This window comes from Pseudomonas sp. PHC1 (genome assembly GCF_046487845.1).
In the GTDB taxonomy this organism is placed as follows: Bacteria; Pseudomonadota; Gammaproteobacteria; order Pseudomonadales; family Pseudomonadaceae; genus Aquipseudomonas; species Aquipseudomonas sputi.
Genome location: NZ_JBJXHJ010000033.1, coordinates 1 through 40,669, shown reverse-complemented (window position 1 = coordinate 40,669; position 40,669 = coordinate 1). Strand labels below are relative to the sequence as shown.

General features: G+C 60.5%; 33 protein-coding genes. 9 read left to right on the top strand and 24 right to left on the bottom strand.

What is annotated here, in order from left to right:
- Window positions 1-299 precede the first annotated feature (299 nt).
- The 3 genes from ACKJSM_RS27210 to ACKJSM_RS27200 all read right to left on the bottom strand — a co-directional run bounded on the left by ACKJSM_RS27210 (window position 300) and on the right by ACKJSM_RS27200 (window position 2,859).
- Window positions 300-1,193 carry an NAD-dependent epimerase/dehydratase family protein gene (locus ACKJSM_RS27210; protein ID WP_410239391.1) on the bottom strand — a complete coding sequence of 298 codons (894 nt, stop codon included), beginning with the start codon at window positions 1,191-1,193 and terminating at the stop codon, window positions 300-302.
- Window positions 1,194-1,296: 103 nt separating this feature from the next.
- Window positions 1,297-2,208: a LysR substrate-binding domain-containing protein gene (locus ACKJSM_RS27205; protein ID WP_410239390.1), complete on the bottom strand. Its 912-nt coding sequence runs from the start codon at window positions 2,206-2,208 to the stop codon at window positions 1,297-1,299.
- A gap of 60 nt (window positions 2,209-2,268) precedes the next feature.
- Complete coding sequence (locus ACKJSM_RS27200; protein ID WP_236195756.1) at window positions 2,269-2,859, bottom strand: NAD(P)H-dependent oxidoreductase; 591 nt, start codon at window positions 2,857-2,859, stop codon at window positions 2,269-2,271.
- 200 nt (window positions 2,860-3,059) lie between these two features.
- Here ACKJSM_RS27200 and ACKJSM_RS27195 point away from each other — a divergent pair, with 200 nt between their 5' ends.
- On the top strand, window positions 3,060-3,374 hold the full coding sequence (locus tag ACKJSM_RS27195) for a putative quinol monooxygenase (RefSeq protein ID WP_236182740.1): 315 nt from the start codon (window positions 3,060-3,062) through the stop codon (window positions 3,372-3,374).
- Here ACKJSM_RS27195 and ACKJSM_RS27190 read toward each other — a convergent pair.
- Window positions 3,364-4,128: a sulfite exporter TauE/SafE family protein gene (locus tag ACKJSM_RS27190; RefSeq protein WP_410239389.1), complete on the bottom strand. Its 765-nt coding sequence runs from the start codon at window positions 4,126-4,128 to the stop codon at window positions 3,364-3,366. The genes ACKJSM_RS27195 and ACKJSM_RS27190 overlap by 11 nt on opposite strands.
- 82 nt (window positions 4,129-4,210) lie before the next feature.
- On the opposite strand from ACKJSM_RS27190, the gene ACKJSM_RS27185 reads away from it, so the two are divergent.
- The 5 genes from ACKJSM_RS27185 (at window position 4,211) to ACKJSM_RS27165 (ending at window position 7,133) form a co-directional block, all read left to right on the top strand.
- Window positions 4,211-5,092: a LysR substrate-binding domain-containing protein gene (locus ACKJSM_RS27185; protein ID WP_410239388.1), complete on the top strand. Its 882-nt coding sequence runs from the start codon at window positions 4,211-4,213 to the stop codon at window positions 5,090-5,092.
- 45 nt (window positions 5,093-5,137) lie between these two features.
- Window positions 5,138-5,713 carry an NAD(P)H-dependent oxidoreductase gene (locus ACKJSM_RS27180; protein WP_410239387.1) on the top strand — a complete coding sequence of 192 codons (576 nt, stop codon included), beginning with the start codon at window positions 5,138-5,140 and terminating at the stop codon, window positions 5,711-5,713.
- Window positions 5,714-5,764: 51 nt separating this feature from the next.
- The gene (locus tag ACKJSM_RS27175; protein WP_410239386.1) at window positions 5,765-6,142 is read left to right on the top strand and encodes a MerR family transcriptional regulator; all 378 of its coding nucleotides are present in this window, start codon (window positions 5,765-5,767) and stop codon (window positions 6,140-6,142) included.
- Between the two features lie 146 nt (window positions 6,143-6,288).
- A complete protein-coding gene (locus ACKJSM_RS27170) occupies window positions 6,289-6,798 on the top strand; it encodes a flavin reductase (RefSeq protein WP_221615006.1) in 510 nt (169 codons plus the stop codon).
- 59 nt (window positions 6,799-6,857) lie between these two features.
- Window positions 6,858-7,133 (top strand): LysR family transcriptional regulator, encoded by a 276-nt coding sequence (locus tag ACKJSM_RS27165; protein WP_007953837.1) that lies wholly within the window; start codon window positions 6,858-6,860, stop codon window positions 7,131-7,133.
- Between the two features lie 52 nt (window positions 7,134-7,185).
- Here the strand turns inward: ACKJSM_RS27165 and ACKJSM_RS27160 are convergent, their stop codons facing one another.
- The 7 genes from ACKJSM_RS27160 to ACKJSM_RS27130 all read right to left on the bottom strand — a co-directional run bounded on the left by ACKJSM_RS27160 (window position 7,186) and on the right by ACKJSM_RS27130 (window position 16,378).
- Window positions 7,186-7,743: a chorismate--pyruvate lyase family protein gene (locus tag ACKJSM_RS27160; protein ID WP_410239385.1), complete on the bottom strand. Its 558-nt coding sequence runs from the start codon at window positions 7,741-7,743 to the stop codon at window positions 7,186-7,188.
- A gap of 74 nt (window positions 7,744-7,817) precedes the next feature.
- Window positions 7,818-8,183 (bottom strand): ArsR/SmtB family transcription factor, encoded by a 366-nt coding sequence (locus tag ACKJSM_RS27155; protein ID WP_410239384.1) that lies wholly within the window; start codon window positions 8,181-8,183, stop codon window positions 7,818-7,820.
- A gap of 130 nt (window positions 8,184-8,313) precedes the next feature.
- Window positions 8,314-9,765, bottom strand: a complete 1,452-nt coding sequence (locus ACKJSM_RS27150) for an efflux transporter outer membrane subunit (RefSeq protein ID WP_410239383.1) — start codon at window positions 9,763-9,765, stop codon at window positions 8,314-8,316.
- Between the two features lie 9 nt (window positions 9,766-9,774).
- Window positions 9,775-12,852, bottom strand: coding sequence for a MexW/MexI family multidrug efflux RND transporter permease subunit (locus tag ACKJSM_RS27145; protein WP_410239382.1), 3,078 nt, complete (start codon window positions 12,850-12,852; stop codon window positions 9,775-9,777).
- On the bottom strand, window positions 12,849-13,949 hold the full coding sequence (locus tag ACKJSM_RS27140; protein WP_236182750.1) for an efflux RND transporter periplasmic adaptor subunit: 1,101 nt from the start codon (window positions 13,947-13,949) through the stop codon (window positions 12,849-12,851). The genes ACKJSM_RS27145 and ACKJSM_RS27140 overlap by 4 nt, the downstream gene beginning before the upstream one ends.
- 135 nt (window positions 13,950-14,084) lie before the next feature.
- The gene (locus tag ACKJSM_RS27135) at window positions 14,085-15,242 is read right to left on the bottom strand and encodes an oxidoreductase (protein ID WP_236182751.1); all 1,158 of its coding nucleotides are present in this window, start codon (window positions 15,240-15,242) and stop codon (window positions 14,085-14,087) included.
- A 230-nt stretch (window positions 15,243-15,472) separates the two neighbouring features.
- Window positions 15,473-16,378, bottom strand: a complete 906-nt coding sequence (locus ACKJSM_RS27130; RefSeq protein WP_410239381.1) for an NAD(P)-dependent oxidoreductase — start codon at window positions 16,376-16,378, stop codon at window positions 15,473-15,475.
- 125 nt (window positions 16,379-16,503) lie between these two features.
- On the opposite strand from ACKJSM_RS27130, the gene ACKJSM_RS27125 reads away from it, so the two are divergent.
- Complete coding sequence (locus ACKJSM_RS27125) at window positions 16,504-17,649, top strand: LLM class flavin-dependent oxidoreductase (RefSeq protein WP_410239380.1); 1,146 nt, start codon at window positions 16,504-16,506, stop codon at window positions 17,647-17,649.
- A gap of 98 nt (window positions 17,650-17,747) precedes the next feature.
- On the opposite strand, the gene rfbA is transcribed toward ACKJSM_RS27125, so the two are convergent.
- Genes rfbA through ACKJSM_RS27100 form a run of 5 tightly spaced genes read right to left on the bottom strand, consistent with a single transcriptional unit; the run spans window position 17,748 to window position 24,197 of the window.
- Entirely contained in the window at window positions 17,748-18,671 is a 924-nt protein-coding gene (rfbA, locus tag ACKJSM_RS27120; protein ID WP_410239379.1) for a glucose-1-phosphate thymidylyltransferase RfbA, read from the bottom strand.
- A gap of 42 nt (window positions 18,672-18,713) precedes the next feature.
- Entirely contained in the window at window positions 18,714-19,796 is a 1,083-nt protein-coding gene (gene rfbB / locus ACKJSM_RS27115; protein WP_410239378.1) for a dTDP-glucose 4,6-dehydratase, read from the bottom strand.
- Between the two features lie 54 nt (window positions 19,797-19,850).
- The gene (locus ACKJSM_RS27110; protein ID WP_410239377.1) at window positions 19,851-22,028 is read right to left on the bottom strand and encodes a prenyltransferase/squalene oxidase repeat-containing protein; all 2,178 of its coding nucleotides are present in this window, start codon (window positions 22,026-22,028) and stop codon (window positions 19,851-19,853) included.
- A 22-nt stretch (window positions 22,029-22,050) separates the two neighbouring features.
- Window positions 22,051-23,301: a hypothetical protein gene (locus tag ACKJSM_RS27105; protein ID WP_410239376.1), complete on the bottom strand. Its 1,251-nt coding sequence runs from the start codon at window positions 23,299-23,301 to the stop codon at window positions 22,051-22,053.
- Entirely contained in the window at window positions 23,298-24,197 is a 900-nt protein-coding gene (locus tag ACKJSM_RS27100) for an acyltransferase (protein WP_410239375.1), read from the bottom strand. Before ACKJSM_RS27100 ends, ACKJSM_RS27105 begins: the two co-directional genes overlap by 4 nt.
- A gap of 641 nt (window positions 24,198-24,838) precedes the next feature.
- Here ACKJSM_RS27100 and ACKJSM_RS27095 point away from each other — a divergent pair.
- Window positions 24,839-25,183 carry a cupin domain-containing protein gene (locus tag ACKJSM_RS27095; protein WP_007953863.1) on the top strand — a complete coding sequence of 115 codons (345 nt, stop codon included), beginning with the start codon at window positions 24,839-24,841 and terminating at the stop codon, window positions 25,181-25,183.
- 94 nt (window positions 25,184-25,277) lie between these two features.
- Here ACKJSM_RS27095 and mmsB read toward each other — a convergent pair whose 3' ends face one another.
- Together mmsB and ACKJSM_RS27085 are read right to left on the bottom strand one after the other, a co-directional pair.
- A complete protein-coding gene (mmsB, locus tag ACKJSM_RS27090; protein WP_339486051.1) occupies window positions 25,278-26,165 on the bottom strand; it encodes a 3-hydroxyisobutyrate dehydrogenase in 888 nt (295 codons plus the stop codon).
- Between the two features lie 9 nt (window positions 26,166-26,174).
- The gene (locus tag ACKJSM_RS27085; protein WP_339486053.1) at window positions 26,175-27,701 is read right to left on the bottom strand and encodes a CoA-acylating methylmalonate-semialdehyde dehydrogenase; all 1,527 of its coding nucleotides are present in this window, start codon (window positions 27,699-27,701) and stop codon (window positions 26,175-26,177) included.
- 149 nt (window positions 27,702-27,850) lie between these two features.
- Between ACKJSM_RS27085 and ACKJSM_RS27080 the strand changes: the two genes are divergently transcribed.
- Window positions 27,851-28,798, top strand: coding sequence for a LysR family transcriptional regulator (locus tag ACKJSM_RS27080; RefSeq protein WP_236182761.1), 948 nt, complete (start codon window positions 27,851-27,853; stop codon window positions 28,796-28,798).
- On the opposite strand, the gene ACKJSM_RS27075 is transcribed toward ACKJSM_RS27080, so the two are convergent.
- The 6 genes from ACKJSM_RS27075 to recC form a co-directional block, all read right to left on the bottom strand.
- Window positions 28,795-29,241 carry an OmpA family protein gene (locus ACKJSM_RS27075; RefSeq protein WP_410239392.1) on the bottom strand — a complete coding sequence of 149 codons (447 nt, stop codon included), beginning with the start codon at window positions 29,239-29,241 and terminating at the stop codon, window positions 28,795-28,797. The genes ACKJSM_RS27080 and ACKJSM_RS27075 overlap by 4 nt on opposite strands.
- A gap of 52 nt (window positions 29,242-29,293) precedes the next feature.
- Window positions 29,294-30,562 (bottom strand): diguanylate cyclase domain-containing protein, encoded by a 1,269-nt coding sequence (locus tag ACKJSM_RS27070; RefSeq protein ID WP_410239374.1) that lies wholly within the window; start codon window positions 30,560-30,562, stop codon window positions 29,294-29,296.
- A complete protein-coding gene (locus tag ACKJSM_RS27065; protein ID WP_236182764.1) occupies window positions 30,559-31,134 on the bottom strand; it encodes a YfiR family protein in 576 nt (191 codons plus the stop codon). Before ACKJSM_RS27065 ends, ACKJSM_RS27070 begins: the two co-directional genes overlap by 4 nt.
- A 124-nt stretch (window positions 31,135-31,258) precedes the next feature.
- The gene (gene recD, locus ACKJSM_RS27060; RefSeq protein WP_410239373.1) at window positions 31,259-33,361 is read right to left on the bottom strand and encodes an exodeoxyribonuclease V subunit alpha; all 2,103 of its coding nucleotides are present in this window, start codon (window positions 33,359-33,361) and stop codon (window positions 31,259-31,261) included.
- Window positions 33,358-37,047, bottom strand: coding sequence for an exodeoxyribonuclease V subunit beta (gene recB / locus ACKJSM_RS27055; RefSeq protein WP_410239372.1), 3,690 nt, complete (start codon window positions 37,045-37,047; stop codon window positions 33,358-33,360). The genes recD and recB overlap by 4 nt, the downstream gene beginning before the upstream one ends.
- Window positions 37,044-40,496: an exodeoxyribonuclease V subunit gamma gene (gene recC / locus ACKJSM_RS27050; RefSeq protein ID WP_410239371.1), complete on the bottom strand. Its 3,453-nt coding sequence runs from the start codon at window positions 40,494-40,496 to the stop codon at window positions 37,044-37,046. The genes recB and recC overlap by 4 nt, the downstream gene beginning before the upstream one ends.
- Window positions 40,497-40,669: the final 173 nt, after the last annotated feature.

The following is a 40,669-nucleotide window of genomic DNA, read 5'->3' as shown; positions in this document are numbered from 1 at the left end:
GGCGTACGGTTACCGGGATAGCGAATTCTTTTTCATGAAGATCAAGAGCGTGTTTCCCGGCAATCCGTGATGAACCTAATTTATTGCTCAGTACCTGTTCGTCGGAGCCTGGTTCATAAGAACTTTGCGAGCCCTCGGCATCATAACGATCAACCATCCTTGCCCCTCCTGATGCCACTGAACATTGAAAAGCGCCGGGGATTTGCCCCGATGCCAAGACAAATCCAAAAACACAAACGGCTGCCCAAAGGCAGCCGTTCACAGGTTAGTCGCAAAGCCCTCTCGGGTTTAATCAACCCTCACACCATTTCGTTACGAATCCATTCAACCACCGACGTGCGCTTCGGCGCCCAGCCGAGCAGTTCGCGGGCGTGTTTGCCGCGGACGCGGCTGTTGGAGCCGAGGCCGTAGTTGGCCATTTCGTAGCCCCACTCGGCTTCGGCGTCTTTCAACGGCCAGTCTTGTGGCTGGCCCAGATTCAGGGCCAGGGCCATGGCGGTGGTCATGTCGATGAACGACGCTTCGCCGCTTTCGACGAAGTAGAAGGTGCCCGGGACGTTTTTGCTCAGGGCCAGCAGGTACAGCGCCACCACGTCGTCGATGTGCACGTTGGACCAGATGTTCTGGCCGGTACCGACGTGACGCACCACACCGCTTTTGCGAGCCTGTTTCAACAGGCGCGGCAACTGCACGCTGTCGCGATTGACGCCCAGGCTGTGGCCGTAGATCAGGGTGTTGCAGATGACGGCCGAGTTCACGCCGTCCTGCGCGGCGGCGAGGATCAGGTTGTCGATGGCCACCCGTGCGGCCTTGTCGACGGTGGGCTCCGGCAGGTTGTCTTCGAAGTAGATGACGTCGCTGGATTTGCCGCCCGAGGCGTCGCCGACGATGCTCGACCCGCTGGTGTGCAGGAACACTTTGTTTGAGCCGCGCAGGGCATCGAGCAAGGCTTCGACCGCGCCGCGATGGTCGCTGCTGGCGGCGTTGATCACGGCGTCGGCGGCGCGGGCCTGTTCGGCCAGCAATGCGTTGTCGTCGAGGGTGCCGATCACCGGGGTGATGCCCAGCGCTTTCAGTTCATCGGCCTGTTCGGCGCTGCGTACAAGACCAGTGACGGTGTGACCGGCCTGGACCAGACCGGTGGCGATAGAGCCGCCGATAAAACCGGCAGCGCCGGTGACGAATACGTTCATGGAGAAACTCCCTGCGTGGATAAGTGATGGAGCGAGTATCGACCGGCGAACCCGGTGGAAAAACCCGCCCACAACCAAATCACTGTTGCGCAGGGATCACGAATCAGCCCTTGAAATCAGCGCTGGCGTAAGCCGCCAGTTTGCTCTGGATGAAATCCAGGAAGCACTGAATGCGCAGCGCCAGCTGCGAGTTGCGGTAGTACACCGCGTTGATCGGCTGGCGATAACCGCTGTTGAACTCCGCCAGCAAGACCTTGAGGCGCCCGGCACGCATGTCGTCGATGGTCATGAAATGCGAGAGGCAGGCGATGCCCTGGCCTTCCAGTGCGAGATGGCGAACCGTCTCGCCGCTGGAGGCGCTGATCGCCGGGGTGATTGGCCAGCGGTCGCCGTGCACGTAACGCAACGGCCACTGGTTGAGGCCTTCGTTCTGGGTGAAGCCGAGCAAGGTGTGTTCGCTCAGATCGGCCACTTCCAGCGGCGTGCCGTGTTTCTCCAGATAGGCGGGACTGGCCACGATCAACAGCGGACTGCAACCGAGCGAACGGGCATGCAACGTCGAATCGGCGAGGGTGCCGATGCGGATGGCGACGTCGGTGCTTTGTTCCAGTAGGTCAATGATCAGGTCGTTGCTGTTGAGTTCGAGCTGGATGTCCGGGTACAGCCGACGGAATTCGTCGATGTAGGGCACGATGGCGTGGAGCATGAACGGCGACGCGGCGTTGATCCGCAGCCGTCCCGAGGGCGTCTGCTGGCGTGAAGAAAGGCGCTCTTCGAGTTGATCCATCTGGTCGAGGATCAACTTGGCCTGTTCGAAGAAATACTTGCCTTCTTCGGTCAGGTCCATGCGCCGTGTGGTGCGGTTGATCAGCGTGGTGTCGAGCTTGGCTTCCAGCCGCGACAGCGTGCGGCTGACCGCCGACGGCGTCTGTCCGACCTGCTCGGCAGCGGCGGAGATCGAACCGCATTCGATCACGCAGACGAAAATCTGCAACTCATCGGATCTGGCTTTCACGGGTGTCCTCGAATCGAAAGGCCTGCTGCGCAAGCTCAGGCCTTCGATAGTAGCCGAGCGTCAGGCCTTGAGGCCAAACACCTCGGTCAGATGCTGCTCGTAGCGCGCCACATCCGCTTCGATGTTCGGGCGCTTCATCACGTCCACGCAAAGGAAGGTTGGCAGGCCGGTCATGCCGAGGAACTGGTTGGCCTTGTGGAACGGGAAGTACACGGCGTCCACGCCTTTGGCTTCGAAGAAGTCGGTCGGGTCATCGAACGCCTGCTGCGGCGCGTTCCAGGTCAGCGACAGCATGTATTGCTTGCCGTGGATCAGACCGCCGCTGCCGTACTTCTGCGAAGCATCCGAACGGGTACGGCCATCACTGGCGTAGAGGCTGCCGTGGCCTTCGGTGAAGACTTCGTCGATGTACTTTTTCACGGTCCACGGTGCGCCCATCCACCAGCCCGGCATCTGATAAATGATCACGTCGGCCCAGAGGAATTTGGCGACTTCTTCGGCGACGTCGTACCCCTCGTCGATGAAGGTGGTCTTGACGTCGACGCCGCCACGATCCAGCACGCTCAGCGCCGCTTCGTGCAGGGTGGTGTTGTAGCGACCGTCCGAGTGGGCGAATTTTTTACCGCCATTGAGCAACAGCACTTTTTTCATGGGTGAGCCTCGATCGGATTCCGATGCGCAGCGCAGAGCGCTGGATGGAGAAGGGAAAAATGGAATGGCAGCAGATTAGCGATCCGCCTCGCGCGGAATAAGCACCGGTTGCGCAAAATTCATTTGAGTAAAACGCACGAATCGATTGCCGATTGTTGCCGTAGGATTGGCCACCATCTGAATCTGAGGAGTTTTTTGCGATGAGCGAACGCCAGGGTTTCATCCTGCACGCCAAGACCCGCCCGGAAAAAGCCGAGGCCTTCGAAGCGTTTTTCCGCGCTTATGTCGAACCGAGCCGCGCCGAACCCGGCTGCATCGAGTACCACATGCTGCGCGACCAGGAAGACCCGACCCTGTTCATCTTCTACGAGATATGGGAAAGCCAGGCACATCTGGACGTGCACTCGAACCTGCCGCACATGCAGCAGTTTCTGGCCCAGCGCATGGAATACCTGGAGCGGGATTTCGATATCCGCCCGATTGAAATGCTCAGCGCGTCGTCCGCTAACCGCTGATCAGCAGATGGGCGCCGAGCGCGCCCAGACCGATGAAGAACACTCGCTTGAACAGCACGGCGCTGATGCGCTGGCGCAGCCATTGGCCGAGCAGCATGCCGAGGACAGCGGGAATCAGGGCCAGCAGCGAGGCGCTCAATTCTGCGCCGCCGAGCGACCCGCGCCAGAGCAATCCGCCGGCCAATGCCAGGGTCGACACGGTGAAGGACAGGCCCAGCGCCTGCACCAGTTCATCGCGGCTCAAGCCCAGCGCCTGCATGTACGGGACAGCGGGAATCACGAACACCCCCGTGGCCGAAGTGATGACGCCGGTGATCACGCCACACAGCGGACCAAGCCACGGTTCATGGCGGCGACTGACACGCAGCGCCGGCAGGAACAATCCACTCAGCGCATAGAGCAACAACGCCGCGCCGAGCCCGCGCACTACCCAATGCCCGCCCGCCATGCCGATCCATAAGGTGCCAACAGCCGTGCCGAGAAAGATCGCCAACAGCATCGGCCACAAGCGTTTCACCAGCCCCTGCAAATGCCCGCCGAACGCCAGTTGCCAGACGTTGGTGAGGGTCGCCGGAATGATCAGCAACGCCGCAGCCTGCGACGGTGCCATAGCCAGACCGAGCAGACCCATGGCGACAGTGGGCAGGCCGAGACCGATCACGCCCTTGATCACGCCAGCGACGACAAACGTCGCGATCACCAGCAATGACAGGGCCAGTCCGAGGTGTTGATAGAAATCTGCGAGTGCGTTCATGGCCACACTTTGCGCCTGCGCGGATGAACTGAAAATCTGTCATACACTGAGGCAGCCTCTCTCTCAGCAAGAGTCACGACCGATGCACTTCGACCTCACCGACCTGCGCCTGTACCTGCACATTCTCGACAGCGGCAACATCACCGCCGGCGCTGCGCGCAGTCATCTGTCGCTGGCGGCGGCCAGTGCGCGGATCCGGGCGATGGAAGCGTCGCTGGGCACCGAGTTTCTTGAGCGCGGGCGCCGTGGTGTCACACCGACGCCGGCCGGCAAAGCCCTGGCGCAACATGCGCGGGTGTTGCTGCAACAGGCCGAACGTCTGCAACAGGATCTGGCCGAATACGCGCGCGGCGTCAAAGGCCAGGTGCGCTTGCTGTGCAACACCACGGCGCTCAGCGAATACCTGCCGGAGGTGCTGGCGGATTTCCTGCGCGAGCACCCAAACCTCGACATCGATCTGCAGGAACTGCCCAGCGCCCGCATCACGCATGCCTTGCGTCAGGGCGCGGCGGATCTGGGCATTGTGTCCGACGCGATCGACACCACCGACTTGCAGACCCGAGCCTTTCGCGATGATCCGCTGGTGCTGATTCTGCCTTTGGAACACCCACTGTCTGACGCGAGCGAAGTCAGCTTCAGCGACGCCCTGCACCACGACTTTGTCGGGCTGCACATCAACAGCGCGCTGGCGGTGTACCTGGAAGAACAGGCCCTGCACAGCGGCTCGCGGATGCAGATCCGTATCCGCGCCGATGGTTTCGACGGGGTGATGCGCATGGTGGCCCGAGGTGCCGGTCTGGGTATCGTGCCGCTGGCGGCGGTTCAGCGCGCCGCGCCGCAAGCCTTCAAGACCCTGCCGATGAATGAAGGCTGGGCGATGCGCAAACTGTTGCTGTGCGCCCGGGACTTCGCCGCCCTCCCCGCTTATGCCCGCGCCGTGCTCGACGCCTTGACTCTGCCCTGAGGGGCAGACTTTACCCTTGGGGTTTCTTCCTCAGGGGCAGTCATGATGGGCAAGCGGATTTTGTTGATTCTCGGCCATCCATCCAGCGAAAGTTTTTGCGCGGCACTGGCCGGACGTTACGCTCAATCGGCCCGCGCGGCCGGGCACGAGGTGCGGGAAATCGCTCTCGGCCAACTCGATTTCGACCCGATCCTGCGCGAAGGTTACCGTCAGGTTCAGACCCTTGAACCGGATCTGCTCCAGGCCCAGGCCGACCTGCTGTGGGCCGAACACCTGACGCTGGTGTACCCGATCTGGTGGGGTGGAATTCCGGCGCTGCTCAAAGGTTTTTTCGACCGGATCCTGCTCCCGGGTTTCGCGTTCAAATACCGCGAGGGCAAAGCGTTTCCCGACAAACTCTTGCGCGGTCGCAGCGCTCACTTGCTGGTCACTATGGACACGCCGCCCTGGTATTACCGCTGGATCTATCGCATGCCCGGCCTGCACGAAGTACGAAGGAACACGTTGGCGTTCTGCGGGATCGAACCGCGCCGGACACTGACCTTCGGGCCGGTGCTCGACGCCAGCGACCATCAGCGCGAAACCTGGCTGCAGCAGGCCGGATCGATTGCCCGCCATTGAGTTTTCCGCTATTGGTGCGCATGCCCGCTGACGGAGAAAAGGGATTTGCACATGTACATCGGCCAGGCCGCACAGCGTTCGGGAACCACGATCAAGACCATCCGCCATTACGAATCGATCGGCCTGCTGCCCGAGGCCCCGCGCCAGGGCAAATACCGGGTTTACGACCCGCAGACGGTCGAACTGCTGAGCTTTATCAAATGCGCACAGGGGCTGGGTTTTCGCCTCAGGGAATTGCAGGCGATCTTTGCCGGCCAACCGGAACTGACGCCCTATGAAAAGGCCCGCCGCGCGATTGCCGGCAAGCAACAGGAGATCGCGGCGCATCTGATGAAACTCAGCCGACAGCAAGAGGAACTGAGCGCGCTGGAGGCCAGTCTGGAACACGCGCAACAGCAATGCCTGTCGAGGGTATCGATCGCAAAATAAGCACAAGGAATAGCTTGCAAGGTACGGATACATACGTACTATATCGCCAGAGCGAACGTGTTGCCCGATACCCGTTTTCGCACAACGACAACGGACAAGGAAGAACGGATCGGCTCCATTAAACCTACATGGAATGAGGTGACGCGATGGTTGATTCAACGGAGTTTCGTAATGCAATGGCGATGCTGGGGAGTGCCGTCACCATCGTCACGACCGATGGCCCTGCGGGGCGTTTCGGCTTTACCGCGTCGGCGGTGTGCAGCGTGACGGATTCACCGCCGACGCTGCTGGTGTGCGTCAATCGCTCGTCGTCCAATCACGAGCATTTCAAGACCAATGGCGTGCTGTGCGTGAACGTCCTGACCGGCGACCATCAGTCGACCTCCGGCGCATTCGCCAATCGGCAGTTGAGCATGCAGGAGCGTTTTTCCAGCGTGAATTGCCAGACGCTCAAGACCGGTTCGCCGGTGATCGAAGAGGCGCTGGTCAGCCTCGATTGCCGGGTCAGCAAGGTCGACGAGGTCGGCACTCACAGCATCTTCTACTGTGAAATCCTCGAACTGCAGCAACACAGCGAGGCCACGGAAGGCCTGGTCTATTTCAACCGCAGTTACTACCGTCTGAACGACCAACTGCGCCTGGCACCCGAGCAGTGATCCAGACACCCGCCGGCCTCGGCTGATGCCGGCCGGCGGGTCATGACAGGGATGTAACCATGCTATTCAATGAAGACAACTTCGCGGATATCGACCTGAACCTGATCATCATTTTCCTGGTGCTGTTTCGCGAACGCAGCGTGTCCCGCACGGCCGAACGCCTGCACGTCAAACAACCCGCCATCAGCGGATCGCTGGCACGCCTGCGCAAGCGGTTTGATGATCCGTTGTTTCTGCGCTCGTCGAGAACCATGCGTCCGACCTCGAAAGCCGAGCAACTGGCACAGGCGTTGACGCCAGCCATCAAGCAGATCGAAGCGGTGATCCGGCTCTGAAAAACCGGCGAAAAAAAACCTGCGGGGGTTCGCTTCCGCAGGTTTCATTTTGTCAGGCCGACTTGAGCGCCTGAGCGTATTCAACCCGAGCCCAGAACGCCGGCAGAAAGCACTCGCTGACCAGCAGCGCCGAACCATTGCGGGTGAAACGCGAACGTCGGGCCAGCAGACGTTTGGCCTGTGGCGCGAAGCGATAGGACAGCGCGGCCAACGGCGCACCGGGCGGCAGCAAGGCACATTGGAAGGGTTCGCGCAGGGTCTGCTCCGAGCTGTAGAGAATCTCGGCCAGCGGTCGACGGCCATAGCCGTTCAGCTCCGCCCAGTCGCTGTTCAGCGCCGGCACACTGGTCAGGCTGCGCGCCGTGACACAGGCCTCGCCATCGAGCTTCATCACCACTTCGCGCACCCAGCCAGGGGTGGCCGGTGGCACGTTCAGCGCTTGTGCTTCTTCAGGATTGAGCGGGCCATGGGACTGCTCGACGACTTCGATTGAATAATCGCCCATGGCTTTCAGGCGCGGGGTCAAGGCCCCGGGCAAAAACAGCCAGTGATGCTCGGAGCCGGTCAATTCCGACAGCGGTCGCGATGACCAGTAATGACGTGTATCCATACCCGCTAACACCTTCCTGGTGATGGTGAATTGTTGGTTGCCGTGGAAGGTCAACCCTTCACCGGCGGTGTCTGTCACTCGGCTCCGACTTCTTCGGTCACTTCGTGTTTGCTGATGACGCTGATGGTCTGTTCATCGGTCTTGACCGCCGACAGCAGCGAGTCGAGCAGGCCCGGAAAACGCGCGTCCATGTCTTCACGACGCAGGGACAGCAAGTTTTCCCGACCGTGAGGGCGCTGCCAGATCAGACCGCTGTCGCGCAGGACCCGCCAGTGATGGGTCATGGTCGACTTCGATGCGCCCTTGAGGATCCGCCCGCACGGATGTTCCTGGCCATCGGACAACACTTTCAACACGGTCAGGCGTAGCGGGCTTCCCAATGCATTCAGCACATTATCCAGAAGGATCTGATCCTGATTGGGATGATTCGGGACGTTCATAGGTAGGTACCCTTGATGATATAGGCGGGAAAAATCCGGCTTGTATTCGTCTATACGAGAACAGTAAGACTATACACAAGATGTTTTTTCCCCGCGACAGCCGCCCCGGAGGCGGCGTCCCGCAAAACAACTACAAATCGCTGCTCTGCGCGGTCACCAGGGCAGGCGCCTGGAACCCGCCGCCCAGCGCTGCCATCAACGAAACCGAACTGTCGATGTGCTTGCTGTTGAGGAAGGCCAGGCGCATTTCGTCCTGAATCAATTGTTGCTCGATGTTAAGTGCATCGAGGAACGTGTCCTCCCCGGCCTTATAGCGCGACTGCGACAGATCGTAAGACGATTGGGCAATCGCACAGGCATCGCGCTGCACGACGATCTGCTGCTCGAACGAACGCAGCTGCGTCACCGAAATCGCCACCTCGTGCAGCGCCGAATTCAACACCCGGTTGTACTGCGCGATGGCGCTGTCGAGTTCGGCATTGCCGGCCTTCAGATCCGAACGCAAGCGCCCGGCATCGAAGATCGGCAGCGACACCGTCGGCGCCACGTTCCAGAACTTGCTGACCCCGGCGAACAGCGCATCGCCGGTCAACGCATGGGAACCCGCCGCCGCCACCAGATTGATGTTCGGGTAGAACGTGGTCTTCACCGCCTCGACGTTTTTAGTCTCGGCCTCCACGCGCCAGCGCGCGGCGACGATGTCCGGACGACGGCCCAACAACTGGGCCGGCAACTGCGCCGGCAAGGCCACCACGCTGGCCTGTAGATTCGATGGCCGCTCAAGGGTGCGCGCACGATCAACACCTTTGCCGATCAGTGCCGACAACTGGAGACGAGCCATTTCAATGTCTTCGTTGGCGCCGATCAGGGTCGATTCCGAACGCGCCTTGAGGCTCTGCACCTGCTTGAGTTGCGACAGATTGTCGAGGCCCGAGCCGTAACGTGAATCCGTCAGCTCCACCAGTTTGCTCAGGCGTTCGAGATCCCGCTGATTGAGCTCCGACACCTGCCAGGCATACGCCAACTGGTTGTAGGCCTTGACCACGTTGACCGCGAGAATCAGCCGCGACGATTGCAGATCGACTTCCGCGGCTCTTGCGCTGTTGAGCGCCGATTCCCAGGCGGCACGCTGGCCGCCCCAGAGGTCGAAGGTGTAGCTGAAATTCACCGCCAGATTGCGTGCGGTGAAGTACTGGTGGCCCTCGCCGCTGTAGTCCTCGAAGCGCGACAAACGACCGCGCGTGACACCCGCCGACGCCTCCATTTCCGGATAACGCTCGGCGTCGCGCAGGTCGAGAAATGCGTTGGCCTTCGCGACCCGGGCAGCGACTTCCTGCAAGTCCGGGTTGCTGGCATACGCCTCTTCGATCAACGCGCCCAGACGTGGATCGCCCAGCGATGTCCACCAGTCCGCACGCGGCCATTGGGCCGGCGGCAATTTGTCTTTCAGGCTGTCGGACGGCGCATCGCCGACCGCCAGCAACTTGCCCTGATGATCGATCCCGGCGTAGTTCACACAACCGGCCGCCAACAGGATGGACGCCGCCAGCGGCGCCAGCATCAAACGTGTAATCGAATGCATGTCACGTCCTCACAGGATGGGTTGCGGCACACCGGCCGGTTCGGCTTCGGGTGCGTGGCTCGGTTGCTTGATCGAACTGAGCAGCGTGTACACCGACGGCAGAATGAACAGAGTGAACAAGGTGCCGATCAGCATCCCCACCACAATCACCAGGCCCAGGCCGAAGCGGCTGTTGGCGCCTGCGCCACTGGCGAACAACAGCGGCGCGAGGCCGACCACCATGGCAGCGGTGGTCATCAGGATCGGCCGCAGACGCACCTGCGCGGCGTGCTGGATCGCTTGCACGCGGTCCATGCCTTGCTGGCGCTGCAACTCGTTGGCGAACGCGACCATCAGAATCCCGTGCTTACTGATCAGACCGATCAGCGTGATCAGACCGATCTGGGTGTAGATGTTCATCGAAGTCATGCCCAGCGCCAGCGGCACCAGAGCCCCGCAGATCGACAACGGCACGCTGATCAGGATGATGAACGGGTCGCGGAAGCTCTCGTACTGCACGCTCAGCACCAGGTAGATGATCACCAGGGCCAGGCCGAAGGTGAACGCCAGGCTGTTGCCTTCCTGTATGTATTGGCGGGCGTCGGACTGCCAGTCGAAACTGAAGCCGGCCGGGAAACCTTCCGATTGTTTTTGCAGGAAGGCCACCGCATCACCCAGGGTCACGCCCGGCGCCGGAATGGCCTGGAACGTGGCGGAGTTCTGTTGATTGAACTGGGTCAGGCGATTCGGCTCGACCTTGACGCTGAGGGTGGCCAGCGTCGACAGCGGCACCGGATTGCCCTTCTGATCCTTCACGTAATACAGCTTCAGGGTTTCCGGGGTCAGGCGATCCGCCGACACCGACTGCGGAATCACGTCATAGGAACGGCCGTGGAACGAGAACCGGTTGACGTACTTCTCGCCGATCAGGCTGTTCAGCGTTTCGCCGATGTCCTGCATGCGGATGCCCAGCGCGTTGGCCTTGGCCCGGTCGACCTGGATTTCCACCACCGGATTGTTGAAGTCCAGATCACTGTCGACCACCGCGAACAGACCGCTGGCCTGCGCGGCTTGCTTGAGCTGATCCATCACGTTGTACAGCGCCAGGTATTCCTGATCGCTGCGGATCACCATCTGCACCGGCAGACCACCGGTGGAGCCCGGCAGCGGTGGCATCTGGAACACGAAAATGCTCGTGCCTTCGATCTGGTTCACCCGCGCCTGCAAGTCAGGCTGGATGGTGTTGGCGTCGCGGCCGCGTTTTTCCCAGTCCACCAGGTTGATCCCGCCGACGCTGTTGGACAGCCCGTCCGAACCGTTCGCCACCCAGTTGCTGTAACCCTCGGGGATTTCGTTGAAGGTCTTGTACAGCTCGTGGGCGTAGGCCTCGAGGTAATTCAGGTTGGCGTGCTGCGGCGCCTTGATCGCAGTCAGCAGGATGTTCTGGTCTTCCAGCGGCGCCAGTTCGGTCTGCGCCGAACGATAGAGAAACGGAAGGCTGAAGAAGATCACCAGCGCCACGCTCAGGCTGATCCAGCGCCGCGCCAGCGAACCGCCGAGCAGCGCGCCATAACGACGGGACAGGTACTGGAAGAATCGATCTGCCTTGACCGCCATGAAACCTTCGCTGGTTTTCGCGTCCAGCAGACGGGTACTCATGATCGGCGACAGGGTCAGCGCGACGATGCCGGAGATCACCACGGCACCGGCCAGGGTCAGGGCGAACTCCTTGAACAGCGTGCCGGTGAGGCCGCCCATCAAACCGATCGGCGCATACACCGCCGCCAGGGTGAAGGTCATCGCCACCACCGGCCCCGCCACTTCGCGCGCGCCGATCAGCGCCGCTTCGAACGGGCTCTTGCCCTCTTCGATGTGACGGTGGACGTTTTCCACCACGACGATGGCGTCGTCCACCACCAGCCCGATGGCGAGCACCATGGCGAGCAAGGTCAGCAGGTTGAGGCTGAAGCCGAACATCTGCATCAGCATCGCCGCGCCGAGCATCGACAGCGGAATCGTCACCAGCGGAATCAACACGGTGCGGAATGTGCCCAGGCACAGGTAGATCACCAGCACCACGATCACCAGCGCTTCGAGCAGGGTGTAGCTCACCTCATCGATCGACGACTGAATGAAGTGCGCCACTTCGAACGGGATCTGCACGGTCACGCCCGGTGGCAGGGTTTCCTGGATCTGCGGCAGCAATTCGCGCACGCGTTTGACGATCACCAGCGGGTTGCCGGTCGGTGCGGCGTCCAGGCCGAGGAACAGCGCCGGTACGTCGCTCATCGCGCCGCTGGTGTCGGTGGAGGCGGCGTTCAGTTCCACAGTGCCGACGTCACGCACACGGATGATGTGGCCGTTGTCGTTGCGCAGCACCATGTCGCGGAAATCTTCGACGCTGTTCAGGTCAGTGTTGACCCGCAGGTTGCTGACCACGTACAGGCCTTTGACCTGACCGGGTGCGGCCTGGAAGTTGTTGCCCTCGATGGCCGCCGACACGTCCTGCCCGGTCATGCCGTAACCGGCCAGACGCTGCGGATCGAGCCACAGGCGCATGGACAGTTTCTGCTCGCCCATGATGTTGATCTTGGCCACGCCTTCGATGCCGGCGAACATCGGTTCGACGACGCGGGAGATGTAATCCGACATCTCCGGAATGGTCAGGTTGGAACTGGCGAACGCGACGTAGGCCACGCTGGTGAAGCCGCCGGACGTGCGCTCCACCACCGGGTCGTAAGCGTCCTTCGGCAAGCGGTATTTGATCTGGTTGACCTTGGCCATGACCTCAGTCAGCGCCGCGATGGAGTCACTGTTCAGTGCCATGCGGATCGTCACCTGGCTGCGGCCCTGGGTCGAGGCCGACGACAGATAATCGATGCCCTCGACCGAGGCCACGGCCTGGCTGATCGGCTGCGTGACGAAGCCTTGCATCAGTTCCGAGGAGGCGCCGGGGTATTGGGTCGTGACCGTGATGGTCGACGTCTCCAGCATCGGGTACTGGCGGATCGGCAGGTTCATCAGCGCACGCACCCCGAACAGCAGGATCAGCGTGCTGACCACCACGGCCAGCACCGGGCGGCGAAGAAAGAGGTCGGTGAAATTCATTTTTCCAGCCCACTGAGTTTAAGAGCAATCGTGTCCGGGACACCTTCCACCGCCACGCCGTCGTGGAGTTTGAGCTGACCGGACGTCACCACTTGCACGCCTTCGGTCAGGCCCTTGTCGACCACCGCCCAGCCATTGCGGCGCTCGCCGACCTTGATGCTTTCGCGCTTGACCTTCTGCACGCCGGCTTCGTCGGTGTAGACCGAGAACACGCTTTCGCCGTAGGCGTTGTAGGTGATCGCGGTTTCCGGAATCAGCAGCTCGGCGGTCTGCGGCAGGGTCACCGAGACGCGTGCATACATGCCGGGACGCAGGCGTTTTTGCGTGTCGGTGATGACCGCTTGCACGTTGATGGTGTGGGACTGGTTGATCTGCGGATCGACCGCGACAATCTTGCCGGTGAAGGTCACATCACCCCAGGCATCGACCTTGGCCTGCACGGTCTGGCCCAGTTGCACTTGCGAGCCGTCGCGTTCGGCGAGGGTGAAGTTGACCCGCAGCACGCCCGGATCGGTCAGAGTCGCCACCGCGCTGCCGGCTTGCAGGTATTGGCCCAGGTGCGCCTGGCGAATGCCGAGGGTGCCGGCGAACGGCGCACGAATATGACGTTGGGCGATCTGCGCCTGCATGCGCTCCATGTCGCCCTTGGCCGCGTCGTATTGAGCGCGGGCACTGTCGAAGGCGCGACGACTTTCGGCACCGGTCTTGGCCAGTTCCTGAACCCGGGCGAACTGGGCCTTGGCCGATTCGTACTCGCCTTTGAGGCGCACCAGTTCGCCTTGCTCCGGCGCGTCGTTGAGCTTGAGCAGCACCTGCCCCGCCTTCACTTCATCGCCAGACTCGAAATCAATGTCCACCACTTTGCCGCTGACTTCAGCCGACACCAGCACCTGACGCTGGGCTTCGAGTTTGCCGATGGCTTCCAGGTAGTAGGTGTACGGTTGTTTTTTGACCACGGCCAGACCAACCCGGGTGCTGGGGATCCGTTGCTCGGCCGCCGCCGGTGGTGGCGACCAGAAACGCCAGCCCAGTGCAGCGGACAACACCACCACAAGAACAATAAAGATCAGCGACTTGATAATGTTTCGAGCAAGCATGTGGCACTCCCTTGACTCTTTGCTGCGAGCACAAAAGTTTGAGTTTTAAGAAAATAAAGGTGCAACTTAAGGCGGGCGCGTTATCGATCCCTGTGAACTTTCACTTGTAAACGCGCCCGCTTTATTTATCCGCTGTTACGCCGCGGCCAGTACGTTGGTTTTATCCAGGTAATACTTGCCGATACCGTGCAAGTTCAAAGGCGACAGGGTGAAGTGCTTGGAACCGGTGTGAATATCGCGGAAGCAACGCTCCAGGAAGTGCGACTTGTAGACGGCTTTGGAACCGGCCATCGCGTAGATCTGGTTGACCGCATTGACCGAGTTCTCGGTCAGCACCGAGGCGGCCAGGCCGACGCGGGCGCTGACCGGTTCGCCGATGGTTTCACCACGGTTGATCACCTGATGGATCGCATCTTCCAGCAGCAGTTGTGCGGTGTGCACCGAGGAGATGGCACGACCGGTCTTCTCGAAGATCACCCCTTCCAGGCCCGGATCGGTGTTCACGGCGCGATCGTTGCGGAAATGGTCGACCGCGGCCCGGGCCACGCCCAGCACGGTGGACATCGCCGCCAGGGTGCCGAACTCGTAGTAACCGGTGGCGTAGGCCCGGGAGCTGCGCGCTTCGGGGGATTGTTTGAGGGTTTCGACGTCCAGCGAGAAAGACTTGTGGACGATCACGTTGGAGCACTGGAAGTGATGGCTGCCGGTGCCGCGCATGCCCAGGGTGTCCCAGGTCGGCAGGATGGTGCACTGGCTGGCGGGGACGAAAAACATCCGCACTTCAGGGGTGGTGTTGTTTTCGGTGCCTTTGACGGTGGCGGTGCAGACCAGCCAGTCGGCGTGGGCCGAGCCGCTGGCGAACGCCCATTTGCCGCTCAACAGGTACTCGTCGCCCATCGGCAGCGCTTCGCCACCGGAGTGGATGGCGCCGATCACGAAACCGTCGCAGTGGTTGTAGATCGCTTCGGAAGTGGCTTCCGGCAGGTAGTCCGACAGGCGCCCCATCGCCACTTGCACCGCCAGCTGCCAGGACAGCGAGGCGTCAAAACGGGCGAATTCCAACAGCAGGGCCGAGGTGGTCTGGATATCGACCTGGGACCCGCCGAACGCCTTGGACACCGAGGTCCGGCCAAAACCTTCCTTGAAGAATCGGGACATCACATCCTTGTGCGTCGCGTTGGTCTGCTCGCTGTAATCGCGGTGCTGAATAATCAGCGGATTCAGTGCACGCACCTTCTCGAGCCATTCATTGGATTCGGAGGGAAGGCTGTTCCATTGCATTAGATTTTTCATAACGGCTCCTAGCTATTATTTATTTACGATCAGCAGACGAAAAAACAGACAGAACTTTTATTGTTGTCAAACCCCGATAAAAATGTACGTCTACAGTCGTACATTTGACAAGCACTATTATCAGACTTCTTTCATTTCCCAATAAAAGAGCAATCACTGTCCGACAATAACCCAAGGCGCAAGAGGCCAACGTAACTTGCGCACAAGTTACGTGGTTTGAAACTTTTTGATTACTTCACGCCGGCACGCCGGTCACTGACTTTCGACAGTGAGGCCCAGTCCTGATCGGCCTGACCATGGGCCATGCCGTCCAGCAGGTTGTCCTTCAACACGCTGGCAAACGGCAGCGGCACCTGCGCCGCTTCACCGGCTTCCAGCGCCAGGCGGACATCCTTGAGGCCCAACGACAATTTGAAACCGGCCGGCTCGAATGTTTCATCGACCATCAGCTTGCCGTAGCCCTGATAGACCGGCACGGCAAACAGGGTCGAGGTGATCATCTCGATGAACGCCTCGCGACGGATGCCGTACCCGCCGGCCAGGGTCGAGGCTTCGGCCATGGATTCGATTGCCGAGGCGATCATCAGGTTGGCCGACAGTTTGGCAGCGCAGGCCACCTCGGCCGTGTCGCCCAGCGTCCAGGTCTTGCGCCCCAGCACATCGAACAACGGCTGTACCCGGGCCAGAGCCTCGGCAGGCCCGGAGGCGAGAATGTTCAGATTGCCGGCAGCCGCCACATCGACCCGCCCCAGCACCGGTGCCGACACGTAACCGACGCCGCGTGCTTCATGCACGACCGCCAGTTCCCTGGCCAGCGCCACGGACACCGTGGACATGTTGACGTGCACGCTGCCGGCCTGCAGCCCATCCAGCGCCTTGGCGTCGAAGAACACCGAGCGGATTGCCGTGTCATCGCCGAGCATCGAAATCAGCACCTCGGCCTTCGCCGCCAGCGCCGGTGACTCGACAGGTTCGGCGCCGGCCTTGGCCAGTGCTTCCAGCGGTGCCGACGAACGATTCCACACGCGGACCCGATGCCCGGCTTTCAGCAGGTTCAGCACCATCGGTGCGCCCATCGTGCCCAGACCGATAAATCCCAGTTCCATGTCGCGTTCCTCTCTCGATGAGGTGTTCAAAGCCGTTCAGACGATGATGCAGAATTGCGATTGTACGTGTACAGGCGTACATTTCAAGTGCCGCGATGATTCATTCTTCACGGCAAGGGTTTCAAACACACCTTTACCCAAGGCAAGGAGGCTTTATGCAATTCGGGATCTACACCGTTGGCGACGTCACACAAGACCCTACCAACGCCCGTACCCCCAGCGAATCCGAGCGCATCCAGGCCACCCTGCAAATTGCGCAGAAGGCCGAAGACATCGGACTGGACGTGTTCGCCACCGGCGAGCACCACAATCCCCCGTTCATCACCTCCTCTCCCACCACACTGCTGGCCTACATCGCAGCCAAGACCCAACGCATCATTCTCTCGACGTCCACTACCCTGATCAGCACCAACGATCCAGTGCGTCTGGCTGAAGAATATTCGCTGCTGCAAAACCTCTGCGGCGGCCGCATGGACCTGATGCTCGGCCGCGGCAACACCGCACCGGTCTACCCCTGGTTCGGCAAAAGCATCGCCGACGGTCTGCCACTGGCGATGGAAAACTATCGCCTGCTGCACCGGCTCTGGCGCGAAGAAGACCTCAACTGGAGCGGACGCTTTCGCACACCGCTGAAAAACTTCACCTCGATCCCCAGGCCCCTCGATGATCTGCCGCCCTTCGTCTGGCACGGCTCGATCCGCACCCCGGAAATCGCCGAGCAGGCCGCGTATTACGGCGACGGTTTTTTCGCCAGCCACATCCTCTGGCCCCGGGAGCATTTCATGGCGCTGGTGGAGTTCTACCGCGCGCGGTTTGCCCATTACGGTCACGGCACGCCGGAGCAGGCGATCGTCGGTCTCGGCGGGCATATTTTCATGCGTCGCAACTCGCAGGATGCGCGCCGTGAATTCCGTCCCTACTTCGACAACGCCCCGGTGTACGGCCATGGCCCGTCCCTGGAAGAGTTCATGGAAATGACCCCGCTGGCCGTCGGCAGCCCTCAGGAAATCATCGACAAGACCCTGACCTTCCGCGAGTACTTCGGCGACTACCAGCGCCAGCTGTTCCTGTTCGACCATGGCGGCATTCCGCTGAAAACCGTGCTGGAACAACTCGACATGTTCGGCAAGGAAGTCCTGCCGGTGCTGCGTGAAGAAACCCGCAAACGTCGTTCGCCACTGGCGGCCGAGGCGCCGACTCACGCCAATCGCCTGGCCCGTTTGCACGAGTTGCAAACGCAACCTACCGATCCGCGCTCCGACGTGAAGGCTCCGCGACACGATAGCGTGACCGGCCACTGACCCTGTGGGAGCGGGCTTGCCCGCGAAGGGGACGGCACATTCAACAATCTCGTTGACTGGCAGTCCGCTTTCGCGAGCAAGCCCGCTCCCACACTTGTTCAGGCAGCGCCTTTCAACGGGCGCTGCGCATCCATCGCCACCACCACGTCATCGTGGATCAAACGGGCCAGATACTGACCGTAACCGGTCTTGCTCATGCTGCCCGCGTGCACCAGCAATTGCGCGTCGTCGATCCAGCCCTTGTGGTAGGCGATCTCTTCAAGGCAGGCGATTTTCAGGCCCTGGCGTTTCTCGATGGCCTGGACGAAATTGCCGGCCTCCATCAACGCATCGTGGGTGCCGGTGTCGAGCCAGGCCATGCCACGGCCCATCACCGACACGTTCAATTTGCCGCGTTGCAGGTAGACGTTGTTGACGTCGGTAATCTCCAGCTCGCCGCGCGGCGACGGCTTGATATCGGCGGCAATCTGCAGCACTTCGTTGTCGTAGAAATACAGGCCGGTGACGGCGTAGTTGGACTTGGGCTCGCTCGGTTTTTCGCAGATGCTCAGGGCCTTGCCGGCGGCATCGAACTCCACCACGCCAAAGCGCTCGGGATCGGCCACGTAGTAGCCGAATACGGTGGCGCCCTCGTCGCGGGCAGCAGCTTGCAGCAGGGTTTCACCGAAGCCGGCGCCGTAGAAAATGTTGTCGCCCAGCACCAGGCAGACGTTGTCTTCACCGACGAATTCGCGACCGATGATGAACGCCTGGGCGAGGCCGTCCGGGCTTGGCTGCACCGCGTAGCTCAGACTCAGGCCCAACTGGCTGCCGTCGCCGAGCATGCGCTGAAAGCCCGGCAGATCTTCCGGGGTGGAGATGATCAGGATCTCGCGGATTTCCGCCAGCATCAGCACCGACAGCGGGTAGTAAATCATCGGTTTGTCATACACCGGCAGCGACTGTTTCGAGACGCCCAGGGTGATCGGGTGCAGACGCGAACCGGCGCCGCCCGCCAGCAGAATTCCTTTGTACTTGGCCATGCTTTTTTCCTTTCAAGCAGTGAGAGTTCAATGACTGAATGTTCAGGCCACGAGGGACTCGTCGCGTTGTTCGCCGAGACGCTCCAGCGCGTAGGCGCCGGACATCACCCGCACCCACCAGGCGCGGTTATCCAGATACCAGTCGACGGTTTTCTGCATGCCGCTCTCGAAGGTTTCCTGCGGCGTCCAGCCCAGCGTCGCGTGGATTTTCCCGGCATCGACGGCATAGCGTTTGTCGTGGCCCGGACGATCCTTGACGAAGGTGATCAGGTCGCGGAAGTGCGCAACGCCCGGCGGTTTTTCCGCACCGCGCGCCTCGAGCAGATCGCACAGGGTGTGCACCACTTCCAGGTTGGTCTTCTCGTTGTGGCCGCCGATGTTGTAGGTCTGACCGACCTCACCGCGGGTGACCACCGCATACAGCGCGCGGGCATGATCTTCGACGAACAGCCAGTCGCGAATCTGCGCGCCATTGCCGTACACCGGCAACGGCTTGCCTTGCAGCGCATTGAGAATGACGTGGGGAATCAGTTTTTCCGGGAAGTGATACGGCCCGTAATTGTTCGAGCAATTGCTCATGACTACCGGCAGGCCGAAGGTACGATGCCAGGCGCGAACCAGATGGTCGGAACCGGCCTTGGTCGCCGAGTACGGCGAACTCGGCGCATACGGCGTGCGCTCGGTGAACGCCGGATCGTCGGGCTCCAGGTCGCCGTACACTTCGTCGGTGGAAATATGATGGAAACGGAACGCCGCCTGACGCGCCGCGTCCAGTCGGTTCCAGTAACCACGCGCCGCTTCGAGCATCGTGTAGGTGCCGACGATGTTGGTTTCGATGAAGGCTTGCGGGCCATCGATCGAGCGGTCCACGTGGGACTCGGCGGCCAGGTGCATCACCGCATCCGGTTGCAGGCGTGCGAACAGTTCGTCCAGCGCTGGCTTGTCGCAGATGTCGACCTGACAGAACCGGTAACGCGGCGAATCGGACACATCGGCCAACGATTCAAGGTTGCCGGCGTAGGTCAGTTTGTCGACGTTGATCACTTCACATTCGGTCTCTTCGATCAGAAACCGCACCACGGCCGAGCCAATGAAGCCCGCGCCCCCTGTCACTAAAATTTTCATCAGCGCCTCCCCTGGCAAAATGATGATTGAACGTCCTTCGATGCTGTGTGCAGGTCAGTTCAACAACGCGACCCAGTATTGCGACAGCCCTTGCTCGAGAATCAGCAGCGTCTGGATGCAGACGAAGCTTTCGTCGGTGGTTGCCGAAGTCGCGTTGAGCGGGCCGAATCCACCGTCCTGCTTCTGATGGGCAGCGATCCAGTCTTTCGATTCCTGCAGATAAACCGGTTGCGCATCGAGCAGATACATCGCTGCGATGGCCATGTAAGTGCCCACCAGGCTGACTGCTTTGCCGGGCCGGTAATGGAACGAGCCGTTGGCCAGTTGCAGCTTTTGCAGCCAGGCGACGGTTTGTTCGGCATCGACGATGCGGCGGTTGAGAATGAACAGCGTCGACACCACGCGGTACACCGAAAACGCGTCCGGCGGATACCCTGGCTTGTTGGCGAAACCACCGTCGGCCGAACGGCAGCGCAGAGCAAAAGCCATCACGCCCTGCTCGTCCGGCGCCTTGGCTTCAAGCGCATGCAGCGACAGCACCGCCAGGTTGGTGTGCCAAATATCGGAGCCGAAACCCGGTACATCGCCGAACCCGCCATCGGAGTTCTGACACGCTTGCAGGTAACGCACGCAACCGCCGATATCGTTCGGCAACGCACCCAGCACTCGCAGCGACAACACCGCGCAGTAGGTGGCGAACACATCGCTCAGGTGCCCCGGCTGTTCGGCAAATCCGCCGTCGGTGTTTTGCGAAGCCCTGATGCAGTCGATCAGGCTGGCCTTGTTTTCGATTTGCAGGCCCAGAGCGTGTAAGTCCGAAATCACATGCAACCCGGAAAACACCTGCCAGGTCTTGTCGGCACGGAACCCCAGCGGGGCGGTTTCGGCGGTCAGCCCGTAAGGCGTTTCATTCGACGCCCGGGCCTTGGCCAGCCACGCCAGATACCGCTGCAGATCGACGTTGATGGTCGGCACGCCATTGGGGTGAATGCGCTGCACATCGCCACTGCCATCGATCACTTGCAGCTCACGGTTTACCAACGCTGCATCGTCATGATGAGTGAGGGCAGTGGCCGGCTCGATGGACTGCAAGGCGTGGGCGGCGGCGAGCTGGGTTTTCAGGCTTTTGAGGTGCAGCGGCAGGTAGGTCAGGTTGCCGATGCTGAAGATCCCCGGTTGACGCGGCGGCGCCCAGAACTGCCGAATGAACGGCACGGTCGGGTCATCCGGGGTCGACCAGAAATAGCCCTTGCCCATGAACAGACCGCCGTTGCTAGCGTCATGAAACTCCAGCAACGCTGTCGTCACCGAAGCCCGGTCCGCTTCGCTTGCGCCGGACGGCAAGGCCTGAATCGCCTGCAACAGCAACGCCACGTCGTAAGCCGTCTTGATCGGGAATGGCGACTCGTGATTTTTGTACGAGGTGTGCCAGTCGCAACGCACTTTGCCGTTGATCCCGACTCGGTCCCAATACCCGCCGTACGCCGGATCACGGAACAGTGCCAGGGTTTGCAACAGGAACGAACGAGCGAGATTCGACAACGCATTGTCGTCCCGTGCATCGGCCAACTGCGCCAGCACCAGGCTGACCTGAGCACGCACGCCGCAACGGGTCAGCGCCACATCGACACAGGATTGGCTGTCGCTGCCGGCGACCCGGCCGATCAGGTTTTCTGCATGAATCTGCAAGTGCCCGACCAACCCGAACCCCAACGGCTGATTGTCGATACGCGCCAGCAAGGCCGTGGCGCTGATGTCGAGATCGATCGAGGTCGCCAGTTCCAGCGGCGTCGACCAATCACTGCTGTACAGGCCGGCGACCGTGGAACGGGCATAGAGTGCTTCGACTTTTTCCAGCAGGCCGTGGATCGCGGCATTGTTCGCCGCGTCCTGCGGCACCCGGCGCTGATAGGCAATCAATGCCGCCAGCGCGTCCAGTTGCAGCGCCAGTGTCCGGCAGCGTCCGGAACCGTGTGGCGTCCAGTAGCGGTCGGCCAGTTCGTGGAAACCGCCATTCGACGCATCATGCAAACGCATCAGCCCGTCATGGGCAAAACGCAGTTCGACATCGTCGCCGTGCTCGGCCTGATAAAGCGTCGCGGCGACCTGATCCTGCAACTGCTTGTCGCTGGAAATCGCAACCTCGCCACTGGCATCGGTCACGGCGAAAAAACCGCCGTGATCGATGTCCTTGAGGCCTTGATCAAATAGAAACTGCGGATGCAGTGACATGGTGAATCCCTCTTCCTTGAGGTTAAGCGGCTTTGCTTTCGGTCAGCGACACAACGCTGCCCTGGCACAACTCGATGATGCACGTCGCGGCGCGGGCGGCACCTTCGCCATCCGGCGCAGCCACTTGCTGATGCGGTGCGTAATAGGTCGAAGCGTCAGTGTCTTTTTCCAGTTCGCCCTGGATCAGTTCGACGATCGCGTCGCGATCGTGGCCCAGATGCGTCGGGAAACCCAGCAGCTCGAGACGGCGCAGCGCCTCGAGTTCGTGGTACTCGGACTTGGACGGCAGCACGAACAGCGTCGGAATCTGCAGTGCGGCGATTTCCGTCACCGTGATCCAGCCTGGCGCCGAAATCAGCAGGCTGGCTTCGCGCAGCAGGCCCATCCAGTCCGGGTAATACGGCACGCAGACGACGCCGTCCTGAGCCTGGATATCCTGACGGCCCAGCAGCACCAGTTTCAGTTCCGGATTGCGCTCGCGCAGGATCTTGAAGCTGTCCAGATAGGCGGCGAGCAGCGCGTCCTTGTTCTGCGCAAACATCGTGGTGCCGCTGATCGAGGCGACAATGAACGGCGAGTCGCCCAGGTTCAGTTGCTCGCGCACGTTCAAACCGGTCTGCACATTGATGTCGCGGATCATCGGCCCGACGAAATGCGCCTTGCCGCTGACCAGCGCTTCGGCCACCGGTGTGCCCTGATCGAGGGAAGCCACATACGGTTTGTCGGTCAGCACCAGTTGGCTCTGATTGATCATCCAGTTGAACTGGCTGTGCAGCGCGGTGCGGGCCCGGGCCATTTCCAGCGCGTTGACCTCGAAACCGCCGTCGGCCAGATCATGGTCTTCGAGCTGGCACAGGGTGAAGTCGTAGCGCTCGGTGACGAACACCAGCGGCGTACCGCTGAAAATCGCGGCCAGGCAGGCGGCCATGTTGTAGTCGGACACCAGAGCGGTCGGCTTGTATTCGGCGATCAGGGCCAGGTAAGACAGAATCCGCTCGCCGGACAAAAACGTATTGGCGATATAACCGCCAATGTAATTATTCCAGTCGAGTTCTTTCGACAAGTTGCTCTTTTTCGAGTAATCGACCAAACGACCGGCAATATCCACTACTTCAACGCCGGACTTTTCGAACATCGGCGTGAAGGTCGGCTGCAGGGAAGCCAGTGCCACGGTCAATGGCATATCCGGCCGCTGTTTTTTAATCGCCTGAGCGATGGACAGCGCGCGCATGTTGTGACCGGAACCGGTTGGATTGGGGGCAAATAAAATCATTCTTGAATCTCCATTAGTTGAACAACGCCATGAACCACAGTGTTTTCCAATACATCCCTTATAACCACCGAGTACGGTTTGATAACGGCACCGTCACCAATATTCAGTGGACCTACCAAGATGGCGCCCTCGCCAATAACGCAACGACTTCCAATGCGCACCGGTGCCTCCTCCCAAGGCAGTGAGCGAAAAGAATGATCATGGGTGGAGGCCACGATCGTGACCCCTTCCGACAACTCGCTGAAGGCACCGACGGACACACCGCCGGCCGCCTCGATAACCACACCGGGAGCCAGTCGCACGCCGGTGCCCAATTCGATACCGCCCAGTTGCGACATGCCGCCCTGTCGGCTGCTGCGCCCGATCAGAATGCAGTCCCCGGCGATTTCCACCGACGCGCCGCCACGCAATTCGGCATCGATCAGGGCGTCGTCGCTGATGTCCCAGGTCAGGGTGTCGGGATTCAGCGACTTGAGCCGTGCGACCGACTGCGTGGAGCGATCGAGCATCGACGGCAAGCCCTGGCGCGCCCGCTCCCGGACTTTGGCCAGCACGGGTTCCGGGCTCGGCCGGCCGTCCTCGACCACGGTGCGCCGGGCAATGACCCGCGCCGGGCGACCGACGACGATTGCGTCCGGCGGCACATCCGCTGTCACCAACGCACCCGCTGCCACCACAGCCCCGGCACCGATGGAAACACCGGCAGCCACGGTGGCCTTGGCGCCCAGCCAGACGTTTTCGGCAATCCGAACCGGCGACTGCGCCGTCCCCAGGCACTGGGCACCGGTGGCGAACATGCTGGATTTGCCGACAGAGGCGTGCTGCAAATCGCATCTGAAACCAATGAAGCAGTCATTGCCGATCTGCACGTTTGTCAGGCGACTGCCGGCACGCACCCAGACGTGCCGGCCAAGCTCACTTGCGCTATCAACAGTCGTCGAAACTTCAATTACGTTTATGTCGTCCACAATAAAGCCTCATTCCATTGATGCCGGGCACATAACATTCCGATAGGCGTGCGCATCCCGCAGATATAAATCCGCCAGTGCACAAATAATTAATTAACTGTTCATTTAAGGCTTCAACTCAAAGCACGCGAAACATTGCGTCCGCGCCACTTATTAACTGTCCAGTTCATTCAACTGTCATTACTCATTAACAACAGATAGAAGTTCACACTTGAGCCAAAGGCCAAGTCAGTTGTCGATGATGAGAAAAAACCGATTCAAGTCTGTCCGTGACTCAGGTGAAGCTCCCTTGTGAGGAATAGTTCTTTAGTACGAATGTTATAGTACAGACGATTTTGTTTTGCAATAGGTGTCAGAATGGTTATCTCGTTTTAGTCTAAAAATTGATTGAACTTTTATGATGCACGCTTGTACTAAAACCGTCATATATGCACAGCGATGGTGCGCATTCAGGTATCGCGTAGATTGGCGCCAGCGCTTACAGGCATCTGGAGGTCGACCCCAGACATTCCGGCAGCCCCCGCGAACGTTACGGTGACGACTCCAACTCCCTTTGGCCTGGAGCCGTCATGCCCGCACCTATCACCGTTCTGCGCGACACCCATCCCCTGCCCGTACTTGACGCCTGCAAATGGGAAAAGCTCGAGGGCGACCCACACACCGTCAACCTCAACGCTTACACCAGCGAAGACGGCAGCAAGATCATGGGCACCTGGATCTGCACCCCGGGCAAGTGGCGGGTGGACTACGTGAAGTGGGAGTACTGCCATTTTCAGGAAGGCTACTGCGTGATCACCCCGGACGGCATGGAGCCGATCCACCTGCGTGCCGGCGACATCTTCGTGGTCGAGCCGGGCATGAAAGGTACCTGGGAAGTGGTCGAGACCGTGCGTAAATATTTCGTGTTCGCCTGAAACAAAAAAGCCGGGAAACCACCCGACGTGATTTCCCGGCAACACCTGCTGCATTGGATGTGCAGACCTGTGGCGAGCACAGGCCTGACGACAGTTACTGCGGCTTGCGATAGCTGTTGATGATCGCCGAAAAATCCTTGCCACCTTCTCCACGCTGACTCATCGCCTGATACAACTGCTGCGCTACCGCGCCCAGCACCACCGGCTGATGGGCCTGACGCGCCGCTTCGGTAGCCAGCCCCAGATCCTTGAGCATCAGCTCGGCGCCGAAGCCACCGGTGTAGCCGCGCGAGGCCGGTGCCGTTTCGACGATGCCCGGCCACGGGTTGTACATTTCCGAACTCCAGCAACGCCCGGTCGAGCTGTTGATGATCCCGGCAAGTACGCCAGTGTCGATCCCCAAAGCATCACCCAACGCCATCGCCTCACTGACGCCGACCATCGAAATGGCGAGCAACAGGTTGTTGCAGATTTTGGCGATCTGGCCGGTGCCGACCTCACCGCAATGCACGATGTTGCGGCCCATTTGTGCAAGCACCGGTTGCAGAGTGGCGAACAGTTCCGGGGTGGCGCCGACCATGAAGGTCAGCGTGCCGGCCGTTGCCCCGCCGGTGCCGCCGGACACCGGGGCATCGGCCATGGCCACGCCCTGTTTGGCAGCCGCCGCCGCCACATCGCGCGCCGTCTGCGGATCGATCGTGCTGCAATCCACCGCCGGCACGCCTTTGCCGATCCCGGCGAGCACGCCGTCCTCACCGAGCCAGACGCTGCGTACATGCACCGCAGCCGGGAGCATGGTGATCACCAGTTCTGCATCTGCAGCAGCTTCGCGAGCCGAGGCGCGAATGGTGCCGCCCAGTTGCTCGAGTTCCGCCAGTACGGTTGGGTTCAGGTCCACCAGATTCAGCGAATGTCCGGCCTTGATCAGGTTGCGCGCCATCGGCGCGCCCATGTTGCCCAGACCGATAAATGCGATTTTCATGGCCATTCCTCAGCGCAGGTTGATGGTGGTGTTCACGCCGTCGTTGACGCTGTCGTCATCGAACCAGCGCGCCGTGACCGTTTTGGTCTGGGTGTAGAACTGCACCACTTGCTTGCCGTACGGGCCGAGGTCGCCGAGTTTCGAACCGCGTGAGCCGGTGAAGCTGAAGAACGGCACCGGCACCGGAATCGGGATGTTGATACCGACCTGGCCGACGTCGATTTCAGTCTGGAATTTGCGTGCCGCCGCACCGCTCTGGGTGAACAGGCCCGTGCCGTTGCCGAACGGGTTGGCGTTGACCAGCGCGATGGCCTGATCGAGAGTGTCGACTTCCAGCACCACCAGCACCGGGCCGAAGATTTCCTGGGTGTAGATCTGCATGTCGGTGGTGACCCCGGAGAACAGGGTCGGGCCGACGAAGTTGCCGCTCTCGTAGCCCGGCACACTGATGTCGCGACCGTCCAGCTCGAGTTTCGCGCCTTCCTTGATGCCGCTTTCGATCAGATCGAGAATCCGCGCCTTGGCTTTTTTCGAAATGACCGGGCCGACATCGGTGCCCGGCTCGTTGCCGGCGTTGACCTTGAGTTTCTGCGCCAGCGCTTTCAGATCCGGCAACCACTGTTTGGCCGCGCCCACCAGCACCACCACCGAAGTGGCCATGCAACGCTGACCGGCCGCACCGAAACCGGCACCGACCAGCGCATTGAGCGCTTGCTCGCGATTGGCATCCGGCAACACCACCGCATGGTTTTTCGCGCCCATCATCGATTGCACGCGTTTGCCGTGTTTACCGGCCAGGTCATAAACGTGAGTGCCGACAGCGGTCGAACCGACGAACGAAACCGCTTTGATGTCCTTGTGGGTGCACAGGCCATCGACCACGTCCTTGCCACCATGGACGACGTTCAGAACACCGGCCGGAATGCCCGCTTCAATCGCCAGCTCCACCAGCAGCATGGTCGACAGCGGATCCTGTTCGGAGGGCTTGAGCACGAAGGTGTTGCCGCAGGCGATGGCCATCGGGAACATCCACAGCGGAATCATTGCCGGGAAGTTGAACGGAGTGATGCCGGCGCAGACGCCGATAGGCTGGCGCAGGGTGTAGGTATCGACGCCGCCGGCGACGTTCTCGGCGAACTCGCCCATCTGCAGGCTGCCGATGGAGCAGGCGTGCTCGACCACTTCCAGACCACGGAAAATATCGCCCTCGGCATCGGCAATGGTCTTGCCCTGCTCGGCGCTCAGCACCACGGCGATGCGTTTGGAATGTTCGCGGATCAGCGCTTGCAGCTTGAGCATGATGCGCATGCGTGCGCCGATCGGGGTCAGCTTCCAGGTCTGGAAGGCGCGCTGGGCGGCGCTGACAGCGGCGTCGACTTCAGCGGCAGTGGCGAACGGAACCTTGGCCAGAACCTGTTGGGTCGCCGGGTTGACGATGTCGTGCCACTCGGTGGTCTGCGACTCGACCCACTCGCCGTCGATCAGCAGCTTGACCTTCTGGATCGTGGTTTCGTTGGGCGTAAGCGATGCGTTCATGCTGGTCTCCAGAACTTGTTTTTATCTTAGGAGCCAAGGCGAAAGGTTCGCCTTGAGATGAGGCGTGTGTCACGAATTGGTTGTCGGACTGTTTTTGGAGTATAGATGTGCAAACTTCTAATAAGAACGCACATATAAGCCCGTCCATCATGCAAAAAAACATCACCTCTCTCGGCTCGCTGAACTGGGACGACCTCAAGTTTTTCCTCGAAGTCGCCCGTACCCGCAAGGCCAGCACGGCGGCCAAACGCCTGGCGGTGGACTACACCACCGTGTCTCGGCGGATCAGTTCGCTGGAAGCGGCGCTCGGCACGTTGCTGTTCGAAAAGTCGCGCACCAGCGGTTTCGTGCTGACTGCCGAAGGCCAGCGCCTGCTGAGTTATGCCGAGTCGATCGAAAGCACATTGCACATGGCCTGCGAGCAGGTGTCAGGCTCTGGCGTCGCGCTGTCCGGGCATGTGCGCATGGGCTGCACCGAAGGATTCGGCAGCTTCTTCATCACCCCGCAGTTGAGCCATTTCGTCGACGCGTACCCGGCGATCTCGGTGGACATCCTGCCGCTGCCGCACTTCATCAGCCTGTCCAAACGCGAGGCCGACATCGTCATCGCCCTCGAACGCCCGGAACACGGTCCGTACGTGTGCTGCAAACTCTGCGACTACCGCTTGCAGCTCTACGCGACTCAGCAATACCTGGACAAGCACCCGCCGATCCGCCGCCCCGCCGACCTGGGCAAGCATCAATTCATCAGTTACGTGGATGACCTGGCGTTCAGCTCGGAGCTGCTGTATCTGGCGAACGTGTTGCCCGGCGCCAGCGCCAATTTGCGCAGCACCAGCGTGATCGCACAGTTCGTGGCGGCGCAGCAGGGGCGCTCATTGGCGATTCTGCCGTGCTTCCTCGCGGCCCAGGACCCGCGCCTGTTGCCGGTGTTGCCGGAGGAAATCGACATCACCCGGCAGTTCTGGATGTACTGCCGGGAGGATCTGCGCAAGCTTAAGCGGATCACCCTGTTGTGGGATTACATCCGTGAGGTGACCGAGCGCAATCAGGGTCTGTTGATGGGAGAGACCCGCGAAATGCAGTTCGCCGATTAATCGGCGCTGACCACGATCGACACCCGGCGGTTTTCGGTGCGGCCGGCGGCGGTGTCGTTGGAGGCGACCGGTTCGCGGCTGCCGAGGCCTTGCAACTGGATGTTCTCTTCTTTCATGCCGACCGAGGTCAGCACTTTGCCGACGCTTTTCGCACGACGCAGTGACAGCTGCTGGTTGTAGGTTTCCTTGCCCGAGGCGTCGGTGTGGCCATCCACGCGTACCCGTTCGATGCCGACACCCACCAGCGCTTGGCCGATACGCTCGACGATTTCGGTACTTTGCTGGTTCAGGCTTTCGACATCGCTGCCAAACAACACTTTGCCCGACAGACCGAACTCCCAGCCGTCATCGGTCAACTCGAAGCCTTGCTGCTTGAGGACCGCGACCTGAGCCGGCGTCAGGCCTTTTTGTGGTGCGGTCTGGCAACCGGTCAGGGTCAGCATGGCTGTCAGCAACAGAGTGGAAAACAGGCGAATGGAAAGTGAGAACACGGCATCAGCTCCTGGTTTGAACGGGATCGACCGGGTGCTCCGACCCAGCCGTGAATTGGGCGCCGCGCGACAAACGCTTGGCTTGATACATCGCAGCATCCGCCGCATCGAGCAAGGTGCCGGGCGTGGCACCATGATCGGGGTAAACCGCGATGCCGATACTGAGCGAAGTCACGACACTGCCGTCGCCCGGAAGCGCAATCGGGATGTCCATGCTGGCGAGGATCTTGTCGGCAATGCGCTCGGCGTCTTCGGTCTTGTGCAAGGGCGTCAGCAGAACGGCGAACTCATCCCCACCCAGACGTGCCACCAGATCTTCTTCACGCAACTGCGCCCGCACCCGACTCGCCACCGCCATCAGCACGGCATCGCCAGCGGCATGACCGAAGTTGTCGTTGATGTCCTTGAAGCGATCGCTGTCGAGAAACAGCACCGCCACTTGCTCATTCGACTTGTGGGCATTGCGCAGGGCCCGGATCAGGCGGCCTTCGAAAAAGGCCCGGTTCGGCAATCCGGTGAGGCTGTCATGACTGGCCTGATGGGCGAGGGTTTCGTTTTCGCTTTGCAAGTGGGTTTGCCAGGATTCGAGTTCATCGAGCAGGGCATTGAAGTCGGTGCCGAGGTTGTCCAGCTCGGCAATCTTCGCCCGCGGCACCCGTCGATCCAGTGCCCGTTCGCTGCGAGCCGCATGCGCCACGGCCGCCAGGCTGTGCAACGGGCCGATGATCCTGCGCAACTGACGTTGCGCCAGGTAAAGCGCGACCCAGGCACTGATTGCCATGCAAAGAATGATGCCCGCCAGACCGCTCAACAGAAACCGCATCAGGCTGCCGCCATGGCCGATCAGCAAGATACGGCCGATTTCGTGATCCTGATGCTGGATCGGCAGGTTGATGGGTTTTTCCAGAATGACTCGCGCGATCTTCATCTCCAGTTCGGAAAACAGGCCGTTCTCCGGGCGCTGCCAACGCGCGAGCAACTGACCCTGAGTGTCCAGCACCTGGACATCCGCCACTTCTTCGGTCGAGGCGATCAACGCCAGCGCTTCGGTCGCGGCGGCCTTGTCGTTGAACACCACGGCGGCCTCCACGGTGTAACTGATCGAGCGGGCGATCAGGTGCAGGTTGTGATCGGCATAGACTCGCAGCGCCAGCACCCCAAGCAGCGTCAGCGACACACTGGCCATTGCCACGGCGACCAGCGCCACAATCAGGTTGCCACGGCCGATGACCGAGCCCAGGGTCGGACGCCCAGTGGATTTGTCGCCTCTCATGGCACCGCCGGTTTGCGGCGCGACAACTGCAGCACGCTGGGATGAATGCGCACACCGCTGCGGGCAACGGAGTCGAGATTGACCTCGAACGACACTTGTTCATCACCGACCCGCAGGCAGAACAAGCTGCCAACCGTGCACTGATCGCCGCCTTCACTGATGCTCAGCACCGGATGGCCGATCAGGGATGCGAACAACCGGCTGCGTTCGTCTGTGGTGAGTTTGCCGATATAGACCGCGTCGCACTCGCTGACGATGGCCGGATTATCGGCCAACAGTCGGCGCACGATAACCGGACGACCGGTGGACTGGGTCGTGCCCTTGACCAGATCGTCGGTGTACTCGGTCGGACCAACGATGCACAGACGCAACTGCGCCGGCTCGACCGGCCAGCGCGCGTAACTGAGGATACCGAGAACCACCTGAGTAACGGATTTGGCGCGTTGTTCAGCCATACCCGCTGAGGCTTGAGTCTGGGCAGCGGCCACACCCGTGAGCAAACAGAGTACAACGGCAAGCAATGCCTGCTTGCAGACAACTACGCGCTCTGTCGCCCAGACAGCCACCTTCATGCGGGGATTCTCTTGGATCGTTACGAAATGATGCCGCAACGATAGCACAGCGTTGGAACACCAGCGATACAGCGACCTCTGACTGGTCGGTCAATAATCGGCGGTCATCCAGGCAACTTCATCCTCAAGGCGCCCCTGCTTCTTCGAGTTCCAGCATCAGTCCGCTCAAGCGCTTCACCTTGCGTTGTACTGCCTCTTCAAATACGCCACTGCGGGGTTCGATCAAAGTGAACCAGTCCTTGGCCCGGGTAATTCCGGTGTAGATCAGTTCCTTGGTTAACACGGGGTTCAGGGCGTCCGGCAGGATCAGCGCGGTATGGGCAAACTCCGAGCCCTGTGACTTGTGCACAGTCATCGCGTACACGGTTTCGACATCATTGAGCCGGCTCGGCAACACGAATCGCACCCCACCACGCCCGTCGTTACGCGGGAACGCCACGCGCAACACTGACTTACCGGCATCCGGGCCATCGCGCTCGGGCAATTTCAGGGCGATACCGATATCGCCATTCATCAGTCCCAGACCGTAGTCGTTTCGGGTCATCAGCACTGGCCGGCCTTCGTACCATTGCTGGTCGCTCTCGATCAGCCGCGCCTTGAGCAATGCTTCGGTGATGCGCTGATTCAGCCCCTCCACACCCCACGGCCCCTTGCGTACTGCACACAACAACTGGAAGGTATCGAAGGCCCGCAAGACGTCACGCGCCCAATCGACCCAACCCGGATGCTCGAGCGGCGTTCCGTTTGCCGGGCGTCGATCGCGCAAGACGCTCAAATAATGTCGATACCCGTTGGGACCTTCGCCATGTCCCTCGAGCACAAGATGCTCCAGTTTCCGGTCGTGCTCGTTCTGAAGTGGCAACGAAAACACATCGCCATGAGTTTTGGCATTCAGCAGCTGACGAGCCTCGTCCGGTAGTTGCTGATTCACTCGGCGAGCCAGTTGACCGATGCCGCTGCCCTCACCGAAACGCCGCGAATGACGCAGCATCACCACTTGCTGGGCCAGCGGGTGCGAGCCGTCACTGCCTTCGTGCAAACCGCTGTCCTGCAGGGATTCGCCGCTCACCGCTTCCAGCCACTGGCGGGTCTGTGGACTGTACCAACCGGCTTCGGCATCACGGCACAAATCTCCCAGCACCGCGCCGGCTTCCACCGAGGCCAACTGATCCTTGTCGCCCAGCAACACCAACCGGGCATGAGGCGGTAAGGCATCGAGCAAGTTGGCCATCATTTCCAGGTCGATCATGGACGCTTCATCGACCACCAGTACGTCCAGAGGCAGACGGTTACCGGCATGATGACGAAAGTGGCGAGTTCCAGGACGACTGCCGAGCAAGCGGTGCACCGTTGTCACTTCGGTCGGAATTTTTTCCCGCACGCCTTCAGCGACCTTCAGCGATTGCACCTGCTGACTGATGGACTCGGTCAACCGCGCCGCCGCTTTCCCGGTAGGCGCCGCGAGCCTGATGCGCAATGGTTGATGCGCCTCGACCGCAGGTGCCTGGAGCAACGCCAGCAGACGGACCACCGTTGTTGTTTTGCCAGTGCCGGGGCCTCCCGTGATGATGCTGAAGGCACTTCGGGTGGCCAGGGCGCAGGCGAGTTTCTGCCAGTCAATGACATCCACACGCTGCGCTGGATCAAACAGCGCCTCCAGCCGCCGTGCAAGGTCGGGCGGTGTCGCTTCCTGCTCTGCGAGGCGCTGACGCAGTGCGCTGTCGATACGCCGCTCGTAGGCCCAATAGCGCCGCAAGTACAAGCGCTTGCCGGACAACACCAGCGGACGCTCCTGCGCCGACGTACCGTCGTCGGCGGCCAGCGCCACCAGCGAACTGCCGGCCAGCACCTTGCACCAGTGAGCCCCGTCGAGGGTTTCGAGTATCTGCGATGGCAGCAGCAACACGCCGGGTTGTGTATCCCCCTCTGGAGGCAGGGACAGGGCGAAATCCGGCGCCTTAAGGGTTTCGAACAGGTCCAGGCAAACATGGCCGTGCCCGAGCTGGTGACTGGTCAAGGCGGCGGCGAGCAACACCAGCGGATCGACATCGGGTGCCAATTCATGAAGAAAGGCCACGAACGCCTTGTCCAGTGCCCGCAGCCAACCGCGCTCGACCCAGCGGGTGAGCAACAGCAGCAGATCATCGGCACAGGTGAGAGGTGTCAGCTGAGCCAGGCTGCCGGCGGTCAGCGGCGTAGGCAGCAGGTCGGCGATTGTCCGATTCATAGCAGTTCTCCCTGTTCCCACACAGGCTCGGCCCTGGATTGCGGTTTGCCCTGGAACATGAGGTCCAGACGCTCGATCAACTCCCGTGGTGGGCGTGCGAAGTAAACCCCACCACCAGGCGCCCGTGTTCCACGCAGGAACAGATACAACGCGCCGCCGATATGCCGGTCGTAGTCGTAATCGACGAGCCGCGCCTTGAGCTGACGATGCAAGGCCAACAGGTACAGCACGTATTGCAGGTCGTAACGATTGTCGAGAATCGACTGCTCCATGGCCCGCTCGGTATACGCAGCGTCATCGACACCCAGCCAGTTGGATTTGTAATCGGCGACGTAGTAGCGCCCCTCGTGCTCGAACGTCAGGTCGATAAAACCTTTGAACATGCCATTGAGTTGCACCGCTTCGGCGCCAACCCGGGCAACACCGTTGTGGGTAAATTGACGTACCTGTTCATCGAGCTTGAGCACGTCGACTTTGTGGCTGGCGAACCAGAACTCCATCTCGACCCGATACTGCTTCAATTGCTCAAGAACCACCGGCGGTTGATCATGCCCTGCAGGCAGCGGCAGTCTGAGCAAATGTTGCAACCAGTCGCAGAGGGTGGTGATCCAGCCTTCCCAGCCACGTCGATTGCAACGTCGGGCAATCGCATCATTCAACGACTCGCGCGTGACCGCGAAACCCTCCTCACCTGCCCACTCCAGCAAACCGTGAAGAAACGTTCCCGGATTCGGTCCACGAGGGAAGCGGTGAATGTCTGCCCCGCCGGCGATGATCTCGCGTGGTGCTTCAGGATCCAGGCGTTCGTCATCGAACAGTTTTTGCGCTTGCGGACTGTCGGGAGCTTCGTCATTGCCGACGCTCAGCACGTCACTGATACGCAAGGCACTGTACGACGCGATCCACCAGTTCTCGCTGGCCCTGCGGCTCGGCAATAACGTGGCGCGTAGCTTGGCCTCGTTACGCGGGGGCTTGTAAACCTCGTTGGTAGCCTCTGGCATTTCAACAACGCTCAGCGCCGAACAATCCTGTTGCAGATCGTCCAGCCAGCGAGCCAATCCGCTGGACTCATTCAAACTCGTGCCGCCACCCAACAGATAGCCCAGCGCAGAAAGGTGCAGAACCGAACTGCTGTGGTTGCCGCGCTTGAGATCCGTGACCCCGAGCCAGCATGCATGCTGTGCGCGGGTCAGCGCGACGTAGAGCAAGCGCAGATCCTCTGCCAGGCGTTCGTTGTCCGCCAAGGCGATCAGTTCCGCGTCGGGCTTCAGGCTGATGCGAGCCTTGCCGGATTCATCGTGGTAGTGCAGCGGCAATCGACTGCCATCCAGCGGTTTCGCCGAGCAGATAAAAGGCAGGAACACCAACGGGTACTCAAGCCCCTTTGACTTGTGAATGGTCACGACCTTGACCAGTTGCTCGTCGCTTTCAAGACGCAGGATCTGCTCTTCACCTGCCTGACCGGACAGCGCCAGATGCTCGGCCAGGTGGCGGATCAGTGCCTGCTCACCATCGAGCTCCGACGCGGCCTGTTGCAACAACTCCGACAGGTGCAACAGGTTGGTCAGCACCCGCTCACCATCACTGCGGGCGATGAGCATCTGCGGTAGTTGAAAGTCATGCAGCAGGCGCCGCAACATCGGCAGCACCCCTTGCTTGCGCCAGAGCTCACGATAACCACGGAACTGCATTACCCGGTTTTCCCAAACCAGTTCGTCCTGATTCAGACGCTCCAGCTCAGCCAGTGGCAGATTCAGTGTGATGCACGCCAACGCCGCTTTGAGGGAGCGTTCAACATCCGGCTCGGCGCACGCCTTGAGCCACGAAAGCAGATCATGGGCTTCCTGAGCGGCAAAAACCGAGTCCTTGTCCGACAGATAAACGCTGCGGACTCCGCGCGCTGCGAGCTCACCGCGTATCGACTGCGCCTCTTTACCATCGCGCACCAGGATCGCAATGTCCGCTGGCCGCAGCCCACGCCAATCCTTGCCCTCCTGCGCAAACCCGGCGCGACCGGTTTGCCCGCCATTAAGCAGGGTCGTGATCTCACTGGCGCAGGCCGCCGCCAACTGCTGTCGGTAAACCGCGCCAGACAGTGGCTTGTCGGTAGATAGATGCCAGATATTCAGCGCCGATACGTCCTGCCCGGATACCTGCAAACGTTCTTTACGCCCCTGCGCCTCCACAGGCAGGAACGGCACCGGGTTATCGCCGTTTCTCTCTCGAAACAAAAACGCCCCGCGCCCTTGCTCACGGGACTCTGCACGCTCGAACACATGGTTGACCGCACTGACCATCCCGTGACTGGAACGGAAGTTGGTGCCCAGGGTATGCAGGCGCCCGGTTGTGGCCTGCCGGGCTCGCAGATAGGTGTAGATGTCCGCGCCACGGAAGGCATAGATCGCCTGCTTCGGATCCCCGATCAGAAACAAACCGGTCTCGGGGTTATCCTCTTCAATGCGATAGATGCTTTCGAAGATCCGGTATTGCACCGGGTCCGTGTCCTGGAACTCATCGATCAGAGCGACCGGGAACTGCTCGCGAATGAGCGTGGCCAGACGTTCCCCACCGTCAGATTGCAAAGCCGCATCCAGCCGCAACAGCATGTCGTCAAAACCCATTTCGGCCCGACGGCGTTTCTCGTCTTCAAAACGGGCACCGACCCATTTGGCAGCATGCTGCAGCACGGCCGCATCGGGCGTCGGCAAATTGTCGAGACTCGACTTGAGCGCGGGCATGGCATTCAGGCCCGGATGACTCGGCGGCTCGCCTTTCCAGGCTTCCGCCATACCATCCGGCGTGAGCCGGGCGAACCCGGTGCCGATATCCAGTTGTTCGAGCGTCTCGTCCTCAGCCCAGGCCTTGAGCTTTTCGAACCATGGTTCGAAATAGCGAGCCTGCATCTTGCGTCCGTCCACGGTTTTATTGGCGACGCCCTGATGGCAGATGGCGAGCAGCTCATCGGACCACTGCCGCCATGGCCTCTTCAACTCCACCAATGCCGCACGGCGTTCATGCAGGCATTCTTCGATCAGTTCGGACGGCGTCTTGTCTGAGTCCCCTTCGCGCTCAGTGCCAAACAGCCCTCGCACACGCGGCAACAGGGCTGCCGGCCCTCCCCAGTGACTGCGGACCCAGCTCAACGCATCGCCCTGCATCGGATAGCAGAACAGCCGCCAGTAATCTCGCAGCACTTCACCAAGCAGGTCGCTGTGATCGGTTTCCAGGGTCTGGGTAAACAGACTGCCGCTGTCGAATGCATGCTCGCGCAGCATTCGCTGACACCAACTGTGGATCGTCGAGACGGCGGCTTCGTCCATCCATTGCGCGGCGATATCCAAACGGTTCGCGCAACCCGGCCATTGTTGCGGATCGAACTGTGCACGCAATTCATCGATCAACGCATCCGGGGGCGGTGTCTCGTCACGGAAGAAACGCGCGGCCTCGGCCAGACGCGTGCGAATGCGCTCACGCAACTCTTTGGTGGCCGCGTCGGTGAAAGTCACCACGAGAACCTGCGGGGGCAACAGCTCACGACCGAAACCACTTGCCTCGCCTCCGTGGCCGAGTATCAACCGCAGATACAGCGCTGAAATGGTAAACGTCTTGCCAGTGCCCGCACTGGCTTCGATCAGTTGGCTGCCCCTTAACGGAAATGCCAGCGCTAGCGGCTGTTGATTGCTCATGCGCCTGCCTCCTCGGGTGTCCACGAGCGCCACGGCGCCTCAAGCAACGGGCGATACAGCGCATCACACCAACCGGAGAAGGTTTCATCCGCCTGCAGTGCATCGTAGTCGGGGAACTGTCGGGCCAGGGCCGGGCTTTCGCGACGTTCACCTTCGCTGGTCTGACCATCCCCCTCATAGGCTTTACGGGCAGCCGCTTCAGCCTTGACCGCATCGGTCTGAGCCAGCCATGCAAAAGCCGTTTTCACCGCGACCGGTAGTGGCTGGCGCATGCCCGTCTGCCAGGCGAGCAGCAGATCCTCAAGAATTCGCCCCGCTCGGGCTCGTTCCAGAGGTTCAAGAAGGAGGGTGTCATCACTGGCCACCAGTGCGGTCGTCAGGGAAAGCCCACTGGCACACGCGACTAGGTGGCTGACCCATGACTTGGTCATGCGATGCCATTTGCGGCTCTTGATCGAGCCTATGCTGTTGGGAATCGTCGTAACCGAGAGTACGCCGCCATCGGCGCGCCGGTGCAAACCGCCCAGCCATCCTTCGAGGCGCAGTTCCTGCCATTCAAAATTGATCGGTAGCGCGTTGGTCAGTGGCGTCGGCCATAACGCCAACAGCTGTTGATATCGTTGCAACAAGTCTGGCAAAGGTTCGATCAGTTCTCGCTGAAGACATTCACCAAATCCCGCCATAGGCAACAGTCCGCTGTTCTGCAGGCGCCGGGCTTGAGACTCGAGTGCCTGACCAACATTGTCCGGGCATCTCAAGGCTGCCTCGAGCAAGCTGTCGCTGAGCATGTATCGCTGCAATGCATCCAGTACAAAGGGCTCCTCGTCAGCCTGAGGTATCTGCACTGCTTCGAAGTAAACCTTGAGTCGCTGAGTGAAAAAGTGTCGAACCGGACTACGCAGAAAGTCCTGCAGCATCTCCAGACTCAGCGGCTCCTCCTGGACATGTGGAGCAAGCATGGTTGCGACGTCATTCCGTTCGTCAGGTTGATGCAGCACCTGCCACTCGCTGGCGTAGCTGAAGAGTTTGTCTTCCTCATGGAAATAGCGCGAACTGAATGGCTGCAAGGGATGCTCCTGAGTCATGGCAATCAGGAGATCTTCGTTTTCGTCGACCGATCGCCATCCATTGGCGAGATGATCGCGCAACTGGCCGATCAACACAGAGGCTGGCCGGTCACTGTTGTCGCGAATGCTGCGGCCCACCCAACTGATGTAGAGCTGATGGCGGGCGGACAAGAGCGCCTCTAGCAGAAGATAACGATCATCCTCACGACGGGAACGATCTCCCGGCCGGTAATCGCTGCCCATGAGATCGAAGTCCAGCGGCGGTTGAGCGCGAGGATAATCGCCATCGTTCATGCCTAACAGACAAACCAGTCTGAACGGAATCGCGCGCATTGGCATCAGCGTGCAAAAATTCACGGCTCCGGCCAGGAAGCGTTGAGACAGACGCCCCTGATCCAGCCCCGCCAGCCAGGCCTCACGGACGACAGTCAGTGGCAGCTCGTCCAGCAGACCGACTGCCTCGCAGGTTTCCAGCCAGGTTTCGCGCAACTCTTCGAGTTGAGCCAACAGGTAGTCGTCATGCTCATCTTCAGGCTTGAAAAACAGTTGCATCAACGCCTGAAGCCGATGTCCCCATTCCTGTGGTTGGGCGGGTTTCATCAGTTGCTGATGCGAAAGCTCCAGTGCATCCAGCAACGCTACCAATGGCCCAATCAACGCGGCATCGAGACCACCGATTTCATCGAAGGGTTCGATATTCCCATAGGAGCCGGAACTGCCGACCGCATAACCGAGCAACATTCGACGCAGGCCGAAGCGCCAACTGTTTTGCTCCAGTTCGTCGGGTAATCCCAGCTCGGCCCGTTGCCCGGCATCAATGCCCCAACGCACACCGGCACCTTCGATCCAGCGGTGCAGAGTCGACAAGTCTCGCTCCTGCACGCCAAACCTTGCGCGTAACGCAGGAACATCTAGCAAATCGAGGATTTCACTAACCGGGAAACGACTTTCCGGCAGCTTGAGCAGGTGTTCGACAGCGATCAGTAATGGATCCCGTCCGCGCTGGCCCTGATCGGCCATGGTGAAGGGAATGAAGCGTGGATCATGACGATCAAGCTGCCCAAATACGGCGCGGATATGCGGCGCATAACTATCGATATCAGGCACCATCACGATCACATCGCGAGGGCGTAATTGAGGGTCCGCACTGAAGCGGGCAAGAAGCTGATCGTGAAGAATCTCCACTTCGCGCTGGGCGCTGTGGGCAACGTGAAAGCGGATCGAATCGTCCTGAGTCAGATCGACTGCCGGCCAGAGCGCTCGAGTTTCGCTTAGCGGCCGCAGCTCCAGAATGTCGTCCTGTAACTGATTAAGCATGTTCTCCGGCTGGGTTTCGCTGAACAGATCGATACGTCCGTTGCGAAATGCTGCGCGATAGCTATCCGGTTCGTCGTAACTGTCGAGCAGATTTATGTAATCACGACCTTGCTTGCCCCATGCTGCGAGAAGCGGATGAGCATGTTGGTGGAGTGATTCCGAATCCAGCACCAAGGGCATGCCGCTTTTTCGGGACTGCCGCTTGTACTGATGCCGCAAGAGATCCTTGTCGGCAACGATATCGGCCCAGTGATAACGACAGGGATTATGTACGCACAGTAGAACCTGGCTGAAACGGGAAAGCCCTGCCAATGCTTCCAGCACCTGGGCGGGCAACGAGGAAATTCCAAAGACGATCACTCGCTGAGGAAGTCCGGTCGGTGCGCTTTCAAGACTGTTGATGCGTTCCATGAATCGCTGGTGCACGCCCGCCCGACTTTGGGCCATGCCTTGCTCGCCCACATCGTCCAGCAGGGAGCGCCACAACTCTGCCTGCCAGCAACTTGTGGGAGGAAGCGGTTTCGCTTCACCTCTCACATTGCGGAGCTGATGATGCCCCTCCGCCCAATCCTCAAGCCAATCAGCACGGTAGACCTGATATTGGTCGAAGAGGTCAGCCAGGCGTTCGGACAACTGGTAACGCTTGCGCAAATCGGTGTCATGGGTGAGGAAGCGTTGTAGCGGCTCGAAGTGCGGTTTGGTGATCACCTGTGGCAGCAGGCGCATCAAACGCCAGGTCAACGGTGCCTTGTCGAGTAGCGATTTTGCCGGAATTTCCTCTCGTCCCAGCACCATCCGGTAAAGCTGCCACATGAAACTGCCCGGCAGTTGCACATCAATTGCGGCGGCGATACCACAGCCGCCTAAGTCGTCTGCTCCAGGATCTTCAGCCAGGGCCAGCTTGAGCCATTGAGCGATGCCGTTGCTCTGCACGAGCGCAATTTCATTCTCCAAGGGTGCCAGTGGATAGCGCCGCATGATGCTGATCACAAGGCTGCGTAATTCATCCAGGCTGTTGCTCTGAACGACCATGAATGCAGCATTGAGGGACTGGGTGTCCGGCATGAAGGCTTCCTTGGAAAAGTACAAAAGCTAGGGCTGAACCTTAGCATTGTCGGCAGGCGAGGACAGCCGCAAGGCGGCTGAGAATGCTGTAAGAACTTTCCTGCGGACAAAACAAAACCCCAACTGCTTTCGCAATTGGGGTTTCGGAATTTAATCTTGACGATGACCTACTC

What these genes read in the sequence shown, in the direction of transcription:
- ACKJSM_RS27075 (WP_410239392.1), bottom strand. Translation starts at nt 29,241, where the DNA reads ATGCTGACCCTGACCGGTTGCCAGACCGCACCACAAAAAGGCCTGACG.
- recC (WP_410239371.1), bottom strand. Translation starts at nt 40,496, where the DNA reads ATGCCGGACACCCAGTCCCTCAATGCTGCATTCATGGTCGTTCAGAGC.
- ACKJSM_RS27195 (WP_236182740.1), top strand. Translation starts at nt 3,060, where the DNA reads ATGAGCGAACGCCAGGGTTTCATCCTGCACGCCAAGACCCGCCCGGAA.
- ACKJSM_RS27185 (WP_410239388.1), top strand. Translation starts at nt 4,211, where the DNA reads ATGCACTTCGACCTCACCGACCTGCGCCTGTACCTGCACATTCTCGAC.
- ACKJSM_RS27080 (WP_236182761.1), top strand. Translation starts at nt 27,851, where the DNA reads ATGCAAAAAAACATCACCTCTCTCGGCTCGCTGAACTGGGACGACCTC.
- ACKJSM_RS27085 (WP_339486053.1), bottom strand. Translation starts at nt 27,701, where the DNA reads ATGAACGCATCGCTTACGCCCAACGAAACCACGATCCAGAAGGTCAAG.
- ACKJSM_RS27065 (WP_236182764.1), bottom strand. Translation starts at nt 31,134, where the DNA reads ATGAAGGTGGCTGTCTGGGCGACAGAGCGCGTAGTTGTCTGCAAGCAG.
- ACKJSM_RS27095 (WP_007953863.1), top strand. Translation starts at nt 24,839, where the DNA reads ATGCCCGCACCTATCACCGTTCTGCGCGACACCCATCCCCTGCCCGTA.
- ACKJSM_RS27145 (WP_410239382.1), bottom strand. Translation starts at nt 12,852, where the DNA reads ATGAATTTCACCGACCTCTTTCTTCGCCGCCCGGTGCTGGCCGTGGTG.
- ACKJSM_RS27135 (WP_236182751.1), bottom strand. Translation starts at nt 15,242, where the DNA reads ATGAAAAATCTAATGCAATGGAACAGCCTTCCCTCCGAATCCAATGAA.
- rfbA (WP_410239379.1), bottom strand. Translation starts at nt 18,671, where the DNA reads ATGGCCAAGTACAAAGGAATTCTGCTGGCGGGCGGCGCCGGTTCGCGT.
- rfbB (WP_410239378.1), bottom strand. Translation starts at nt 19,796, where the DNA reads ATGAAAATTTTAGTGACAGGGGGCGCGGGCTTCATTGGCTCGGCCGTG.
- ACKJSM_RS27070 (WP_410239374.1), bottom strand. Translation starts at nt 30,562, where the DNA reads ATGAGAGGCGACAAATCCACTGGGCGTCCGACCCTGGGCTCGGTCATC.
- ACKJSM_RS27150 (WP_410239383.1), bottom strand. Translation starts at nt 9,765, where the DNA reads ATGCATTCGATTACACGTTTGATGCTGGCGCCGCTGGCGGCGTCCATC.
- ACKJSM_RS27140 (WP_236182750.1), bottom strand. Translation starts at nt 13,949, where the DNA reads ATGCTTGCTCGAAACATTATCAAGTCGCTGATCTTTATTGTTCTTGTG.
- ACKJSM_RS27170 (WP_221615006.1), top strand. Translation starts at nt 6,289, where the DNA reads ATGGTTGATTCAACGGAGTTTCGTAATGCAATGGCGATGCTGGGGAGT.
- ACKJSM_RS27110 (WP_410239377.1), bottom strand. Translation starts at nt 22,028, where the DNA reads ATGTCACTGCATCCGCAGTTTCTATTTGATCAAGGCCTCAAGGACATC.
- ACKJSM_RS27105 (WP_410239376.1), bottom strand. Translation starts at nt 23,301, where the DNA reads ATGATTTTATTTGCCCCCAATCCAACCGGTTCCGGTCACAACATGCGC.
- ACKJSM_RS27200 (WP_236195756.1), bottom strand. Translation starts at nt 2,859, where the DNA reads ATGAAAAAAGTGCTGTTGCTCAATGGCGGTAAAAAATTCGCCCACTCG.
- ACKJSM_RS27155 (WP_410239384.1), bottom strand. Translation starts at nt 8,183, where the DNA reads ATGAACGTCCCGAATCATCCCAATCAGGATCAGATCCTTCTGGATAAT.
- ACKJSM_RS27165 (WP_007953837.1), top strand. Translation starts at nt 6,858, where the DNA reads ATGCTATTCAATGAAGACAACTTCGCGGATATCGACCTGAACCTGATC.
- ACKJSM_RS27160 (WP_410239385.1), bottom strand. Translation starts at nt 7,743, where the DNA reads ATGGATACACGTCATTACTGGTCATCGCGACCGCTGTCGGAATTGACC.
- ACKJSM_RS27175 (WP_410239386.1), top strand. Translation starts at nt 5,765, where the DNA reads ATGTACATCGGCCAGGCCGCACAGCGTTCGGGAACCACGATCAAGACC.
- recD (WP_410239373.1), bottom strand. Translation starts at nt 33,361, where the DNA reads ATGAATCGGACAATCGCCGACCTGCTGCCTACGCCGCTGACCGCCGGC.
- recB (WP_410239372.1), bottom strand. Translation starts at nt 37,047, where the DNA reads ATGAGCAATCAACAGCCGCTAGCGCTGGCATTTCCGTTAAGGGGCAGC.
- ACKJSM_RS27180 (WP_410239387.1), top strand. Translation starts at nt 5,138, where the DNA reads ATGGGCAAGCGGATTTTGTTGATTCTCGGCCATCCATCCAGCGAAAGT.
- ACKJSM_RS27190 (WP_410239389.1), bottom strand. Translation starts at nt 4,128, where the DNA reads ATGAACGCACTCGCAGATTTCTATCAACACCTCGGACTGGCCCTGTCA.
- ACKJSM_RS27210 (WP_410239391.1), bottom strand. Translation starts at nt 1,193, where the DNA reads ATGAACGTATTCGTCACCGGCGCTGCCGGTTTTATCGGCGGCTCTATC.
- ACKJSM_RS27125 (WP_410239380.1), top strand. Translation starts at nt 16,504, where the DNA reads ATGCAATTCGGGATCTACACCGTTGGCGACGTCACACAAGACCCTACC.
- mmsB (WP_339486051.1), bottom strand. Translation starts at nt 26,165, where the DNA reads ATGAAAATCGCATTTATCGGTCTGGGCAACATGGGCGCGCCGATGGCG.